We start from the raw sequence: 55,106 nt of genomic DNA, 5'->3' as shown, positions 1-55,106 counted from the left end.
AAAACGTGCCGCCGCAACGGCCAAGGCTGCGCCGCCCGGCGACGACTGGGAAGAATTCTAGCCGGCCTGCGCGCGGAACCACTGCGCCGTCGCCTCGTCGGCGGGGAAGAAGGCTTCCATGCGCAGTTCATGCAGTGTCACATCGTGCGGCGTGCCGAGCGTGGTGATGGTGGTGAACAGGTTCAGCTCCACGCCATCCTTGCGCAAGGTGAAGGGCAGGAAAGGCAGCGTGCGCCGGTCCAGGTTGGGCGTTTGGGACGCCTCCCGGATGCCCGGCATCGCCAGCAGCTCCTGCAGCAGTGAAGAGGCTTCGCTGCCTGGCCCGTCGCCCATGGCTTCGCGCTGGATCCATTGCAGCAGGTCGGTGCTGACGTCCTGCCAGTTGGTGATGTACTTGCGCAAGCCATGCGGGTCAAGCGTCAGCTTGATGACATTGCTGCCCGAAGGCGTCCCGTCCAATAGCCAGTGCAGCAGCTTGCCCGCCGGGCCGTTGCTCATCACCAGGTTCCACAAGCGGTCCACCACCAGCGCCGGATACGGCGACTGCTGCTGCAGCATGAAATCGAGCGCCTGCTTGACCGCCTGCATTTCCGGATCCGACAGCGTGCGCTCCTGGTAGGCGGGAGCAAAGCCCGCCGCCAGCAGCATCACATTGCGTTCGCGCAGCGGGATATCCAATACCAGGCCCAGTTTCAGGATCATTTCACGGCTGGGCTGCGAGCGTCCGCTTTCCAGGAAGCTGATATGGCGCTGCGAGATGCCGCTTTCGGTGGCCAGCCGCAGCTGGCTGAAGCCGCGCTTGGTGCGCCAATAGCGCATTGCCGCCGCGTAGTCGCTGAAATACTGCCCTGGAGCTGCTGCGCCCATGTGCCCACCTTCTTAGTCAAGGAAACCCGTCACACTGGCCAGGCGGCCATCCGCCGCGACCACGGCCATGTCGGTGCCGCGCGCTACCGGATCGGCGCCCGGCGCGCCCAGCGTCCACGAGAAGCGTACCATGTCATTGTGGCTGGCCGGGGTGCCGGCCAGCGCAAAGCGCATGCCGGGAAAATGGCCCTGGGCGCCGGCGATCATGGCATCCAGCCCTTCATGGCCGGCGCCCTGCATCAGCGGGTCTTTGTAGGCCGCTTGTGGAGCAAAGGCCGCTTCCACGGCGGCGCGGCGGGCGCCGGCGTCGCGCTCGTTCCAGGCAGCGAGGTATTTTTCGACGATTTGCATGGTGGCTCTCCTTTTCGTTGGTTGGCAAGGCCATTGTCAACAAATGCGCGCCGTGCGACGATTACCTCTTAGGTAATCAAAGGAGTTCCAGTGAAAGCGATTTTCCTTGCGGCCGGCCTGGCCGCGACCAGCACCCTCGTCATCGCGGCCGAGCCGGTGCAGACGCGCGACATCCCGATCGAGAATTTCATGGGGGCGGGCCGCTTGCCGCTGCCGATCGACCTGAAGGTGCCGGTGCCGGTCGAATACATGCCGGCCAAGATCAAGAAGATGGGCTACCAGTACTGGATGCGCCCGGCCGATGCGGCCACCGCCACCGCGCAGCAGCTGCCGAACCGCAATGGCTACATCTACGGCTCGACCGCCACCAATGTCACCTATGACGTACGCACCAAGATGTTCTATGGGATCGACGACCCGGGCTCGCTCAACAAGCTGCAGACGGCCGCCACCAAGATCAAGGTGACGCCGCTGAAGGAGGGCAAGCATCCGGCCGTGCTGGTACAGATGATCAGCAATACCACCGGCCAGCCGGCCTACTTCATGTACATGGCGACCGGCAGGAAGAACGAGGTGTTCTTCCTGTCCTTCCGCGCGCCGGATGGCCGCCCGGATATCGGCGATGCCGTCTGGGCCAAGCTGGCGGCCAACATCAAATAATCAGGATCGCGCGGAAGTCGTTGACGTTGGTGCGCGTTGGGCCGGTGACCACCAGGTCGCCCAGCGCGCTGAAGAAGCTGTAGCCGTCGTTGTTGTCGAGCAGGGCGCGCGCGTCGAGCCCGAGCGCGGCGGCGCGTTCCAGCGTATCCGGTCCCAGTACGGCGCCGGCATTGTCTTCCGTGCCATCGATGCCGTCCGTATCGCAGGCAATGGCGTGCACGCCCGGCGTGCCTTGCAGCGCCACGGCCAGCGCCAGCAGGTACTCCGCATTGCGTCCACCGCGTCCGCTGCCGCGCACCGTCACGCTGGTTTCGCCGCCTGACAGGATGACGCAGGGCGGCCGCAATGGGCTGCCATGCGCGAGCACGCTTTGCACCAGGGCGGCATGGGCCTGCGCCACCGTGCGCGCCTCCCCTTCCAGGCGGTCGCTCAGCACCAGCGTGCGCAGGCCCTCGGCGCGCCCGGCATCGGCAGCGGCCTGCAAGGCCTGCCTGGCGGTGGCGATGACTGCCACGCTATTGCGCTGCAGGCGCGGGTCGCCGGGCTTGGGCGTTTCCTGCACCGGGTCTTCCAGCACGGCGCGCACTTCGGGGGCGATGGCGATGCCGTAGTGCTGCAGGATGCGCAGCGCGTCCTGCGCCGTCGATGCGTCGGGCAGGGTCGGGCCGCTGGCCACCACGGCAGGGTCGTCGCCCGGCACGTCCGACAGCACCAGCGTCACCACGCGCGCCGCACCGCAAGCCAGCGCCAGCCGCCCGCCCTTGATGGCCGACAGATGCTTGCGCACGATATTGATCTCGCCGATCGGCGCGCCGCTGCGCAGCAAGGCCTGGTTGATCGCGCGCTTCTGCTGCAAGGTGATCGCGCCGGCCGGCAGCGACATCAATGCCGAGCCGCCGCCGGACATCAGGCACAGCACCAGATCGTCCGGCCCCAGTCCACGCACCGCCTCCAGCATGCGCCGGGCCGCCGCCGCGCTGGCCTCATCCGGCACCGGGTGGCCGGCTTCGATCACCTCCACCTGGCGCGTCGGCGCGCCATGGCCATAACGCGTCACCACCACGCCGCTAAGCGGTCCTTGCCAGCGCCGCTCCACGCCCTGCGCCATGCGCGCCGCAGCCTTGCCGGCGCCGATAATCACGGTGCGGCCTTTGGGCGGCGGCGGCAAGTGGGCGCCGATGGTGTCGAGCGGATCAGCCGCGCGCAGCGCTGCATTGAACAGTTCCATCAGCAGGGCGCGCCGGCCCTTCACAGCATCTCTCCCTTGCGCCCGACGCAGGCCAGTACCAGCAGGCCGCCTGCCACCATGCTGGCGGCCAGCAGCATCATGCCGCTGGCGGTGCTGCGCGTGGCGTCCTTGATGGCGCCCACCATATAGGGACTGGCGAAGCCGGCCAGGTTGCCGAGGGAATTGATCATGGCGATGCCGGCGGCCGCCGCCGAACCGCTCAGCATGCCGGTGGGGATGCTCCAGAATACCGGGAAGGTGCTGAGGATGCCTGCCGTGGCCACGCTCAGGGCCGCCAGCGCCAGCATCGGATTGCTGGCGTAGTGCGTCGACGCCACCAGGCCCGCCGCGCCCACCAGCGCGGGCAGCGCCGCGTGCCAGCGCCGCTCGCCGCTGCGGTCGGAATGGCGCGCGATGACGATCATGGCCAGCGCCGCAACGCTGTAGGGGATGGCCGTCAGCAGCCCGACATCCAGCACGTCCTGCACCCCGGCATTGCGGATCAGCTGCGGCAGCCAGAAGCCGACACCGTACAAACCCATCACGAACAGGAAATAGACCAGCGCCAGTATCCATACGCGGCTGCTGCCGAACACATGGCGCAGCGACCATGGCGCACGCTGCTGGGCCTCGCGCTCCAGCTGGTGCTTGAGCAGCGCCTTCTCGTCATCGTCCAGCCAGCGCGCGTCGTCGATGCCGTCATCGAGGTAGGCCAGGGTGGCCACGCCCAGCGCCACCGCCGGCAACCCTTCCAGCAGGAACAGCCACTGCCAGCCGGCCAGGCCGGCGTGGCCGGCGAAATGCGACATGATCCAGCCCGACAAGGGCCCACCCACCACGCCCGCCACCGCGACGCCGCTCATGAAGATGGCGACAATGCGCGCGCGCCGCTGCGCCGGATACCAGTAGGTCAGGTACATGATCACGCCGGGGAAGAAGCCCGCCTCCGCCACGCCGAGCAGGAAGCGCAGCGCATAGAAAGCCGTGGGACTGCTGGTGAACATCATGGCCGCCGACAGCAGCCCCCAACTGACCATGATGCGCGCGATCCAGCGCCGCGCGCCGACGCGCAGCATCAGCAGGTTGGCCGGCACTTCGAACAGGAAGTAGCCGATGAAGAAGATGCCCGCGCCCAGGCCGTACACTGTGTCGGACAATTGCAGGTCGGCCTGCATCTGCAGCTTGGCGAAACCGATGTTGACGCGGTCCAGGTAGGCCACCACATAGCAAACGAACAAGAAGGGCAGCAGCCGCCAGCTGACGCGCGCATACAGCTTTTTAGTAGTAATCATTTGTTGTTGTATTTTTAATTATGAGCCCCTAGAATCATTGCACATTTTTTCCCGAGGAGTTCAACAAGTGAAGAAACGCTTTGTAGCAAGCCTGCTGCTGCCGCTGATGGCAGCACCGGCCATCGCCGCCGACGCGGTGCAGCCGCCTGTCGCCGCCAAGACACAATGGATGGAAACCCGCCACGGCGAGCAGGTGACCGACGATTACCGCTGGCTGCACGACAAGAAGGACCAGGCCGTCATCGATTACCTGAACGCGGAAAACGCCTACACCGCCGCCATGACCGAAAGCATCAAGCCTTTTGCCGACGCGCTGTACAAGGAGTTCAAGGACCGCACCATGCCGGCCGACCTGTCGGTACCGGCGCGCCGCGGCGACTACTACTATTACTCGCGCGTGGAAGCCGGCAAGCAGTATCCGCTGAACTGCCGCCGCCTGGCCGCCAAGGATGGCAGCTACGACGCCAACGCGCCGGAAGAGATCATGCTGGACCAGAACGCCATGGCCGAAGGCCTGAAGTTCTTCCACGTCGGCGTGATGCAGGCCAGCCCGGACGACAAGCTGCTGGCCTACACCACCGACAACAACGGCTTCCGCCAGTATGAGCTGCACATTAAAGACCTGGCCAGCGGCAAGGTGCTGTCGCTGACCATGCCGCGCGTGACCGCCGTGACCTGGGCAGCCGACAACAAGACCCTGTTCGTGGTGCAGGAAGACGCCACCACCAAGCGCGCCGACCGCCTGTTCCGCGTCACGCTGGATGGCCAGCAGGAGCAGGTCTACCACGAGGCGGTCGAGCAATTCAACCTCGACGTCTTTGGTAGCCTGGACCGCAAGCATATCTTCCTGATGGCGGGCGCCACCGACACCACCGAAGTCTTCATGCTGCCGGCCGACCAGCCGAAGGGCAAGTTCAAGTCCGTGCTGGGCCGCACCAAGGGCCACCGCTACTTCGTCAGCCACCGCGACGGCCAGCTCTACATCCGCACCAACAAGGATGCCAAGAACTTCCGCCTGGTGCGCGCGCCGCTTGCCAATCCGAAGAAGTGGACCGAGATCGTCCCGCACGACAAGAGCACCCTGCTGCAGGGCGCGACCGCTTTCAAAGGCTTCCTGGCGGTGCAGGAGAAATCGCAGGCCCTGGCCCGCACCCGCATCTACGACTTCGCCAGCAAGAAATGGCTGACCGTGAAGTTCGACGATGAGGTGTATGTCTCCATGCCGTCCACCAACCTGGATTACGGCCTGACCAAGTTCCGCATCAGCTACCAGTCGCCGCTGTCGCCAGCGTCGACCATCGACGTCGATATGAAAACCGGCGAACGCACCGTGCTGAAGAAGCAGGAAATCGCGGGCGGCTTTGATTTCAGCCAGTACGAAACCAAGCGCCTGTGGGCCACCGCGCGCGATGGCGTGAAAGTACCGCTGTGGGTCGCCTACAAGAAGGGCGTGAAGCTGGATGGCTCGGCGCCGCTGGTGCTGTACTCCTACGGCTCCTATGGCATTCCACAGGAAGCCAACTTCTCCCTGATCCGCCTGAGCATGCTGGAGCGCGGCGTGATTTACGCGGCGGCGCATATCCGCGGCGGCAACGACCTGGGCGAGCAGTGGCATGACGACGGCATGCTGATGAAGAAGAAGAACACCTTCAACGACTTCATCGACAGCGCCGAGTACCTGGTCAAGGAAAAATGGACCAGCCGTGATCGCCTGGCGATCCAGGGCGGCAGCGCCGGCGGCCTGCTGATGGGTGCGGTGGTGAATATGCGCCCTGACCTGTTCAAGGCGGTGCACGCTGCGGTACCGTTCGTGGATGTGATGAACACCATGATGGACGCCAGCCTGCCGCTGACTACCGGCGAATACCTGGAGTGGGGCAACCCGAACGAGAAAGCGGCCTACGACTACATGCGCAGCTATTCCCCTTATGACAACATCTTGATGAAAGATTATCCATCCATGCTGGTGACCACCGGCCTGAATGACAGCCAGGTGATGTATTGGGAACCTGCCAAGTATGTGGCCAAGCTGCGCCGCCATAAGACCGACAGCAACCCGCTGCTGCTGAAAGTGAATATGGGCGCGGGCCATGGCGGCGCTTCCGGCCGCTACAACGCACTGCAGGAGAAGGCTTTCGAGTACGCCTGGATCATGTCGCAAATCGGGGTTTCCAAATAATTTTTGCGATTTTTTTGGAAAAACCCTTGCGCGGGTTTTGAAATCCATCCTATAATGCGGCCTCTTCTGAACGTTGTGACAAACGTTCGATAGCGAAGGCGGGGGCGTTTAGCTCAGTTGGTAGAGCGGATCCCTTACAAGGATTAGGTCGGGAGTTCGACCCTCTCAACGCCCACCAGATGCTAGAAGAATTGGAGCGGTAGTTCAGTTGGTTAGAATACCGGCCTGTCACGCCGGGGGTCGCGGGTTCGAGCCCCGTCCGCTCCGCCAATATTCAGGAAGAAGCCCGGCTAGTCCGGGCTTTTTTCATTTCCGAGGCCCGGTGCAATGCATCCCTACCTCCGCTACCGTACGCGCATGGCGCGCCACTCCCTGCGGCAGTTCATTGCCAGCATGGTCAATTCCCTTGAAATTATTGGACTGGTGTTTGCGCCGGTCGTGCTGGGCTTGATGGCCTTTGTGTCGATGCCGGTCATGATGGCGGCCACGCGCGGCGCCGCAATGACGCTGGCTGCCATCGCTGGCCAGGCGGTCCTGGTGGCGCTGCCGGTTGTCCTGCTGCGCAAACGCTTGCATCCGGCCGATGCCGTCGCCTGGGAGCGCACGCTGCCGGTGCCGCCCGCGCTAGGCTGGCAGGGCGACTGGCTGGTCGCTGGCCGCCTGGTTGGCTGGATGGCGGGCATCTGCGCGGTTTCCGCGGCGATCTGGCTCTACCAGTGGCCGGCATGGCTACGGCCGGTGTGGGGACGCGCACTGGCGGCGCTGGCAGCCTCCATTGCGCTCGGCTGGGCCTTGGCCGCCGCCATTGTCACGGCGCGGCGCTTGCGCCTGCGCCATCGCGGCATCCCGCGCTCCGCATCCGCCCATGGCGGCGCGGACCCCGGCGCGGCCGACGCGGCCCGATACGCACCGCGCCCCCTGCAGCCGCGCTACCTGGCACTTTGGCATCGCCTGTTCTGGCTACCGTTCTGGCGCGCCGAGAACAAGACCGGCATCCAGCAATGCGCCTTGCTGGCGACGGCATTGGCCGGCGCAGTGTTCTGGACCACCCATGCGCTGCCGCTGCCTCGCGCGGCGCTCGGCTTGTTCACCAGTGCGGCGCTGATGCTGCTGGTGGACCGGGGCGATAAGGCCGTGCGCGAACAGGCTGCGGAGATTGCGCTGCCACTGGCAATGTGGCCGTTGGCCCAAGCCCCGCTGCTGGCTGCCGCGCGCACGTTCACCCTGCTGCCGGCCTTCGTCGTGCTGGCCGTCATGGCAGGCCTGCTGACGATGCTGCCGGGCGCCGCCGCCGGCCTGCGCGCCGGGCTCGCGGCCGCGTGGCTCGGCTTCGCGGCGGCGGCAGCGCTGGCGATCGTCGTGCTGCCAGCTGCACCGCGTGGCCGCGTGGTGCTGGTGACCTTCTCCATCCTCCTGTTGACCGCCATTGGAAGCGAACTATGGGCCTGACCATCGAGTCCCTGAATTTTGAATACACCGGCCGTGTGCTGTTCCGCGGCTTCGCCATGCAGGCCGGGCCGGGCATCACCTGGCTGCGCGGCGAAAACGGCGCAGGCAAGACCACGCTGATGAAACTGATCGCAGGCGCGATGGCGCCGCACCACGGCAGCATCAGCATCGACGGCGTCGGCCAGGTTACGCAGCCGCTGGCGTATCGCCGGCAATGCTTCTACTGCGGTGGCGACACGCCGCAGCTGCCCTGGCTGACGGTGCGCGAAATGCTGGACCTGCACGTGGCCTTGTATCCCAGCGTGGACGCGGCGCTGCTGGAGGAAGAATTGCAGGCGATGCGGCTGATGCCGGTGCTGCAGCAGCCGGTATCGGCGCTGTCCCTCGGACAGCATAAGAAGATGCAGCTGGCGATTGCGTTTGCGCTGCCGGTGAAGGTGCTGCTGATCGACGAGCCATTCAACGGCCTGGATGCGGCGGCCCTGGAATATATGCGCGGGCGGCTCGCCGCGCGGCAGGGAGTGGTTGTGCTGACCAGCCACCTGGAGCCCCAGGTGCCGGTCGCACAGGTAGTACAGCTTTAAGTATTTGGCGCCAGACGAATCTGCCTTTATAATTCGGCCTCTTCCCAATGCAGCAGTGAAGAATTGGAGCGGTAGTTCAGTTGGTTAGAATACCGGCCTGTCACGCCGGGGGTCGCGGGTTCGAGCCCCGTCCGCTCCGCCAATATTCAGGAAGAAGCCCGGCTAGTCCGGGCTTTTTTCATTTCTGCTCGCCGAAATCCGGTAAACCAGGGTCAGGCACAAGTGCCTGACCCTGTCTGTTCAACCGCCACCATCGTACTCCGGTTTACCGGTTTCGCGGGTTTAAGCAGCGATAGCGGCCGGCTCGTCATCCGCACTGGAGCGGATCAGGTAATCGAAGGAACCCAGCGCCGCCTTGGCGCCCTCGCCCACCGCAATCACGATCTGCTTGTACGGCACGGTCGTCACGTCGCCCGCAGCAAACACGCCCACCATCGAAGTCTGGCCCTTGTTGTCCACTTCGATCTCGCCATGCTTGGACAGGTCGATGGTGCCCTTCAGCCATTCGGTATTCGGCACCAGGCCGATCTGCACGAACACGCCTTCCAGGTCCACGCGATGCGACTGGCCGCTCTCGCGGTCGGTATAGCTCAGGCCATTGACCTTCTTGCCGTCGCCATGGATCTCGCTGGTCTGCGCCGACTTGATCACCTTCACATTGCGCAGGGTCGCCAGCTTGCGCTGCAACACCGCATCCGCACGCAGTTCCGCGCCGAATTCGATCAGGGTCACATGTTCAACGATACCGGCCAGGTCGATCGCCGCTTCCACACCGGAGTTGCCGCCGCCGATCACCGCCACGCGCTTGCCCTTGAACAGCGGGCCATCGCAGTGCGGGCAGTAAGCCACGCCGTGGTTGCGGTATTCCTTCTCGCCCGGCACGTTGATTTCGCGCCAGCGCGCACCGGTGGAGATGATCACCGACTTGGCCTTCAGCACCGCGCCGCTCTCGGTGTGGACTTCCTTGATCTTGCCCGGCACGATCTTCGATGCGCGTTGGGTGTTCATGATGTCGACTTCGTATTCCTTGACGTGCTGTTCCAGCGCCACCGCGAACTTCTGGCCATCGGTCTCTTTCACCGAGATGAAGTTCTCGATCGACAGCGTATCCAGCACCTGGCCGCCGAAGCGGTCGGCGATCACGCCGGTGCGGATGCCTTTGCGCGCCGTGTAGATAGCCGCCGCAGCGCCGGCAGGGCCGCCGCCGACGATCAGCACGTCGAACACGTCTTTCTTGCTCAATTCAGCGGCTGCACGGGCCGAAGCGCCGGTATCCAGCTTGGCGAGGATTTCCTCGACATTGGTGCGGCCCTGGCCGAAGTGCTGGCCATTCAGGTACATCATCGGCACCGCCATCACCTGGCGTTCCTCGACTTCTTTCGGGAATACGCCGCCGTCAACGGCCACCACTTTGATACGCGGGTTGATCACCGACATGGCGTTCAGCGCCTGCACCACCTCCGGGCAGTTATGGCAGCTCAGGGAGATGAAGGTCTCGAAGACGTAATCGCCATCCAGGTTGCGGATTTGCTCGATGACTTTTTCATCCAGCTTGATCGGGTGGCCGCCCACTTGCAGCAACGCCAGCACCAGCGAGGTGAATTCATGGCCCATCGGGATGCCAGCGAAGCTGACGCCGATATCGGTGCCTTGTCGGGTAATGTCGAAGGAAGGCTTGCGCGCCTTGTCGTCGCTGCCTGCAACCACGCTGATCTTGCCGTGGCCGGCGGACACGATGTCCTGCAGCAGGGCCGACATTTCCTGCGATTTGGCGGAGGCGTCGGTGTGCGCCACGATCTCGATCGGGTGGACAACGCGCTCCAGGTAGGAGGAGAGTTGGGCTTTCAGGTCTGCGTCCAGCATGGCTATTCCTTTCTGATTAGTCGCTTGCGGTAGGTACCGCCTCAACGCCCCAAGGCGGCCCCGTGGGGCCGCCTGTTCATGCCATTAGCAGACGAAGATGCTTAGATCTTGCCGACCAGGTCCAGCGATGGCTTCAGGGTTGCTGCGCCTTCGGTCCACTTGGCTGGGCAAACTTCGCCTGGGTGGGAAGCAACGTACTGGGCTGCCTTCACTTTACGCAGCAGTTCAGCAGCGTCGCGGCCGATACCGTTGTCGTGCACTTCCATCACTTTGATGAAGCCTTCCGGGTTGATCACGAAGGTGCCGCGCAGTGCCAGGCCTTCTTCTTCGATCATCACTTCGAAGTTGCGGGACAGGGTGCCGGTTGGGTCGCCGATCAGGGCATACTGCACTTTCTTGATCGCGTCGGAGGTGTCGTGCCATGCCTTGTGGGCGAAGTGGGTGTCGGTCGAGATGCCGTACACGTCCACGCCCAGCTTGGCGAATTCTGCGTGGTGGTCAGCCAGGTCTTCCAGCTCGGTTGGGCACACGAAGGTGAAGTCGGCTGGGTAGAACACGAATACGGACCACTTGCCTTTCAGGGACTCTTCGCTCAGGTCAACGAATTTGCCGTTGTGGTATGCGGTGGCCTTGAATGGTTTTACTTGGGTATTGATCAGGGACATTGTGGTTTCCTCGTGGGTTGTGAATCAATGAGACGCCAGTTTAAGGCTTTCTCGCAGATTTGGAAATTTGATTGTTCAAATAGTCTCAATAGACTTTAACTATCACCAACCCCTAAAGCGATAAAAAAAGCTAGTAAAATGTTAATATTGGGCAATATTTTGCGCAGGAGCAACTAGTGGGCTTTCTTGTTGACGACTATTACGGAACCGAGCGTTCCACCGCCACCCTTGCTGTCAATGGCAGCGTAAAGGGTCAGATCCAATTCATGAAGGACCAGGACTGGTTTGCCGTTACGCTGGAGGCGGGCGTCCCCTATTACCTGACCGGGAATGGCTCCGGCACCACCGGTTTCACCATCGCCTTCTTTGACCCGCGCCGCGACAGCTTCGTCGCAGTTCACTACTATGAATGGGAAAAGAATGGGACGCTCGAGTTTACCCCTGACCGCAGCGGTACCTTCTACGCCGTGGCGATGGACACCTATGGCAACATGGCCATCAATGACTACACCCTGAACCTGGCCACACGCTCGACGCCAGACGACCTGCCAAGCAATAGCAGCACCAAGGGGGTGCTGACGCTCGACACTCCCGTGCTGGGCGTCTACGAACAGGCGGGGGACAAGGACTGGATCAAATTTCACGCCGAAAAGGGCTACCACTACACCTTTCTAACTGAAGGCCGTGCGACGGCCGACCTCGGAAAAGGCTACCAGTACTCCATCGAAATCAAGGATGCATCGGGGCGTGTCGTTTCGCGGAGCAACACCTTCGATCCGCTGGAAGATGGCGACTACTATGTCGAACTGGCCGGCGAGGATGCCGGTGGATACAAACTGAGCGCCAGCCGGATCGCCGACGATTACGCCAACGAGCTGCGCGGGGCCGCTCCCCTTGCTATCGGCGCAAAAGTGCAAGGCGTCCTCACTTATGAGTTTGACGATGACTGGATGCGCGTCGATCTTGAGCAAGGCAAGTTCTACACTTTCAAGCTTGAGGGGGTGAAAGGCTATGGGTGGGACATTTTCCTGCACGATGGGGCCGGCAATTGGCTTGGCTACAACTATGGCAGCATGGATGAAGGCGGAGCCCAGCTGATTTACCAGGCCAAACAGACTGGCGCCGTGTTCCTGCAGATTGAGCGCGCCCTGACGGCCAATACAATTGGCTACCCCTCGCCTTACTCAATCAGCGTAAGCAGCGCTGACGACGATATCGGCCAGGATGCCGCGACGGCCAAGGCGGTGACAGTCGGCGGAATTAGCCAAGGCGTGCTACAAGCCAGCGCCGACCGGGATGCCTTTAAGGTCAGCCTGGAGGCCGGCGTGACCTATCGCTTCGCTTTGCTGGCAGCAAATGGCACAGGCGGAGCGGCCAAGCTTGAGCTTTCCGGCTCCCCGGACGGCAAGCTGGTCGCATCACGCGGGGTCGGCCTTTCCGGCAGCCTGGAAGCCACGCCGTCCAGCAGCGGCGAGTATCTGCTCACTGTGACGGGGGATACCTGGTTGCCGCCAAACCAGGCTTATACACTCACCGTAGCGCGGGCAATTGACGACTGGGCGGCCAACAGTAGCGGCGCCGGCACCCTGGCGGTCGGCAGCAGCGTCAACGCCAAGCTCGACAATGCAGGCGACCGCGACTGGTTTGCCACTCGCCTGGAGGCTGGCAGCACTTACTGGATAGAAGCTAAATCGGCAGAATATGGCGCTGCCAACGGCGCCGTCATGCGCATCCTTGACGCCAGCGGACAAGCCGTTGCCACATACACCGTTCCTTATGGCTTCGCGCCGTTATCGTTCAAGCCGCAGACCAGCGGCACCTATTTTGTCGAACTATCGTCGCCCCAGCAGCAAACCGGAAGCTACCTGCTGACCCTCGCAGCTGGGATCCCCGACGATGCGGGCGACAAAGGCGCGACCGCCACTGCTTTGACCGCCGGCACGACCTTTGATGGCAAGCTCGAAGTGGGGGCGGATATCGATATGTACCGGCTCGACACGATTGCCGGCCAGACCTACGAGGTCAAGCTCAGCGGGAAGGGCGAGTACGTATATGCCAAACTGTGCGATGCCGACGGCAAGGAACTTGCCAACGGCGCTTACAACAACAGCACGTCGGACGGTTCGCGCGCCATCATGTTCCGCGCCGAGAGCAACGGCACCGTCTATTTGATGGTACGTGGCAATGGTGCAGCTTCCTATCAACTTCAGCCGAAGATCATCCCGGACGATTTTACTGACATGATGGGCGCCGCCGCGCCGCGGCTTGCCAATGGCGCCAGCATCAGCGGCGGCATCGACTACATCGGCGACACCGACGTTTTCAGCGTGCAGCTCGATGCGCACCGCACCTATGTATATTCATTGAAAAGCACTACGCCAGGCAAAGCGCCGCCCACCTTGGGCCTCACATTCACCGGACCGTCGGCGCCGAATGAGCAGTCGCTCGTGAATGGCGAGCGCATCCTGAAAATTACACCGCAAACCTCGGGCCAGTATTTCCTTGATGTGCGCGACTATAGCCTGGGCGGCTACACCCTTACCTCGCTGCCTTACGCCGATGATGGCAATGGCCCACGAGTAGTGACGCAGTCCCATGCCAATAACGCAACGGGCGTGGCGCTGACTGACAGGACGATTACCATCAAGTTTAGCGAAGCGATCAAAGTCGACCTGTCCAAGATCGTCCTGCGCGACAGCGCCGGTAAGGCCGTTCAAGTCAACTTTGGTGCAGGTGGCAGCTATCCCAAGGTCATCGGCGACACGCTGGTGATGCAATCGCACGGCTACCTGCTGCCCGACACCTATACCTTGTCGTTACCCGCCGCAGCCATTCATGACCTGGATGGCAATCGCTACATCGGCCCGGAGTCGCTCACCTTTACCACGGTCCAATACTCCAGCACCGCAACGGCAGACAACGGCTTCTACATGCGCCAGCCAGGCACAATCATCGATGGCGGCAGCGGCATTGATACCTTTGTCTCCGGTCGCTACAGCGCATTCAATGTGGTGTTCCGTGATGGCGCCGATTTTGTCTTGTGGGATGGCGGTGCGGGCACCTACGAGACCTTGCGCAATATCGAACGCCTGCAGTTCTTCGACCAGATTTATGCCTTCGATGTGGATGGGAATGCAGGGCAGGCCTATCGGCTCTATCAAGCCGCCTTCAACCGCACGCCCGACCTGGGTGGACTTGGCTTCTGGATTGGACAGCTGGACAAGGGACTGCCCCTGCGCACGGTGGCCGATGCCTTTGTTGGGAGCAATGAATTCAAGACCCTTTACGGCAGCGCACCGTCCAACAATACTTTCATCCAGGCGCTGTACCAGAACGTGCTACACCGCAGCCCCGACGCTGCCGGATTCGAGTTCTGGAACAAGGCGATGCAGTCCGGCACCTCACGCGAGGAAGTGCTGGTACATTTCAGCGAGTCCGCAGAAAACAAGAGTGCCTTAGCCGAGATCATCGGCGACGGCTTCACCTATTCCAGCGTCTGGCAATCCTAACAGGCGCAACGCCTGGGCCGCCAACTGGACGGCATCGACAGGGTCGAAGTCGGTGTGCAGTTTTTTGCGCACACCGTATTGGTTGAGCAGGAGGTGGTGGTCGGGCGTGACGCCTTCTTTCGCCAGGCAGGCGCGCGCGCAGGCCAGCGGGCAGCCGTCGATGGCGAGGATGGTGCGGCCGGATTTGGCCAGTTTGACCAACGGGGCGACGCCGCCGCCCACCCCGGCAATGCATGACATTTCCGCGCTGCCGCTGCGGTCAAGCTTGATCGCCACCGCGTTGGCCAGTTGCGCGGCGCTGCTGCAGCCGGAGCAGGAGTACACCAGCGGCAGCGTCTTGTCAGCCATGGCGCGGCAACAGGCGACGCCAGTCGAAGACGCTGGCGTCCAGGCCGTCCAGGGTGTTCTTGAACAGCAGGCCCAATTCGGTGTCGCCTTCCAGGATCAGGCGGCGGCAGAAGAACAGGGTATCCGGGTCTTCCTGGCGGCGCGCCATCAGCAGCAGGTCGTGTGCGCAGGCGCCGATGGTCAGGTCGGGCGCGCCACCGCTGCGCGTGGTCTCGAATGCGCTGCCCTGCCAGCTGAAGTCGATAGCCAGGCCGGCGTCTTCCACCCGCAAGCGCAGGCGGCGTGCGAACAGGGCTTGCCTGACATCTTCCGGCAACTGCGGCGCCAGCAAGCGGTTCAGGCCTTGCACGAACAGCCAGGCCGGTGGCTGCGGCGGCAGGCGGCCCAGCAGGCGGCCGATGGCGGCTGGAATGCGCAGTGCGGCGGCGCTCATGCTGCGTCCTCCAGCGCTGCGCTGCGCTCCATGCCGGGCTGGCCATACCAGAAACCGTCGCAACTGCCGCCTGGCGCCAGGGACTCCAGCACGTGGGCGGCGTGGGCCGGCTGCCATTCGCCGCGGCGCACCTTGTCGAACGCGGCTACCACTTCCAGCGTGTCGCGCGCTTGCGGCGAAATGCGCAGCACATTGATGCCCATGTCCGCCATTTCCGGCATCGCCAGCACCAGGTTGCAGCACAGCGCGGACTGGGTCTGGATGCCGTTCAGCACCAGGAAGGCTTGCCGCTCGCGGGTATCCATGATCAGGCCATCGGGATAGTCGATGCAGCTGAACTGGCAGTCGTCCTTGGGCAGGTTGCGGTTGCGGGCGGTCATGCAGCGGGCGGAGAAGGCCAGCGGCATGCGGCCCCAGGCAAAGACTTCGCTTTCCATGCCGGCCGGCTGCGTGTCGAGCAAGGTGGCGATGGCGCTGCGGTCCATTTCCAGCGGCGCCACCCAGCGCCGTGCCCCCTGGCGCGCCAGCACGGCCAGCGTCGGTTCGCTGTAGATGTTCAGGTGCGGGCCGGCGATGAAGCCGGCGCCTTCCAGGTTGCGCACGGCGCCGAAATCGTTGGCCTCCACCTGGAAGTCCCGGTTCTCGCATAGCTTACGCATGGTGGTCAGTTCGGCGCCCGATTCGATCAGGGCTTGTGTGGACAGCACCACTTCCTTGCCGGCGTCGCGCAGCAGGGCGGCAATGTCGAGCCAGTCGGGCAAGCGCAACTCATGGCGGCGCGAGCATACGACTTCACCGAGGTAGACGATGTCCACCGGTGATTCAGCGACCTGCTGGTAAAACTCGAACATGGTCAGGCGCGGCCAGTAATACAGCACCGGGCCGAGGGCTAGTTTCAACATACTCATTTCCATTTGCGGTGATAGGCGCCGAGGGTGTGCTGCTGGCCTTCCGCGACGCGGTCGAGCGCGGCGCTCCAGCCCGGATTGATGGTGAAGCGGCGCTTGCCGTCACCACAGGCATCAATGGCGGCGCGCCAGGCTTGCGTGACTTGCGCCACATAGGCGGGGCTGCGCTGGCGGCCCTCGATCTTGATGGCCTTGACGCCCATCTGCACCAGTTGCGGCAACAGTTCCATGGTGTTCAGGCTGGCCGGTTCTTCGATGGCGTAATAGGTTTCGCCCTCCACTTCGAAACGGCCTTTGCACAGCGTTGGGTAGCTGGCGTTTTCATCCGGCTGGTAGCGGTCGATCAGGACGCCGTTCAGGCGCGATTCCAGGCCCTTTGGCGTCTCTTGCCAGCGCACGGCTTTGGCCGGCGAGCACACGCCGGCGGTGTTGGGCGATTCGCCGGTGGCGTAGGAGGACAAGGCGCAGCGGCCTTCCACCATCACGCACAGGCTGCCGAAGCCAAACACTTCGATCTCGGTCTTCACGTGGCGCAGCAGGTGCTCAACCTGCTGCAGCGACAGCACGCGCGGCAGCACGGCGCGCGAGATGCCGAATTGTTCGTGATAGAAGTTGATCGCTTCGTAGTTGGTGGCCGAACCTTGCACGGACAAGTGCAGGCGCAGGCCGGGGTGCTGGTTGCGCGCATATTCCATCAGGCCGGGGTCGGCCAGGATGATGGCGTCGATGCCGGCGCCGGCGGCGCGGTCCACGGCGCTGCGCCATAAGCGCCAGTTGGCTGCCTGCGGGTAGGTGTTCAGTGCCAGCAGCACTTTGCGGCCGCGCACGTGGGCATAGCGGATGCCTTCTGCGATAGCGGCTTCGTCGAAATTAAGGCCGGCGAAATTGCGGGCATTGGTGGCGTCGCGGAAGCCGAGGTAGACGCTGTCGGCGCCGTTGTCGACGGCGGCTTTCAGCGCTGGCAGGCTGCCGGCGGGGCAAACGAGTTCGATCATGCTTTCGCTCCCTGCAGGCGGCGCACGCCGTTGACGAAGCGCGCCAGGGTATCGGACTGGCCGCCGCGCGGCAGCATCGCTTCCACCAGCTGGAAGCGGCCGCGTTGCCGTATGGCGCTTTCCAGCGCTGCCGCCAGCTCGGCACGCGTGGCGACCCGGTAGCCGTCGCCGCCCAGGGCCTTTGCCATGTCGGCGAAGTGCCAATCGCTCAGGTCGCAGAAGCCGGACTGCGGCTGGAAGGCGCGCAGCATCTCCCAGCTGCAGTTGTTAAAGATGATGACGATCGGATCCAGGCCGTAGCGTTGGCAGTTGCCGAGCTCCCAGCCCGTCATCTGGAAAGCGCCATCGCCAACCAGCACCAGCGGGCGCTCGCCGCCGGCTGCCTGCAGGCCAAAGGCGGCGGGCACGCCGTAGCCCATGGTGGCGTAGTAGCCGGGGGCCAGCAGGTCGGTGTTTTCGATATCGAGCGCGGTGAACAGGCAGTCGCCGATGTCGGAGGCGATCGGCATGCGGCCGTGTTTGCGCATCAGGTCGTTGACTGCGCGCGCCACGTCGCTTGGCATCAGCGGCGTGCTGTCGGCCGGCAGGTCGCACGGGTAAGTGCTGCGCTCGCCCGGCAGGACCGGACCAGTGCGCAGCAATTTGGCGTTGGCCAGCAGGCCATCCACCAGGGCTTCCAGCGGGATGTCGTGGTAGGTGTGGTAGCCGAGGGTGACGTCGCCATCCAGCGCCAGCATGCATTTGCGCAGGTCGATGCGTTCGCGCTGCACGCCGAAGTTGGTGTCGGACAGGATTACGCCCAGCATCAGCAGGGCGTCCGAACGCTCCACGGCATCGGTTACTTCTTCCGCACCGGCCACGCCGAGGTAGGTGCCAAACAGCGGTGCTTCCGGCTCGCTGGCCAGTAGGCCGCGTCCCATGAAGCAGGTTACCACCGGCACCTGCAGTTTGGCTGCCAGTTGCGCCACCTTGCTCTCCAGGCCGAAGCGGCGGATTTCGATATCCACCATCAGCACCGGGCGCTGCGCGCGTTCCAGGCGGCCAAGCACTTCCTCCACGCAAGCGGCCAGCGCATCGGCATCGTGGCTGGGTGAGGGCAGCGCTTCGACCGGCGCGCACGGCGCCTGCACCAGATCGCGCGGCAGCTCGATATAGACCGGGCGCGAATGCGTGATGGCGCTGCGCAGCACGCGTGCGATATCGGCCGGTGCGCGCTGCGGATCATCCAGCACGCACTGGTCGCAAGTGATTTCGCGGAAGATCGCCATTTGCGAATCCAGGTGCTTGACCTGGTGGTGCAGCAGGAAGCCGTTGCGGCGCTCATTGGTGCCGGGCGCGCCTGAAATCACCACCATCGGCACCTTTTCCGCGTAGGCGCCGGCGACGGCATTGACCATATTCAGCGCCCCCGCGCCATAGGTCACCGCCGCCACGCCCAGGCGCCCGTGGTAGCGCGCCGCGCCATCGGCCGCAAAGCCCACGCCCGGCTCGTGGCTCAGCGTGAAAAGGGGCAGGATGCCGGATCGCTCGATCTGTTCGAAGAAGGCGAGGACAAAGTCTCCAGGAATGCCAAAGACTTCACGCGCGCCATGCTGATGCAGCGCGTGCAGGAGGGAGTTTGCAAGATTCATATCGCGCATCATGCGCGCGCAGCGCCGAAAAATCCTTGAGCCAGGTCAAGTTTTCAAGCGGCGCTGACGATTGCGGTTTGCTGGCGCAGCATGGTGTCGAAATCGGCGGCGGGGAGCGGGCGGGCGAACAGGTAGCCTTGGCCGTAGTCGCAGCCGGCGCCGGCCAGCAGGTCGCGCTGTTCGGTGGTTTCGACACCTTCGGCGATCACGCTCAGGCCCAGCTTGTGCGCCATCACGATGATGGCGTCCGATAGCGCCATGTCGCTCGAATCGGGCGCCAGGTTGCGGGTGAAGCTGCGGTCGATCTTCAGGTAGTCGATGTCGAATTTCTTCAAATACGACAGCGAGGAGTAGCCGGTGCCGAAATCGTCCAGTGCGACCTGGATGCCGGCGTCGCGCAGCTGCAGCAGCTTGTCGGTCACATTGGCGTTCGCGTCCAGCAGCAGGCCTTCGGTGATTTCCACCACGATGCTTTCGCCCGGCACGCCCAGCTGCTGCAGGTAGGCCAGCCAGTCGGCATAGCTGCCGCGCTCGCGCTGGAATTCCAGCGGCGACTGGTTCAGGCTGACCTGGAAGGCGGGGTGCACTTCCTGCCGCCAGCGCTTGACCCATTGCGCCGATTCGCGGAACACCCATTCGCCGATATCGACGATCAGTCCGCTCGCTTCGGCCAGCGGAATGAACTCCAGCGGGCTGACCATGCCGCGCTGCGGATGCTCCCAGCGGATCAGGGCTTCGGCCTTGTGCACCTTGCCGCTCGGCAGATGCACGATCGGCTGGAAGTACAGTTTGAGCTGGTTGCCCTTCAGCGCGCCGCGCAGGTCATTGGTCAGGCGCATGCGGTTCAGCGCGGCCACCTGCAGCGCCGGCGTGAAGTAGCTGAAGCGGTTGCGGCCGGCGCCCTTGGCGGCATACATGGCCTGGTCGGCGTGCTTCAGCAGGTCGTCCATATTGCCGGCATCGTCCGGGTAGATGGTGATGCCGATCGAGGCCGACACAAACGCCTGCTCCTGCCCCAGCTGGAACGGCATGCGCAGGCTGTCGATGATGTGCTGGGCGATGCCTTCCACCCGGTCCACCTCGGCCAGCTCGGGCAGGATCACGGTGAATTCGTCGCCGCCCAGGCGCGACACGGTGTCGGACTGGCGCACGCAGGCGCCGATGCGGCGCGCCGCTTCCACCAGCAGCACGTCGCCCTGGTGGTGGCCCAGGGTGTCGTTGACTTCCTTGAAATGGTCAAGGTCGATGAACAGGATCGCGATGCGGGTACCGTCGCGGCGCGACTTCAGGATATCGTGCTGCAGCCGGTCCAGGAACATGCGGCGGTTCGGCAGCTGGGTCAGGGTGTCGAAGTTGGCCTGCTGCCAGATCAGCGCCTCGGTTTCCTTCTTCTCGGTGATGTCTTCGATCATGCACAGGTGGTGCGGCTGGCTCTCGGTCTCCACCGCGTTGATCGACGCTTCCACCCACACGATGCGGCCGTCCGGACGCACCAGGCGCGTCTCCATCTTGAAGCCGGAGATCTGCTGCGCCGCCAGCTGGCCCATTTTTTCCTGCTCCGGCGCCATGTCGTCCGGATGGCAGATTTCCAGCCAGCGGCTGGCGCGCATTTCCTGCGCCGAGCGGCCGGCAATCTCGGCGAAGCGCGGATTGACGTCGCGGAACTGGCCGTTGCCCGAGTCGATCAGGGCAATGCCCATCGGCGCCGCCTCGAACATGGTGCGGAAGCGCTGCTCGCCCTTGCGGATGGTTTCCTCGGCGCGCGTGCGTTCGCGCGTCAGCAGGGAGAAGTGGATCACGGCGCCCAGCACCAGCAAGCCGGCCGCCACGCCCAGCACGCGGTACAGCCAGGTCAGGTCGGAACCGGGATCGGCGTTGTACAGGAAGCCATTCCAGGTGGCGCCCTTCTGCATCATGCCCAGTTCGGTGTAGATGTCGGCGATGTGCTGCCAGCGGTCCGGGTTCATGTAGCCGATTTCCACCAGCACCGGCTGCACCAGCGGCACCATCTGGCGCGCTTCGTACAGCAGGTGCATGCGGTCGTGCTGGCGGGTGTATTTGTTGAGGATCAGGTCGACGATTTCTTCCTGGTGGCTCATGGCGTACTGCCAGCCGCGCATGCTGGCAGCGCGGAAGGCGCGCACGCGCTCGGGGTGGTTCTTGATTTCCGCTTCGCTGGTGAACAGGTTGTCACCGTAAAAGTCGATGCCGGCGGCACGCGGGCTGTAGATATCGTAGGGGAAGCCGAGGCGGTCCAGGTAATCCGGCTCGTTGCTGACAAAGATCGACATGGCGTCGACCTTGCCCTTGACCAGGTCGTCCGGATTGAAGCTGTGCTCCACCCGCACCAGCTGGTTGGTGGAGATGCCTTCCTTGCGCAGGTAGGCCATGACTTCGTCGGCCTGGGTCAGTTCATCGGTCAGGGAGCCGATCATCACGCGCTTGCCGGCAATGCTGCGGATGTCCGGCGCCGGGCCGGTCTGGCGCATCGCCAGGGCATACGGGGAATGCTGGAACACCACCGCCAGCACCACCAGCGGCTTGCCGGACATGCGGGCCAGCAGCAGGCTGCTGCTGCCTACGCCGTAGTTGGCGCGGCCATCGAGCACGGCGCGTTCGGGCTCGTTGCCGTCGCTGCCTTCCAGCAGTTGGACATCGAGGCCGGCATCGCGGTAATAGCCTTTTTCCAGCGCGGCGTAGTAGCCGGCAAACTGGAACTGGTGGCTGTGTTTAAGCTGGAGGGTGACGCGTTCCTGTGCCTGCGCCAGGGGCGCATGGACAAACAGTATCAAGAGTGCACACAGGCCGGCCAGGAAGTGGGGCACGTTTTATCCGGAAACAAAGTTGGCAAGGTCTACAAGCCGATTGTATCCGCTTCGGCGCGCCCGGCGCGCCGAGTGTCGCATTCCTGCTGCACTAAACTATGGAAGTGCGGAGGGCGATAGCACATCGCTGTTGGCGCCCGTGGCCAGCTGGCCTTCCGCATTGCGGCCCCAGGCCCAGACGCTGCTATCGGTCTGGATGCCGTAGGCATGGCGCAGGCCTGCTGCTACCGCGCGCCAGGTCATGGCTGTGCCGACCTGGGTTGGTGCATTCTTGTCAAGCGTAGAGCCCAGGCCCAGCTGGCCGGCGCCATTGGCGCCCCAGGCCCACAGCGAGCCGTTGGATTTCACGGCCAGCGAGAAAGCGTCGCCAGCCGCGATGTTGGCCCAGTTGGACTCGGTGCCAACCCGCAGCGGATCGAGCGCATCCATCGCGGTGCCATCGCCCAGCTGGCCGGAAGCGTTGCCGCCCCAGGCGAACAAGGCGCCATCGGCCCGCACCGCCATGCTGTGGCTACCGCCGGCCGCTACCGCGACCCAAGTCGCCGTGCCGATCTGGGCCGGCGCAGTGGCTTCGGTGGTGGTGCTGTTGCCCAGCTGGCCACTGTCGTTGGCGCCCCAGGTCCACAGGGTGCCATCGGTTTGCAGGCCCATGGTGTGGGTGGCGCCGGCCGCTACCGACTTCCAGGTGATGGCGGTGCCGACGCGGGTCGGCACCAGCTTGTCGATCTTGCTGCCGTCGCCCAGCTGGCCGTGGAAGTTGCGGCCCCAGGCCCACAGCTGGCCAGCCTTGTTGACGGCCAGCGAGTGCGCCTTGCCTGCTGCAACCCAGGTCCAGTCCTTGGCGGTGCCAACCTGTACCGGTGCGGAACGGTCGAATACGGTGCCGGTGCCCAGCTGGCCGTTCTGGTTGAAACCCCAGGCCCACAGGGTGCCGTCGGTACGGATGGCTACAGTGTGGAATTCGCCCACGGCCACCTGTTTCCAGGTCAGCACATTGCCGTTCACGGCCACCAGCTTGTTGCGGTCGGTGGTGGTGCCATCGCCCAGTTGGCCCCAGCCATTGGAACCGGCCGCCCACAGGCTGCCTTCCTTTTTCAGCAGGACGGCATGGTTGCCGCCGGCGAAAACTTCGGCCCAGGGCTGGCTGATGGTGATGCCGGTGCTGCCGCTGACCGAGCCGACGGTGGCGGTCACGGTGTCGGTGCCGATCGCCTTGGCGGTCACCAGGCCGCTGGTGCCGATGGTGGCGTTGCTGCCCTTGATGGACCAGGTAATGCCGGTGGTGATGGCGGTACTCTTGCCGTCCGAATATTTGCCGGTGGCGGCCATCTGCAGGGTGCCGCCCAGGGCAACGGTCTGGTTGGCCGGGGTCACCGTGATCGATTGCAGGGTCGGCGTGGCCGGCGTGGAGGGCGTGGCATCGCCGCCGCCACCGCCGCCGCAGGCAGCCAGCACGGCCAGGATCGGGACCAGCAACAGGGACTTCTTCATATGACTTGTTCCAAATGGGAGTTAGCGCAGGATACGGCTAGTGTAGCCGCAGGGCGCGCCACCCATAGGAATGAATAAGGGGGCAAATGCCCCCTTTCTTACTACTTGTTTATTACTTACGGCCCGGACGGCCGCCGGTCTTGGCCGGCGCAGCCTTGGGCTTGACCTTGATGGTGTCGAGGATCGATGGACGGGCCTTGGTCTCGACCGTGGCGCGTGCGGTCAGGGAACCGGTCAGCGCATTAGGCTTGCCGCCGCGGGCGGCAGCTGCCGGCAGCACTTTGCCGCCGCGCTTTTCCGCGCCTGGCGCCAGGTGCGGCATGGCGCGCTTGCCTTGCGAGGTCTTGAAGAATTCCTCGCCTTCGCGGTAGTTCGGGATCAGGTGGCGTTCACCATCGCCGATCAGGTCGCCACGCCCCATGGCGCGCAGGGTTTCACGCAGGATCGGCCAGTTCTTCGGATCGTAGTAGCGCAGGAAGGCCTTATGCGCCTTGCGCTGCTTGAAGGTGCGCGGGGTTTCCACCGTTTCCGAATCCTCGGTGACTTTCTTCAGCGGGTTCTTGCGCGAGTGGTACATGGCCGATGCCATCGCCATCGGGGTCGGCATGAACGTCTGCACCTGGTCCAGGCGGAAGTTGTTTTTCTTCAGCCACAGCGCCAGGTTCAGCATGTCCTCGTCGGTCGTGCCCGGGTGGGCGGCGATGAAGTAAGGGATCAGGTACTGCTTCTTGCCGGCCTCGATCGAGTACTTCTCGAACATGGCCTTGAACTCGTCGTAGGCGCCGATGCCCGGCTTCATCATCTTGCTCAGCACATTGGTTTCGGTGTGCTCAGGCGCGATCTTCAGCAGGCCGCCCACGTGGTGGGTCACCAGTTCTTTCACGTATTCCGGCGAGCGCACGGCCAGGTCGTAGCGCAGGCCGGACTGGATCAGGATCTTCTTCACGCCCGGCAGGGCGCGCGCCTTGCGGTACAACTGGGTCAGCTTGCTATGGTCGGTGCCCAGGTTGACGCAGATCGATGGATACACGCACGACAGGCGGCGGCAGGTTTCCTCGATCGACTTTTCCTTGCAGGCCAGGCGATACATATTCGCGGTCGGGCCGCCCAGGTCGGAAATGATGCCGGTAAAGCCCTTGGTCTTGTCGCGGATATGCTCGATCTCGCGCAGGATGGACGGCTCGGAGCGGCTCTGGATGATGCGGCCTTCGTGCTCAGTGATCGAGCAGAAGGTGCAGCCGCCAAAGCAGCCGCGCATGATGTTGACCGAGAAGCGGATCATTTCCCAGGCCGGGATATTGGCGTTGCCGTAGCTTGGGTGCGGGGCGCGTGCGTATTCCAGGTCGTAGACGCCGTCCATTTCATCCATGGCCAACGGCAGCGGTGGCGGGTTCAGCCACACGTCGCGGTCGCCATGCTGCTGCACCAGCGCGCGCGCATTGCCCGGGTTGGATTCCAGATGGAACACGCGCGAAGCGTGGGCGTACATCACCGGGTCGTCCTTCACCACGTCGTACGATGGCAAGCGCACCACGGTCTTGTTGTGCTGTTCCTTGGCGGCAGCCAGGCGCTCTTCGCGCGTCATGATGACGATCGGCTTGACGGTCGGTTCCGGCGCGGCGTTTTCGGTCGCGCATTCCTTCTTGTCTTCCTTCGCCATGGCGTAAGGATCGACGTGCGGGTCGATCTTGCCCGGGATGTCGACGCGGGTCGAATTGTGCACAGCCCAGTCGGCACCCGGCAGCCAGCCTTGCGGCACCAGGAAGGCGGTGCCGCGCAGGTCCTTGATGTCCTTGACCTTTTCGCCGGCATCCAGGCGCTTGGTCAGGTCGACCAGGGCGCGCTCGGCGTTACCGAACAGCAGCAGGTCGGCCTTGGATTCGGTCAGCACCGATTTGCGCACCTTGTCCGACCAGTAGTCGAAGTGGGCGATACGGCGCAGCGAGGCTTCGATCGAGCCGATGATGATCGGGGTGCCGGGGTAGGCTTCGCGCGAACGCTGGGCGTACACGGTCACGGCGCGGTCCGGGCGCTTGTTCGGCTCGCCGTTTGGCGTGTAGGCGTCGTCGGAGCGGATCTTGCGGTCGGCGGTGTAGCGGTTGACCATCGAGTCCATATTGCCGGCGGTGATGCCGAAATACAGGCGCGGTTTGCCCAGCACGCGGAACGCGTCCGGCGATTGCCAGTCAGGCTGGGCAATGATGCCGACGCGGAAGCCTTGCGCTTCCAGCAGGCGGCCAACCAGGGCCATGCCGAAGCTGGGATGGTCGATATAGGCATCGCCGGTCACCAGGATGACGTCGCACTGGTCCCAGCCCAGGGCGTCCATTTCGGCGCGGGACATGGGCAGGAAAGGCGCAGCGGGAGCGCGGGCAGACCGCTTCGCGACGGTCGCAAAAAGATTGGTTGGGGAATTCATCCCGGCATTGTACCGGAAATCACCGTCTTCCGCCTGCTCAGCCACACAAAAAACCTTTAAGTTTCAGTAACTTGTGACGTTCCAGCAAGCTGTCCGAGGCAAATACTTATTGAACATCGTGACATTTTTGCTATAACGGGTATACAACGTCTTCCATGGAGCGTAAATCATGCGACGCAGACTGTACTACATGCTTCCCAATGTTAAGGCCGCCCGCGCAGAGCTTGATGAACTGCTGCTGGCACGCATCGAAGAACGGCATATCCACTTCATGGCAAAAGAGGGCACCCTGCCCGATGACATGCCAGATTGCAATTTCCTGCTGAAAACGGACTTGATCCACGGCGCCAAGCTGGGGATCGCCATTGGCGGGATTGTGGGGCTGTGTGCCGGCATCTTCCTGGTGCTGTTCCCACCCGACGGGCTGACCCTGCGCACCATGACCATCCTGCTGGTCACGCTGGGCGGCGCACTGTTCGGCGGCTGGGCCAGCGGCATGAATGCGGCGGCGATCCCCAACAAGAAGCTGGAGCAGTATTCAGAGCGTATTGAACAAGGTCAGGTTTTGATGATGGTAGACGTGCCAGTGCGGCGCATGAAGGAGATCGAGGAAATGATCGCCAAACGTCATCCTGACTTCAACTTTGGCGGTGAAGAACCGCCCATGCTGGCCTTCCCATAAGGCTAGCCTCCCGGGGGCCGGCCGGACAGCCGGTATAACCCCGGGTTCAACACCGAAGGCGGGCTGCGGCCCGCCTTTTTTATATCCCCATATTTCCCAGGATACGCGTCAGTTCACGCAAAGTAGGCTCCAATGCCGGGTGTTTGGCAGCAAATTGCGCGGTGATCTCCTGCGTGCGTTCGGCCAGGCCGTAGGTACTGGTGCCGCCTTCCGGCTCGGGCGGCTGCTCGAGGATATTCTTGATGTCGCTATCGAGCTGGCGCAGAAGCTCTTGCAGCTCCTCATCGACCGGGCCGTGGTGGGCCAGCGAGGCGTGCAGTTGGCGCAGAGTCTCCTTCAGCTTGGTGTCCATGGTTACCTTCCCCGTTGAAGTGGCTATACCCCTTTATACACCCATCCGGCGGGACCAGTCACGGATGTGCTCAATTTCAGGCGCGGCCAGCCCGAGGGAGCTCAGGAAAGTTTCGTGCGCGTCGGGGGCTTGCTGCTCGAACAGCGCGTGCCAGCGGGCCATGGCGTCGTCATCGAGGCCCACCGCGCGCAGCATGGCGGTCCAGCCGGCCTTGTCGATGCCTGCGGCTGGCCCGCTGGCGAGGACGCGCAGCAGGACTTCCTGTTGTTCGCGCAAGCGCGCCATGTCGGCGGCGATCTCCTGCAGGCGGCGCTCGATCGGCCCTGGCTGGCCGCCGTCGCGCAGCAGTGCAGCGATAGCTTCAACGCTCATCCCCGTCGCCCGCCAGGCGCGGATTTGCTCGGCGCGGGCGACGTCGGCTTCACCGTAGCGGCGGTAGCCGGCGACGCTGCGGCCAGGCGCCAGCAGGCCTTGTGCTTCATAGTAGAGCAGCGTGCTGCGCGAGATGCCGCAATGGCGCGCCAGCTGGCCGATGGTGAGCGTGGGTGAAGTCATGGCAGCGGCGCCAGGTCGGGTGCCACGAAACCCGCGCGGGCGGGCGGGCTGGCCAGCAACGCGGGACTGTAATGCAGCGCCAGCACGGCGCGTGCGTCGGCCAGTGCTGCCGGGCCTTGCGCATGCAGCAGGCGCAGCAGGGCAATCGTTACTGTAGCGTGGAATTTGTCGGCAGCGCCGAGATGCGTGGCGTAGGCGCGGATGGTGGCGCAAGTACGCGCGATAGCCTCGTCCAGCGGGTGCTGCGCGAGGTAGAGGCACGCCAGCCGCACATGGCCGGCGTGATTGAATTGCTCCGCTGGGAGCGTGCAGTTTTCGAGGCTGCTTACGAAGGCTTGATCGTCCATGGCAGCGAGAATAAAGCTGACTACCATGGACGGGTCAAGCGATTACTTCAGGCCGCGGCGTTCCAGCAGCGGATCGATCTTGGCATCGCGGCCACGGAAGGCGCGGTACATCTGCATCGCATCCATGGTGCCGCCCTTGGACAGCAGGGCTTTGCGGAAGTGGTCGCCGTTCTTGCGCGACATGCCGCCGTTTTCGGTGAACCATTCCACGGTGTCGGCATCCAGCTTCTCCGACCACAGGTAGCCGTAGTAGCCCGCCGAGTAGCCGCCCGCGAACACGTGCGAGAAGTAGGTGGTGCGGTAGCGCGGCGGCACCGGACCGAAGTCGATGCCGGCGTCCTTCAGCACCGACGACTCGAAGCCCAGCACGTCGGTCGGGATCTTGTCCGCGCCCAGCTGGTGCCAGCGCTGGTCCAGGATCGAGGCGGCCAGGTACTCGGTGGTGCGGAAGCCTTCATTGAACTTGGCGGAAGCCTGTACCTTGTCCAGCAGTTCCTTCGGCATCGGCGCGCCGGTCTGGTAATGCTTGGCGTAGTTGTTCAGGATTTCCGGCCAGGTCATCCACATCTCATTGACCTGCGATGGGAATTCCACGAAGTCGCGCGGCACGCGGGTGCCGGCAAAGCGCGGGTACTTCACGTCCGAGAACATGCCATGCAGGGCGTGGCCGAATTCATGGAACAGGGTGCGCGCCTCGTCGTAGGTCAGCAGGGTTGGCTCGCCGGCGGTCGGCTTGGGGATGTTCAGGTGGTTGGCCACCACCGGCTTGGTGCCCATCAGCTTGGACTGCGACACGTAGGCATTCATCCATGCGCCGCCGCGCTTGTTGCTGCGCGCGTAGAAGTCGCCCAGGAAGATGGCCAGCTGCTTGCCGTCCGCATCGAACACGTCCCACACGCGCACGTCAGGATGGTAGACCGGCAGGTCCTTGCGTTCCTTGAAGGTGATGCCGAACACCTTGGTGGCGGCGAAGAACACGCCGTTGTTCAGCACATTATCCAGCTCGAAGTATGGCTTCAGCTGGTTCTGGTCGAAGGCATACTTGGCCTGGCGCACCTTGTCGGTGTAGTAAGCCCAGTCCTGCGCCGCGTTGGCGAAGCCGCCCTTTTCCGCATCGATCACAGCCTGGATGTCGGCCGACTCCTTGCGCGCGTTGTTCACGGCAGGCTTGGTCAGTTCGGCCAGCAGCTTGTTCACGGCGTCGGTGTTGTGCGCGGTCTGGTCTTCCAGCTGGTAGGCGGCGTGCGAGGAATAGCCCAGCAAGGCAGCGCGTTCGGCGCGCAGCTTGGCGATCTTCATCACCACTTCGCGGTTGTCGAATTCACCGCCACGGCTGCCGCGCGCCAGCGAGGTGGCCAGCAGGCGTTCGCGGGTAGTGCGGTTGGTCAGCACTTCCAGCGGCGCCTGGCCGGTGGTGTTGGCGATGGCGATCAGGAACTTGCCGTCCTTGCCTTTGGCCTTGGCGGCTGCAGCGGCGGCATCGATGGCCTTGTCGGACATGCCGGCCAGTTCTTCGCGGGTGTCGACCACCAGGGCGGAGGCATTGGCTTCCTTCAGCACGTTTTGGCTGAAGGTGGTGGACAGGGCGGCCAGCTGCGAGTTGTAGGACTTCAGTTTTTCCTTGTCGGCGGCGGACAGCTTGGCGCCGGCGCGGACGAAATCGGTATGGTAGCGCTCCAGCAGGTGCCGGGATTCGGCATCCAGCTTCAGCTTGTCGCGCTTGTCGTACAGGGTCTTGATGCGGGCGTACAACTTTTCATTCAGGCGGATCGCGTCGCTGTGCGCGGACAACTTCGGCGCCAGTTCGCGGTTCAGGGCTTCGAATGCGTCGTTGGTGTTGGCGCCGGACAGGTTGCCGAACACGGAGCCGACGCGGTCCAGCAGGCGGCCGGAGCGCTCCATCGCCACGATGGTGTTTTCGAAAGTCGGGGCAGCCTTGTTGTTGGCGATCTTCGCGATTTCGGCGGACTGCTCCTTCATGCCTTCTTCGTAGGCAGGACCGTAGCTCTCGTTGGTGAACTTGTCGAAGGCCGGGTAGTTCAGCGGCAGCTTGGATACTTCAGCGAAGGGGTTGGACGCCGGCAGGGCGGCGTTTGCAATACCGGCAACAGCCAGGCTGGCAGCGATCACCAGCAGTTTCGGACGGAACATTCTCTCTCCTGTTGTAATGTTTCGAAGCGACCGATGATAGCAACCCTGCCGGGCCATGTCACTGGATTAGTAGTGCGGCGGGCGCTCGTTGAGCGGGGTCTGGTTGGCGAGTGTGGACGTGCGGACACGCTCGGCGAGCGCACGCACCAGGTCTTCCAGCATGTCGATCTGCTTTTGCTGCTCGTAGACGCGCTGGTTCAGCGATTCAACCAGGTCTTCCTGGTGTACCAGTTTTAATTCAATGTTGACAAAACGATCTTCGCTGTCCACGGCCTGCTCCTGCTTGGGGAAAAGCAGGCATTTTAACGGCTAGCGCAGGACGTTGACGATGATGAAGCCTTGCAGGGAGCAAATGGCGACGACGATGCCGATTGTCCAGCGAATAATTTCCCACTTGATTTTGTACATCTCCGCCCGGGCTTGGTCAATTTTTGCTTCGAGATCGGCTTTGGTTCGGTCGATCTTGGTGTTCAATCCGGCAAGGCCGGTATCGATTTTGGCGTCCAGCCGGGCAAAGCCATCGTCAACCTTGTCTTCGAGGCGTGACGATTTCGCCCGATCGTCGAGCGCTTCCAGTTCAGCCTTGACCTGGCCGATGGTGTCGGCGTGGACGTGCGCCTGCCCGGCCGGCCCGCGCCGGCCGCACCTTAGTTTGATGCACCTCAGCCTTACTTCAGATAGACCCCGCCGCAAACGATCAGGTCTTCCTCCGGCACGCAGTACATGGTTTTGGGTTCGATCTTGTTGGTGGTGGGGTTATTGAACTTGTAGTCCTGCCAGAACGGGACTTTCTTCTTCGCCATCTCGACGCGCTCCTTGACGAAGGCTTTGCCGTCGACGTCTTTCAGCTCCATCAAGTTCTTGCCGATCATCTTGGCATTGCCGCCGTGGGCACGCACCACGCCGTCGGTGCCGTACACCACCAGGTACAAGTCACGGTCGACGAACTGGCCATCTTTCTTGTCGATTTCGGCGAAGGTCTTCTCACGGCCATTGGTCTTCATATAGCCCAATGCCTTCTTCACCATGGCCTCGGCTTCAGGTTTGGTCACCACATCCGCTGCAGACACTATCGGCGCTACGCTCATCAGGGCGATGAGCAGGCAATTGCGTACAAACATGGGAGCCTCCTGTCAAAAGGAAGAGTTCCCATCCTAGCACCAATTACGTGGCGTTAATGTCGCGCGGGGCCGACAGCAATTCCTTCATGCGCGCCAGGCGTTCGCGCGGCGAGATGATTTCGGTTTCCTTCGGCGGCGCATCGCCCACGTCCAGCGCCATCTCGGCGATGAAGCGCGACACATCGCACTGCACATGTTCGCCGCCGCGCTTGCGCTTCTTGCACCAGGTGAGCTGCAAGGTGCGCTGCGCGCGCGTGATCCCGACGTACATCAGGCGCCGTTCTTCTTCGATGCGCTGGGCCACCAGCTCGATCGGCGTATCCGGGTCGCCCTTGTGCGGCAGGATGCCTTCCTCCACGCCGACCAGGAACACGTGCGGGTATTCCAGGCCTTTCGAGGCGTGCAGGGTCGACATGCGGATCGCATCGGGCTCTTCGTCCTTCCCGTCCAGCATGGACATCAGGGCCACCATCTGCGTCAGCTCCAGCACGTTCTTCTCTTCGCCGTCGCGGTCCTTGCCGCCGCGGCCACGGTCCTTCAGCCAGTTGACGAAGTCCATCACGTTCTGCCACTTGCTTTGCGCGGCGCGTTCTTCGAAGGCGTCGTACAGGTAGTGCTCGTAATGCATGCCTTCCATCAGGTCGTCCAGCACCTGCGCTGCATTGTCGCCGCTGCCCGAGGGGCCCGGGCGTGTGGCGCGCGATTCCAGCTCCAGGATGAAGTTGCAGAAGTCCTGCAGCGGCTTGAGCTGGCGGTCGTTCAGCACCGCTTCGATACCGCCCTTGAACACGGCCTCGAACAGCGAGCATTGCCACTTGCCGGAGAAGGAGCCCAGCGCTTCCAGCGTGGACTGGCCGATGCCCCGGCGCGGCGTGGTGGCGGCGCGGATGAAGGCAGGGTCGTCGTCCGGATTCGCCATCAGGCGCAGGTACGCCATGATGTCCTTGATCTCCGCCTTGTCGAAGAAACTCTGGCCGCCGGAAATCGTGTACGGGATGCGCTGCGTGCGCAAGGCCTGCTCAATCACGCGCGCCTGGTGGTTGCCGCGATACAGGATGGCGTAGTCGGCCCACTTGTTCTTGCGCTCGAAGTGGTCAGCCGAAATCATGATCGCCACCTGCTCGGCTTCCTGCTCCTCGTTCGGCATCGAGTGCACCTTGATCGGCTCACCGATACCCAGTTCGGACCACAGCGATTTCTCGAACAGCTTGGGGTTGTTCTGGATCACCGCATTGGCCGCCTGCAGGATGCGGCTGGTGGAGCGGTAGTTCTGTTCCAGCTTGATCAGCTTCAGGTCGGGGAAGTCGACCTGCAGCAGCGCCAGGTTTTCCATGGTCGCGCCACGCCAGCCGTAGATCGCCTGGTCGTCGTCGCCGACGGCGGTAAACATTGGCTTCTTGCCAATGCCGGTCACCATCAGTTTCACCAGTTCGTACTGGCAGGTGTTGGTGTCCTGGTACTCGTCGATCATCAGGTAGCGCAGGCGGCGCTGCCACTTGTCCCGCACATCGCCATGGTTGCGGAACAATTCCACCGGCAGGCGGATCAGGTCATCGAAGTCGACCGCCTGGTAGGCCGCCAGGGTCGCAACGTAGCTGCCGAAAATGCGCGCCGATTGCGCCTCATCCTCGGTCTGCGCGCGTTTCAGCGCTTCCTCAGGCGTCACCAGCCCGTTTTTCCACAGCGAGATGTCGTTCTGGATGCTGCGGATCAGGTTCTTGTCGGTGGTAATGGCCAGGTCCTGGACCAGCGAATAGCAATCGTCGCTGTCCATGATTGAAAAACGGTCTTTCAGCCCCAGATGGTTGCATTCCTGGCGCAGGATGCGCACGCCGAGGGAGTGGAAGGTGCAAACGGTCAGCTGCTTGGCCTGGCGCGGCTGCTTGAGCATTTTGCCGACGCGTTCCTGCATTTCCAGCGCAGCCTTGTTGGTAAAGGTGAGCGCGGCGATCGTGCGCGGGTCATAGCCGCGATCCTCGATCATATGGGTGATTTTTTGCGTAATGACGCGCGTCTTGCCCGAGCCGGCCCCCGCCAGTACAAGGGCAGGGCCGTCGAGATAGAGCACGGCTTCGCTCTGGGGGCCGTTCAGGCCGAACTGGGGTGCATTGGACATGCCGGCATTGTACAGAATATAGTGGTATCAAACCCCGAAAAAAGTAGGCAGAAGTGTTATGAAATTTGAACATTTGATAGAAGTGAACGACCTCCTCAACCCGCTGGCGGACACCATCAGCCACCTGCAGTTATGGCGCGGCCTGGTGCTGCGCGCGGAGTCGCCCAAGCTGTTCGTGCCGCACCTGGACGAGGCGGATATCAGCGCCCGCACCGAGGATGGTTTTGCGCGCCGCCTGCGTTATGGCAATGTGGTGATCGAAGACGTGGTGGAGCTGCACGAACCTTACATCGTGCGCTACAACGTGCCGGCGCAGAAGGACATCAGCCCTTCCAGCCTGACCATGACGATCGAAATCCCGCAGCCGGACCGCCTGTACGTGCGCTTCCAGTACGACGACGGCCATGACGCGGCGACCGATGCCGCCAACGAGATGTACGACGATTTCCGCCGTTCCGCTTACAAGGAATCGGACATCGACACCATCCGCGTGGTGCGCGAACTGGCCAGCCAGGGCCGCCTGGACGCGTCCCTGAACTGATTCAGCAGCCGGGCGTGCAGTCCGGCACAGGTTTCGGCGGTGGCGGCGGCTTTTGCAGCTCCACCGCCAGCTCGCGCAGGGCGGTGCGCAAGCCTTCCTCCACCACCGGGTGGTAGAACGGCATGTCCAGCATCTGCGCCACCGTCATCCCGGCCTGGTGCGCCCAGGCCAGCAGGTGGCCGATATGCTCCGCACGCGGCCCCACCATCTCGGCGCCCAAAAAGCGTCCGCTCCCATATGCCGCATACACCCGCAGCATGCCCTTGTTCTGGCGCATGACGCGGCTGCGTCCCTGGTCCTCAAAACTGACCGCGCCGATGGCGAAGTGTTCGCGGCCATTGGCCAACTCCTTGTAGCCCGGGCCTACCGTGGCGATCTGCGGTTCGCTGAAGGTGATGGCCAGCGGCGTGCGGCGCAGGCCGGGCTTCACCTCGGGATAGCTGGCGGCGTTGGCGCCGGCGATCTTGCCCTGGTCGGCCGCTTCCGGCAGCAGCGCGAGTTCGGCGCTGGCGTCGCCGGCGATGAAGATGCAGCTGTCGCCGCACTGCATGGTGTGGCGGTCGAACCTGGGCACGCCGTGCTTGTCCAGCGCCAGCCCGGTCTTATCCAGCCCCAAGCCGTGCACATTGGGCGTGCGGCCGGTGGCCACCAGCACGTAGTCGAACTGCTCGACGCGCTCGTCGCCATCGGCACTGCGCGTGCGCAGCTGCACGCCCTCGCCGGCGCGCGCCATGCCCGCCACCTCGGTGCGGAAGCGGATATCCATTTCCTCGCCCAGCGCTTGCGCGGCGGCGGCCAGCACATGCGGGTCCTTGAGCTGCGCCACGCTGCTGCCGCGCGCAATGAGCGCTACCCGCACACCAAGGCGGTGCAGGGCCTGGCCCAGCTCCAGCCCGATCACCCCGGCGCCGATCACCGCCACGGAACGCGGCAGATCGGTCCATTCGAACACCGCGTCGCTGTTGATCACACGCGGGCCGGCCGCCGCCCATTCTGCCGGGATGTCCGGACTGGAACCGGTGGCGACCACTACAGCCTGCGCCGCCACTTCCAGGTTGGCGCCGATCTGCAGGCGGTTCGGCGCGGTGAAACGCGCGCGGCCGTGCAGCTTGTCTTCGGCCGGCATGGCGGCCACATTGGCCAGCACGAAGCCGACAAAACGGTCACGCTCACTGCGCACCCGCGCCATGACGGCCTTGCCGTCGATCTCCAGCGGCCCGGGCAGCACGCCAAAGCCCGGCGCCTCGCGCACGGCATGGGCCGCCTCCGCCGCGGCGATCAGCAGCTTGCTCGGCATGCAGCCGACGCGCGCACAGGTGGTGCCGTGCGGGCCATCCTCGATCAGCACCGCGTGTTTGCCGGCATTGCGCGCCGCGCGGTAGGCGCTCAGCCCGGCCGTGCCAGCCCCGATCACCGCTACTTCGCACTGAATCGTCTCCATCTTGCCTCCTGCAGGGGTATTGCATTAGTATGACTTATCTTTTCAAGCTTTTATAAGCATATCTTATGGAAAATCTGGACTACCGCGCGCTGGCGGTGCTGGATGCCGTTGCCAGCCAAGGCAGCTTCGAAAAGGCGGCCAACGCGCTCGGCATCAGCCAGCCGGCCGTATCCCAGCGTATCAAAGCGCTCGAGGACGCGGTCGGACGGCTGCTGATCGTGCGCGGCGCGCCTGCCGAAGCCACCGGCCTGGGCCAACGCCTCATCTCGCACTACCGCAACGTCAAACTGATGGAGGCCGCGCTCGACATCGACCTTGGCCACCAGACCAGCATGCCGGAAATCGCCATGGCTGTCGATGCCGCCAGCCTGGCAACCTGGTTCCCGCTGGCCCTGCGCCCGCTGCTGTCGCCGCCGCGCTGCCAGCTCGATGTGGAGTGCGCGGAGCGCGAAGTGGCGCTGCACCTGATGCGCGAGGGCGCCGTGTTCGGCTGCGTGGCTGCGCGTGCCGAGCTACCGATGCCGGCGGCTGCCGGTTCGTCGGCCACGGCAATCGGCGCGATGCGCTACGTGTGCGTGGCCGCGCCGGCCTTTGCCCGCCACTGGTTTGGCGACGGCTTCGGTCCCGATGCGGTGGCGCTGGCGCCCGCCGTGGTGCATGAGCGCGACCTGCTGGCGCGCTTCCTGGCGCGCGAGGCCGGCTATGTGCGGCCGTTCCCGCACCATACCCTGCCGCTTTCGACGGCCTTGAACGACACCATCTTCGGCGGGCTGGCTTACGGCCTGCTGCCTTACCTGCAGGCGGCGCAGGGCTTGTCGCAAGGCTTGCTGGTGGACGTGCTGCCAGGCCGCTACATCGACGTGGAGCTGGACTGGCACGCCTGGGAACTGGATACGCCGTTCACCCATTCGCTCACCGAGCAGATTGTCAGCACCGCGCGGCGCTACCTGGTACAGCCTTAGATATCGACCGGGTCCACTTCCAGCGACCATTTGAGGCGCGTCTTCTGCTCGCGCAGCGCCTGCATCCAGTTCTTCAGGAAAGCCTGCAGCGCGGGGCGCGATGGCGACTCCACCAGCAGCTGCGCGCGCTCCATATTGTGTACGCGCGCCATGCTCATCGGGATCGGGTCATTGATGGTGATGCCATCGTGCGGCACCAGCCCGCGTGCGGTGCGCAGAAACTCCAGCGCCTGTTCCAGCTCGCGCGCTTCGGCGCGCAGGATGGCCTGGTACAGGTAGGGCGGCAAACCGGCGACTTCGCGCTCGCCAAGCAAGGAGTTGGCGAAGTAGTCGTAGTCGTGCGCCACCAGGGCCGAGAACAGCGGGTGCTCAGGATAGCTGGTCTGCACCAGCACTTCGCTCTCGCTGCCGCCCTGGCGCCCGGCGCGGCCGGCCACCTGCATCAGCTGCGCGAACAGGCGTTCGCTGGCGCGGTAGTCTTGCGAGAACAATGAGCTGTCGGGGTTCATGATGCCCACCAGCGTCAGGTTCTTGAAGTCGTGTCCCTTGGCGACCATCTGGGTGCCGACCAGGATATCCACCTCTTGCCGGTGCACGCTGTCGAACGCTTCCTGCGCGCTGCCCTTGCGGCGCGTGCTGTCGGCATCGATGCGCAGCACCCTCGCTTCAGGGAACAGTTCCTGCAAACTCTCTTCGATGCGCTGGGTGCCGCGTCCCAGCGGCTGCAAGTCGATATTGCCGCAGGTCGGGCAATGGCGCGGGATGCGCATCTCCAGGCTGCAGTGGTGGCAGCGCAGGCGGTAGTCGGTCTTGTGCAGCACCATGGTGGCGGTGCAGCGCTTGCACTCGCTGACCCAGCCGCATGATTCGCAGGTGATTACAGGCGAGTAGCCACGCCGGTTCAGGAACAGCAAGGACTGCTCGCCGCGCTCCATGCGCAGCTTGATCGCTTCCACCAGTTCCTCGCTCAAGCCTTCCTGTCCACGGCGGCGCGAGGTGTCGATCAGCTTCACGGCAGGCAGTACGGCCTGCTGCACCGCGCGTTCGCGCAGCTCCAGCTTGCGGTAGCGGCCTTTCAGCGCGTGGTGCCAGCTTTCCAGCGACGGCGTGGCGGAGCCCAGCACCACCGGGATCTGCAGCTGGTGGGCGCGCCACACCGCCAGGTCGCGTGCCGAATAGCGCAGGCCTTCCTGCTGCTTGTAAGAGGGGTCGTGCTCCTCGTCGATCACGATCATGCGCAGGTTCGGCAGCGAGGCGAGGATGGACAGGCGCGTCCCCAGCACAATGCGCGCCTTGCCTTCGTGCGCGGCCAGCCAGTGCAGCATGCGCTCGCCTTCCGACAAACGGCTGTGCAGGGTGGACAGCATGACGCCCGGGAAGCGCGCGCGGATATTCGATTCAAGCTGCGGCGTGAGGTTGATTTCCGGGACCAGCACCAGGACTTGTGCCTGCGGCTCGCGCGCCAGCACTTGCGCACAGGCTTGCAGATAGACCTCGGTCTTGCCGCTGCCGGTCACGCCATACAGCAGGAAGGGCGCGAAGCCCTGCGCGCCGGCAATGGCGTCGACTGCGGCCTGCTGCTCCTGGTTCAGCGGCGGCGCGTCGGCCGGCGCCGGATCGTGCGGCGCCTCCAGCTTGCCCAGCTTCTTGATGGCGCGGTCCAGCGCAACGGTGCTGACCACGCGCAGGTTCTTGGGCAAGCCCGGCAGCGCCACTTCGCCCAGCGGCCGCTGGTAATATTCGGCGGCAAAACCCGCCAGCGCCAGCCATTTTGGCGACAGCGGCGCCAGCTGCGTGCGCACGGCCAGGACATCCTTCAGCTTTTCTTCAGGAACGTCCGTTTCCTCAAGGATATCCACAATCAGGCCGACCACCTCGCGCGGGCCAAACGGCACCATTGCCAGTTGTCCTACAAACGGTCGGAGTGATTCACCGTACTCCCAACGGTAATCGAACACCGCGTTAAGCGGCGTATCCAGGGCGATTCGGAGAATGCAGTGCGCCATCCAGGCCTATCAAATCAGGGTTATTTAACTATCCACAGAAACTGGGGATAACTTTGTGAACAAAGGGGCTAGAATCCTGAGCAAGCACTAACCTCCAGCTTGCTATCTGGGAAAACTCAGCAAAAAAGCATGTTTTTTCCCGTTTAAATTCAAGCACTTACAATAGTCATCCTAGGAGAGCCAGAAACCGCATATTTTTCCACGCTCTGTGCATAAGTGCGCTATTTAGGGACCAGATTTTCGCCGAAATCAAGCTTTTTTTGCGGCGCCGGCGGTGCAAAACGTCCCTGATGCACCACAACATCAAGCCAGGCATTGTACACACGCTCATCTTGCAAGGTTTGCGTTTCCGCAACAGATTTCGCCGCCAGAAATCTTAGCGAAAATTCATGCAATGCAGCATGAGGCTAAGAGAAATCCTACAAATTCCGACTAAGTGCCGGTTTACTAAGTACTTTTAGCTTTTTTCCACAGTTTTTGTGGATAACTTTGTGGAGAATGGGCCGACAAGCTAGCTTCCCCCTTTGGATAAGGTTTACAAAACCCAAAACATTGACAAATACAGCAAAAATTTACCCCTTACAAATCAACAAGTTACGAATGCCATGAGAGGGGAGCATTGCCAGCTGCCTGTTATTTCCGCAGCAAAAATTTTTGTGTATAAGTCGCACTGACCAAATAAAAAGAGGGCGCCGAGGCGCCCTCTTTGTGCAGGACTACAGGAATCAGCCGCCGCGCAGTTTGCGGCTGTGGCTGTGCACCGTGTCGACCAGCACCGACACCGATTCCGGCGGGGTGAACTGGGAAATGCCGTGGCCCAGGTTAAAGACGTGGCCAGTGTTATGCGGACCGTAACTGTCCAGTACACGGCGCACCTCGGCAGCGATCTGCTCCGGGTTGGCGAACAGGATGGCCGGGTCGATATTGCCCTGCAGGGCCATTTTGTGGCCCACCAGCGCTCGGATCTTGCCGATATTGGCGGTCCAGTCCAGGCCCATGGCGTCGGCGCCGATAGCAGCGATTTCCTCGGCCCAGTGGCCGCCGCCCTTGGTAAAGACGATGGCGGGGATCTTCACGCCGTCTTTTTCACGCTTCAGCAGGCTGACAACCTGCTGCATGTATTTCAGGGAGAACTGCTGGTAGGCGCCATCGGCCAGCGCACCGCCCCAGGAATCGAAGATCATCACGGCCTGAGCGCCGGCGTCGATCTGGGCATTCAGGTATTCGGCTACGGCGCGGGCGTTCACGTCCAGGATGTGGTGCATCAGGTCCGGGCGCGCGTACATCATCTTTTTGATGGTGTGGAATTCGCGCGAGCCCTGGCCTTCCACCATATAGCAGGCCAGCGTCCATGGGCTGCCGGAGAAGCCGATCAGCGGCACGCGGCCATTCAGCTCGGTGCGGATCTGGGTTACGGCCTTGAATACATAGTCCAGCGAGCCGGCTGGCGGCAGTTGCAGGGCTTTGACGTCATCTTCGGTCTTCAGCGGGCGCTCGAACTTCGGGCCTTCGCCTTCCACGAAGTACAGGCCCAGGCCCATGGCGTCCGGCACGGTCAGGATGTCGGAAAACAGGATGGCCGCATCCAGCTCGTAGCGGTCGATCGGCTGCAGGGTGACTTCGGTCGCCAGGTCCGGATTGGTCGCCAGGCCCATGAAGGAGCCAGCCTGCTGGCGCGTGGCGCGGTATTCAGGCAGGTAGCGGCCTGCCTGGCGCATCAGCCACACCGGGGTGTACTCGGTCGGCTGGCGCAGCAGCGCACGCAGGAAGGTATCGTTCTTCAGCGGGGCAAATTGTGGCATGAAAGACAATCTAAAGCAGGTAGAAAGGCGTTATTATCGCATCCCTGCCCTGTTTTTACGCGTTTTGGAGCCCTAATGACCCTGTCCTCCACTGTGCCTTACGGCGCCTGGCCTTCACCGATCAGCGCCGAAGTCGTCGCCGCCGGCGCTACGCCGCTGTCGTCGGTCGTTCTGGATGGGGGGGATATCTATTGGCTGGCAGGCCGCGCGGCGGAGGCGGGGCGCACGACTATGATGCGGCGGCGCGCTGGCGCCGGCGCGCTTGAGGTGACGCCGCTGCCGTTCAACGTGCGGAGTCGCGTGCATGAATATGGGGGCGGCGCTTACGCCGTGGCCGATGGTGTGGTGGTGTTCTCGCACCATGCGGACAACCGGCTGTACCGCCTGGCGCCCAGCGCGGACGCAGGCGGCCCCGAGGCATTTACGTCGCCCGGCCGCCAGCGTTTTGCGGATTTCGTGATCGACGCGGCGCGTGCGCGGCTGGTTGCAGTGCGCGAGCAGCATCCTGAAGACGATGGCTCGCATGCGCAGCCGGTGAATACCATCTGCGCGGTAGGCTTTGATGGCGGCGAGCGTGTGCTCGTCATGGGCAACGACTTCTATTCTTCGCCGCGCCTGTCGCCGGATGGCAGCCGCCTGGCATGGCTGTCGTGGGACCACCCACGTATGCCATGGCAGGGCACCGAGCTGTGGGTAGCGGACGTGCAGGCCGACGGCCGCCTCGGCACGCCAAAGCGCGTGGCGGGCGGTCCACAAGAGTCGATCTGCCAGCCGGAGTGGTCGCCGGAGGGCGTACTGCACTTCGTCTCCGACCGCAGCGGGTGGTGGAACTTGTACTGCCTGCGCGACAGCGCGGCGGGCACGGACAGCATTGAGGCGCTATGCCCGATGGCAGCCGAATTCGCGACCCCGCACTGGACCTTCGGCAATTCACTGTACGGCTTCGGCGCCGGTGGCGAGATCATCGCCAGCTATATAGAGCAGGGCGTCAGCAAACTGGCGCGCCTGCGCCCCGGCAGCACGGCGCTGGAGCCAATCGCCACGCCCTACCAGGAAATCCGCGAACTGCGCGTAGGCGACGGCTTCGTGTTGATGCTGGCCGGCAGCCCTACCATCGCAGCCGAAATCGCCCGCATCGATCTGGCGACCGGCGAGCGCGAAGTGCTGGAGCGCTCGATCCCCGCGCTGCCAGCGCTGGGCTACCTGTCCGTCCCCGAGAGCATCAGCTACGCCAGTGCCAATGGCCGCACCGCTTATGCCTTCTACTACCCGCCCACCAACCAGGATGCGCGCGCGCCGGACGGCGAAAAGCCGCCCGTCATCGTGATCAGCCACGGCGGCCCGACCGGCATGGCTACCAGCACACTGAACCTGAAGACGCAATACTGGACCAGCCGCGGCTTCGGCGTGCTGGACGTGAACTACGGCGGCAGCACCGGCTTTGGCCGCGCCTTCCGCGACGCGCTGAAAGGCCAGTGGGGCATCGTCGACGTGGAAGACTGCATCGAAGGCGCACGCCACCTGGCCGCGCAAGGCCTGGCCGACAGCGAACGCCTGATCATCCGCGGCAGCAGCGCCGGCGGCCTGACCACGCTGTGCGCACTGACCTTCCACGATGTTTTCAAAGTGGGCGCCAGCTACTACGGCGTATCCGACCTGAAAGGCCTGGACGACGACTCGCACAAATTCGAATCGCACTACAACGAATACCTGATCGCACCGAAGGCGCAGGCCGACGCCATCTACGCCGAACGCTCGCCGATCAACCACACCCACCGCCTGTCGCGCCCAATGATCTTCTTCCAGGGACTGGACGACAAGGTCGTGCCGCCGCAGCAATCGGAAGCCATGGTGAATGCGCTGCGCCAGCGCGGCATCCCGGTTGAATACGTGGAGCTGGAAGGCGAAGGCCACGGTTTCCGCAAAGCCGACACCATCGTGCGCACGCTGCAGGCGGAGCTGGCGTTCTATCAACGCATGTTCGGCCTGGTCGGATGAGCGACACCCTGCTCGCCGAGTTCGAGACCCTCGAACAGCCTGAAAAAGCCATCCTCGCCCTGCTGGCACTGGTGGCCGACCCACTCGGCCGCACCGCCATCCTCGACCACATGGTGGCCGCCGGCGTGAAGGACGCCAACGGCCAGGCCTTTACCGCGCTCACGCTGGACGACCCGCTGCTCAAGCTGGAACGCCTGGCCTACACCACCTCGGTGATCGGGCGCGGCTACGTCTGCAATGCGCGCCTGCGCTGGCCGGCCATCCGCGCCGCCATCGGCGCCCACCTGCTGGACGATATCTGCAAGGCCTACGAGTCGCTGAACCCGATGCGCCAGAACTGGAACGGCGCCTACGAGCCGCGCAGCTACCGCCACGGCGTGGCGCGCCTGCGCATGGCATTGCTGCGCGGCCGCCCGCCGCAGGACGTGATGCCGCTGCTGGCCGCCTGCATGGTGTGCTATGAGGCGGCGCAGCTGCACCCGATTGTCGACATCTTCTCGCGCCCATTCGAGGCCGGCATGCTGCTGCTGGTGCACCCGTTGCTGCAGGACGATGTGCTGATGCTGCTGATACAGCATACCCAGCGCGAGCCGGCCCTGGCGCCGCTGGTGCGCGGCTATGCCGAACGCCACCTGCAGCGCCGCCAAGCCGCCGAGCAGGGCCTCAGTCCCGCGTTGCGCCTGGCGCTGGCCGAGCACGCCATCCTGTGCGGCAAACTGGCCGATGCCACGCGCTTCCTGGAAGGGCTAGAGGGCGCGCTGGCGCAATGCTTCGCCAGCGCCGTGCAGCTGCTACGCGGCGACGTAAATGGCGCCATCAGCGGTTTTGAAGCCTCGCTGAAATCGATCCGCCGCGAGTCCGGCAAACGCAAGCACCTGTTCCAGGGCATCGCCGGCCATCTCTATGTATTGGCCCTGCTGCGCAACGGCGATCCAAAGAGCCTGAAATCGGCAGAGAGCTACCTGGACCTCGCCGTGCACGCCCAGCACAACGCCGACAGCGCGGTGTACCAGCAATTGAGCATGCTGCGCCAGATCCGCGCCGGCACCATGCAGGCCGACATCGTCACGCAACGCGCGTGGGAAGCGCCGCTGCAGGCGCAAATGTTCCAGTGCATGCTGTACTACTGGCTCGCACTGCCGCAACTCAAGCAGCGCCGCGCCGAATTGCAGGACTTGTCCCAGGCGGCCGAAGCGGCCGGCTTCCTGCTGCTGGCGGCGGGCGCCGAAAGCCTGCTGGGACACCTGGGCGACGAAGGCGCGGCGGCGCGCGCGGCGGCCTGGCGCGAGCATTTGGGCTTCGGCGACATGGCCACCTGGTTCGAGCGGCAGGAAGCCTGGGAGCGCCAGCTGGCGGCCCTGATCAACCTGCAGCAGGGCGGCACCGAAAGCGGCGGCGAAATGCGCCTGGTGTGGGCCATCAGCTACGGCGAACGCCAGGGGATTGCGGAAATCGAACCGCGCGAGCAGAAGCGCGATGTGCGCGGCGGCTGGGGCAAGGGGCGCCCGGTGGCGCTGAAGCGGCTGCGCGACGATGCGGCGCAGATGGAGTACCTGACGCCGCAAGACCTGCGCATCTGCAGCGCCATCATGCCTGCGCGCCAGGCCTATTCCTCCGGCCTGCGCTATGACATGGATGTTGACCAGGCCGTGCTTGCACTGGTCGGCCATCCGCTGGTGTTCTGGATGGACGCGCCGGATACGCGGGTCGAGCTGCTGGCGGGCGCGCCGGAACTGCTGATCCGCACGCACCAGGGCCAGTTGCAGCTGTCGCTGCAGCCTTCGATTGAAAACCTGAACGCCAACGTGATCGTGGTGCGCGAGGCGCCCAACCGCCTGCGCGTGGTCAGCGTGCTGGACGAACATCGCCGCATCGCCGCCATCGTCGGCGACGGCCTGACCGTGCCGCAGCATGCCAAGGACCAGGTGCTGAAAGCCATCGGGGCGGTATCGGCTATGGTCACCGTACAGTCGGATATCGGCGGCGCTGCCAATACGGAGCAATGCGACGCCGACCCGCGCCTGCACATCCACCTGCTGCCTTACCAGCAGGGCCTGAAGATGCAGATCCAGGTGCGCCCGCTGCGCGATGCCGGCCCATATTACGCTCCCGGCGCCGGCGCCGAGAACGTGATCGCCGACGTCAACGGCCGCTCGGTGCAGGCGCGCCGCAGCCTGGCCGGCGAACGCGATGCCGAACGCCAGCTGGTGCTGAAATGCGAAGTGCTGGAGCAGGCCACCGAGGAGCACGGCGAATGGCTGCTGGGCGAACCGGCGCTGTGCCTGCAATTGCTGGCCGAACTGCAAGCGCAGGATGCCGACAAGTTGGTGCTGGCCTGGCCGGAAGGCGAAGCCTTCCGCCTGACCAAACCGGTCTACACCAAGCAGCTCAAGCTGAACATCAAGAGCAAGAAGGACTGGTTCGCCGCCAGCGGCCAGCTGGTGGTGGACGAGGATCGCGTGCTGGACCTGCGCTCGCTGCTCGAAATGATCCGCGCCAACAAGAGCCGCTTCATCCAGCTGGGCGACAAGGAATTCCTGGCGCTGTCGGAAGAACTGCACCGCCGCCTGTCCGAACTGGCCACCTATGGCGAGGATGACGATGCCGGCATGAAGGTGCACCGCCTGGCCGCCTTCGTGCTGGAGGAACTGGCGAACGATGTCGGCACGCTGGAAGCGGATGCCATGTGGCGGGAGCACCTGCTGCGCATCGAAGCCAGCGCCGCTTACACGCCGCTACTGCCAAGCACCCTGCAGGCCGAGCTGCGCGACTACCAGCTGGCCGGCTTCGAATGGCTGGCGCGCCTGGCGCACTGGGGCGTGGGCGCCTGCCTGGCCGACGATATGGGCCTGGGCAAGACGCTGCAGGCACTGGCCCTGGTGCTGCTGCGCGCACCGCGCGGCCCGACCCTGGTGGTGGCGCCGACCTCGGTCTGCCTGAACTGGGCCAGCGAAGCGGCACGCTTCGCACCGACCTTGAATGTGAAGATGTACGCCACCGGCGACCGCGACGACATCATCAGCAATGCCGGACCGTTCGACCTGGTGATCACCAGCTACGGCCTGCTGCAACTCGAGTCGGAGCGCTTCACCAAGCAGAAATGGCACACCATCGTGCTGGACGAGGCGCAGGCGATCAAGAACGCCGCCACCAAGCGCTCGCAGGCCGTCATGGCGCTGCAGGGCGACTTCAAGATGGTGGCGACCGGCACGCCGCTGGAAAACCACTTGGGCGAGCTGTGGAACCTGTTCCGCTTCATCAATCCGGGTCTCTTGGGCAGCCATGAGCAGTTCAACCTGCGCTTTGCCGGCCCGATCGAGCGCCAGCAGGACCACCGCGCTGAAGTCGGAGCACGCAACCGCTTGCGCCGCCTGATTGGCCCATTCGTGCTGCGCCGGACCAAGGCACAGGTGTTGTCCGAACTGCCGGCCCGTACCGAGATCGTGCTGGAAGTGGACTTGTCGGCCGAAGAAACCGCGTTGTACGAATCGCTGCGCCGCGAGGCGCTGGACAAGCTGGCCACCATCGAAGGGCCAGCCGACCGCAAGTCGATGCAGATCCTGGCCGAAATCATGAAGCTGCGCCGTGCCTGCTGCAACCCGAACCTGGTGGCGCCGATGCTGCGCCTGGAGTCGAGCAAGCTGGCGGCCTTCGCGCACCTGCTGGAAGGCCTGCTGGAGAACCGCCACAAGGTGCTGGTGTTCAGCCAGTTCGTCGATCACCTGTCGCTGATCCGCGCCCACCTGGACCGCAACGAAATCGCTTACCAGTACCTGGATGGCAGCACCACCATGGCCGCGCGCAAGCAGGCGGTCGATGCTTTCCAGGCCGGCGAGGGCGATGTATTCCTGATCAGCCTCAAGGCGGGCGGCGTCGGCATCAACCTGACCGCCGCCGATTACGTGATCCATATGGACCCGTGGTGGAACCCTGCCGTGGAAGACCAGGCTTCCGACCGCGCGCACCGCATGGGGCAGCTGCGGCCGGTCACCATCTACCGCCTGGTGGCACGCAATACAATTGAAGAAGGCATCGTCGACCTGCATGCGCACAAGCGCGAACTGGCCGACAGCCTGCTGGAAGGCAGCGATACCGCCGCGCGAATGACGGCGGAAGATATGCTGGCGATGCTGAACGAAGGCCTGCGCCGGCACTGAGGGAGGGAGTGATGATGCGACAACATAGCCGCGCCATCCTGGCGGCGGCGCTGGTCCTGCCAGCTATGGCATGGGCCAACGCCATCAGCGAAACCGGATCATCGTTCGTGACGATGTTTGCGAGCAGCGGTGGCGGCGCTGGCGGCGGTGCCGCAGCTGCCGGCGGCGCCTGCCCAGCCCCGGCGCTGCGCGAAGCCAAGTCCGCCAAGTGGCAAATCGACGACGACGCACGCCGCCAGTCGCTGGCCCTGCAAAGCCTGGCCTGCCTGCGCTCCCCCAATCCCCTCGAGCGCGACGAACTGGCCTTCGAAGCGCTGCAAGCCTGGATGCGCGCCGACAAGCTGGACACCGCCACCGTGCAGGAACTGCGCACCCGCCTGAGCGCCCAGCTGACCGCGCCCGATCCGCAAGGCTTCGGCCGCCCGTTCGCCGCCCTGGTACTGGCCGACGTGGCGCGGGTCGACCGCATCAAGCCTTATCTGAGCGCAGAGCAGCGCGCGCAGCTGGTCGGCACGGCGGCCGACTACCTGCGCAATGTGCGCGACTACCGCGGCTTCGACGAGAAGCAGGGCTGGCGCCACGGCGTGGCCCACGCCGCCGACGTGATGCTGCAGCTTTCGCTGAACCCTGCCCTGACGCGCGCGGAGCATGAGCAGATGCTGGCCGCCATCGCCAGCCAGGTCGCGCCACCGGGCGAGCATTTCTACCGCTACGGTGAAGGCGAGCGCCTGATGGCGCCGGTCTTCTACCTGTCGCGCGCCAAAACGCTGGAGTGCAGCGACTGGGACGGCTGGTTCGCCAAGCTGGCAGCCGCGCCGGCCGCCAGCGCAACGCGGCAAGCGGCCCTGGCCCGCAAACACAACCTGAAAAGCTTCCTGCAGCCGCTGTACCTGAACATCAGTGAAAGCAAGGATGAAGCGCAGCGCGGCTGCCTGAAGCCCCTGATCCTGCGCACACTGAAACAGGCCGCCGAATGAACGCCCAGCAGGCATTCGACTTCATCGCGCAGCACGGCGTCGTGCTGGCGTCCGCACGCGGCAAAGCGCCGACGCTGACGGAAGCCATCGCCGGCGCCCCGATCAAGGGCAGCTGGTGGGGCCATCCGGACGGCAAGCGCATTTTCGCTGTGCTGAGCGAGATGCAGGAACACGACGACATCCTGGTCTGCCGCCTGCTGGCTGGCAAGGTGACGCTGGTGCATCGCCGCCTGTGGCCGGCCGTAGCGGCACTGGCGCTCGCGGGGCAACTGCCCGCCGACGCCACAGCGCGCGTGCGCCAAGTGCACAGCGCCAGCGGCAAGCATGTGAACGAGGAGACCCCTTTCCCACAATGGCTGCCGCCCGACGCGGCTGCGGCGGCCGCCGGCCTCGACCCCGACCGGGCGCGGGCCGCTCTCGGCTTGTGATAATCTCGCACGCTGCACTAAGTAGAGGTTGAATATGATGAAGACCAAGATCGCACTCGCTGCGATGATGCTGAGCCTGGCCCTGTCGCCGGTTGATGCAGCGACCAAATCAAAGAAATCCGGCGCGCCGGCCAAGACTTCGGTCGCCAAGAAGTCCAGCAGTAAGAGCAAATCGGGCAGCAAATCTTCCAAGTCGTCCAAATCTGGCAAGAGCAGCAAGAGCAGTGGCAAAGCCGGCAAGTCCAAGGCGGAAAAATCCAAACCAGCCGTGGCAGCCAAGCCGTTGCCGGCCGAACGCCGCCAGGATAAGTCCTTCGACAACCAGGCCAACCAGTTCCTGGGCGCGCTGTGGCGCATCGACCCGGAAACCGCCATCTCGGTCGGCAAGTACGACACTGCCGCCCAACTGACCATCCCAGACCAGGCAACGCGCGACCAGCAGCTCGCCTTCATCGACCAATGGCTGGAGAAGTTCAACAAGATCGATGCCAAACAGCTGTCACCCAAACAGCGCACCGACCTTGGCCTGCTGCAGAACAAGCTGAATTCCGACCGCTGGTACCTGACTACCTTCCGCGAATGGGAATGGAATCCTGCGTCGTACAACATCGCCAGCCCGCTCGACTTCGTGCTGAACACCGAGTACGCGGCCAAGCCGCAGCGCCTGCGCACCCTGCTGCGCCGTATCGGCGGCGTGCCGGCCTATTACGAAGCAGCGCGCAACAACATCAAGAACCCGACACGCGAACACGTGCAGCTGGCCATCGCCCAAGCGCCCGGCGTGCTGGCGGTGCTGTCCGACCTGGACAAGCAAGCGCAGGATTCGATCCTGAACGAAAACGAGAAAACGCTGTTCGCGCAGCGCATCGTCGCGGCCAAGATGGCCGTGGAGGCTTATGCCGCCTGGCTCGGTGAGCTGGAGAAGTCGCAGGCCGTCAGCGGCGCGCGCTCCTTCCGCATCGGCAAGGAGCTGTACGAAGCCAAGTTCGGCTTCGATATCCAGGCTGGCAGCAACGCCGGACAGACTTACCAGAAAGCGCTGGCAACGCGCGAGCAGCTGCTGTCGAACATGGACCGCATTGCCGACGATCTGTGGCCGAAGTACCTGGCCGACAAATCCAAACCATCCGATCGTTTCGCCAAGATCGGCATGATGATCGACAAGCTGTCGTCCAGGCATGTGGCGCGCGAAGAGTTCTTCCCCGAGATCCGCCGCCAGATCCCTGTGCTGCAGGACTGGGTGGTGAAGAACGACTTGCTGACGCTGGACCAGAACAAGCCGCTGGTGGTGCGTGAAACGCCGGCCTACCAGCGCGGCGTGGCCGGCGCCAGCATCGAAGCGCCCGGCCCATACCGCCCGCAGGACCGCACCTACTACAACGTGACGCCGCTGGATGACGCCACGCCGGAGCAGGCCGAGTCCACCCTGCGCGAGTACAACCACTGGATCCTGCAGATCCTGAATATGCATGAAGCGATCCCGGGCCACTATGCGCAGCTGGTGTACGCCAACAAGTCGCCGTCGATTGTGAAATCGATCTTCGGCAATGGCGCGATGGTGGAGGGCTGGGCAGTCTACAGCGAACGCATGATGCTGGAATCAGGCTACGGCAATAACGAGCCTGAGATGTGGCTGATGTACTCGAAGTGGAACCTGCGCAGCGTGACCAACACCATCCTTGATTACAGCGTGCACGTGCTGGGGATGACAGAGCAGCAGGCCATCGACCTGTTGACGCGCCAGGCCTTCCAGACCGCCGCCGAAGCAAAAGAGAAATGGCGCCGCGCCACGCTGACGTCGGTGCAGCTTACCAGCTACTTCTCAGGCTACTCGGAAATTATGGAACTGCGCGAGCAGCGCCGTGCGGCCCTGGGCAGCAAGTTCTCGCTCAAAGACTTCCACGAAGATTTCCTCAGCTACGGCAGCGCACCTGTGCGCGTGATCAAAGAGCTGATGCAGTAAATGCTCTAGGCTGCTTCCATACCCCGCGCGCGGCGCGGGGCGATTCTGCTAACATGAATCAGGGAGTGGCCATGACCATGCCGATCCAGTTTGACACCGCTCAATACATCAAGCGACTAGTTGAGGCTGGCATACTGCACGAGCACGCGGAAGCGCTGGCCGATGCCCTGCTGGTTGCACTGAGCCAGCCCGTCGCAGGCGGATCCGATCTGGCGATCTGGCGTGCTGAAATCCAGGCTATGTTCACGCGCTCTGAGGCCGCAATGAAGGAATGGGTGCGCGCAGAGATCGCGCGTTCCCAGGCTGAAATGAAAGAATGGGTCCGCGCCGAGATCACAGCCAGGCTCAGGCCGATTTACTGGCTGCTGGGCGTTGTGATCGTCCAGCAGACCATCATCATGGCCAAGCTGTTCCTTTAGTCGGCTTTCTCTTCCGGCGCGGTGGTGGCTTTGACGAACATCGGCGACAGGATCACGCCAATTTCAAACAACAGCCACATCGGGATAGCCAGCGCGAACTGGCTGACGATATCCGGCGGGGTCACAATGGCGGCAATCACGAAAGCAGCCACAACCACATAGCCGCGCCACTCCTTCAGCTTGGCGACAGACACCAGGCCCATGCGCACCAGCACCACCACCACCACCGGCACTTCGAAAGCGCAGCCAAAGGCCAGGCACATCGACATGACGAAGTCGAGATAGTTCTCGATATCCGGCATCACCGCGATCGAAGACGGCGACACCTGGTTAATGAAGGCGAACACCTTGCCGAACACCAGGAAGTAGCAGAACGCCACGCCCGTCATGAACAGCCCCGACGACGCAATCACCAGCGGCGCGATCAGGCGTTTCTCATGCGCGTACAGGCCCGGCGCCACGAAAGCCCACATCTGGTACAGCACCCACGGCAGCGACAGGATGAAGCCAAACAGCAGCGTCACCTTCATCGGCACCAGGAACGGCGAAATCACGCTGGTCGCGATCATCTTCGAACCGACCGGCATGGCGGCAATCATCGGCGCCGCGATCAGGTCATAGATCTTGGACGGGCCAAGGCCAAAGCCCAGCAAGGCCGTCATCACCACGATGCCGATGCTGGCCTTGACCAGGCGGTCGCGCAGCTCAACCAGGTGGCTGATAAAAGTTTCTTCGACGGGTTCTTGTTGGGTCATTTAGAAAAACGATGCGGTTTTGCGGCTGCCGGGGCGGTGGCGCTTCATGCGCGCCGCGCCGGAGATGACGTGGGTGCGGACGCCGGCCTGCTGCTTGTACCACAGCGGTACAGCGGAAGAACGCACTACGCGCTTGCGGCGGAAATCCCTGGCCTTGCGCGCCACGTCATCGGTGGACGGGGTGTGGAAGTCCAGCGCGGCGGAAGGGTCGTCGTAATGGAAGGCAGATTCCGCCTCCGACAATTCCTTGCCAATAGTGTTTTCGACGTCGCTCTTGAAGGTGCTGGCGGCTTCCTCGGCCTGCTGGCGCAGGTTCTTCAGCTCTTCCAGCTCCATTTCGCGGCTGACTTCGGATTTGACGTCGTGCAGGTAGCGCTGGGCGCGGCCGTACAGCGTCCCGGCCATGCGCGCCACCTTGGGCAGCTTTTCCGGACCGATGACGACCAGGGCCACAACCCCGATGACGGCGATTTTGGTAAGACCGAGGTCGATCATCTCAGATTACTGCTTGGTCTTTTCCTTGGCGTCGACTTCGATCGTGCCCTTGTCGGCCACCTGTGCTGGCGAAGCGGCCGGCTTGTCTTCTTCCGCGCCCTTCACGCCATCCTTGAAGCCCTTGACGGCTTTGCCCAGGTCGGAACCGATATTGCCCAGTTTCTTGGTGCCGAATACCAGCATCACAACCACCAGGACGATCAGCCAGTGCCAAATGCTCATAGAACCCATTACAAAACCCCTAAAAAAATCATTAGTTTGGACAGTATACGCGAAGCGCGCCTGTCATGTGCTTGTCACAATATCAAGTCCGCATGCCGCGCCATGGACGCGGGCCACCGTACAGGTGCATATGCAGGTGGTACACCTCCTGGCCGCCGTCCGGACCGCTGTTAATCAGGGTCTTGTAGCCGCGCAACGGGGTGCCATCCGCCTCGTAGGCAACAGCAATATTGTGCTGTTCAGCCAGCTGCGGCACCAGCGCCAGCATCTTGCCCAGCAGGGGCGCGTGCTCCGGCTTGCAGTCGGACAGGGTGGACAGGTGCAGCTTGGGGATGATGAGCAGGTGCACCGGGGCGGCTGGGTTGATGTCCTTGAACACCATCACGTCGTCGTCCTCGTGCACCACGGTCGAAGGGATCTGTTTGGCTGCAATCTTGCAGAACAGGCAATTTTCCACGTTTATTCCTTACGAGATGCTTTTTCTTCCAGGCCGGACAGGCCTTCACGGCGCGCCAGCTCATCGAGTACCTGCTGCGGCGTGAGATTGAATTGCGCCAGCAGCACCAGCGAATGGAACCACAGGTCGGCGCATTCGTACAGTACTTTCGATGCATCGCCGCTGGCGCGCGCGTCTTTGGCGGCCATCACGGTCTCGGTGGCTTCTTCGCCGATCTTTTTCAGGATCGCGTCATCGCCCTTGGAAAACAGCTTGGCGACGTAGGAGGACGACGGGTCGCCGCCCTTGCGCGATTCGATGGTGGCCGCAACGCGGTCCAGTACATTGCTCATTTCTTTGCTTCCGCGTAAATCTCTTCGGGGTCTTTCAATACCGGCTCGGTGTTCTGCCAGTCGCCGTTCTCGAACTTGTTGAAGAAGCAGGAGTGGCGGCCGGTATGGCAGGCGATATCGCCTTCCTGCTCGATCTTCAGCAGCACCACGTCTTCGTCGCAGTCCAGGCGGATTTCCAGCACCTTCTGCACGTGGCCGGACTCTTCGCCCTTATGCCACAGCTTCTTGCGCGAGCGGCTCCAGTAGACGGCCTCGCCCAGCTCCACGGTTTTGTAGAGCGCATCACGGTTCATCCACGCGAACATCAGCACATCGTTGCTGCCGGCTTCCTGGGCGATCACCGGCACCAGGCCGTGCTCGTCCCACTTCACCTTGTTCAGCCATTTGGCTTTGGCGACTTTCGCTGCGATTGCGGTAGCCATTGTGTGTTCCCCGAAGTTTAAGAAAGACGCACGGGAATTCCCTGCGCCGCCATGAAATGCTTGGCTTCCTGCACGGTGTGCTGGCCGTAGTGGAAGATGCTGGCCGCCAGTACCGCATCGGCGTGGCCAAGCTTGATACCGTCGGCCAGATCCTGCAGACCACCCACGCCGCCCGAAGCGATGACCGGGATATTGACGGCGTCGCTCACGGCGCGCGTCAGGCCCAGGTCGAAGCCGGACTTGGTGCCATCGCGGTCCATGCTGGTCAGCAGCAGTTCGCCGGCGCCCAGTTCGGCCATCTTCCTGGCCCATTCGACCGCATCCAGCCCGGTGGCGTTGCGGCCGCCGTGCGTGAATACTTCCCACTTGCCCGGCGCCACATTCTTGGCGTCGATCGCGACCACGATGCATTGGCTGCCGTGCTTCTGCGAGGCTTCGTACACCAGCTGCGGGTTGGTCACGGCCGTGGTGTTCATGCTTACCTTGTCGGCGCCGGCGTTCAGCAGGCGGCGCACATCTTCAACCTTGCGCACGCCGCCACCCACGGTCAGCGGGATAAACACCTGCGATGCCACCGCTTCGATGATGTGCAGGATCAGGTCGCGGTTATCGCTCGACGCAGTAATGTCGAGGAAGGTCAGTTCGTCCGCACCCTGCTCGTCGTAGCGGCGTGCGATTTCCACCGGGTCGCCCGCGTCGCGCAGCTCGGTGAAGTTGACCCCTTTCACGACGCGGCCATCGGTCACGTCAAGGCACGGGATGATGCGTTTAGCAAGCATATTAATTACTCAGACAGTTCGTCGGCGCGCTCCTGGGCCGATGCCAGGTCCAGTGTGCCTTCATAGATGGAGCGGCCGCAGATCACGCCTTCGATACCTTCGTCCTGCACCGCGCACAGGGCCTCCACATCCTTCACGGTGTGCAGGCCGCCGGAGGCGATGATCGGGATGCGCACCGCTTGCGCCAGGCGCACGGTGGCTTCGATATTCACGCCGGCCATCATGCCGTCGCGGCCGATGTCGGTGTAGACGATGGATTCGACGCCGTAGCCTTCGAATTTTTGCGCCAGGTCGATCACTTCATGGCCGGACATCTTGCTCCAGCCGTCGGTGGCCACCTTGCCATCCTTGGCGTCCAGGCCAACGATGATCGAGCCGGGGAAGGCGCCGCAGGCGTCCTGCAGGAAGCCCGGGCTCTTCACGGCCGCGGTGCCGATGATGATATAGCTGATGCCGTCGTCGAGATAGCGCTCGATGGTGTCCAGGTCGCGGATGCCGCCACCCAGCTGCACCGGGATCTCAGGCAGGTCGAATTCTTCGGCGTAGTCTTGCACGGCCTTGACGATGGCCTTGACCGCGCTTTCGTTTTTTGGCTTGCCGGCAAAGGCCCCATTCAGGTCCACCAGGTGCAGGCGGCGCGCGCCTTGCTCCAGCCAATGTCGCGCCATTTTGCCCGGGTCGTCGGAGAAGACGGTGGCATTTTCCATATCACCTTGTTTGAGGCGAACGCAGTGACCATCCTTCAGGTCGATAGCAGGAATGAGCAGCATGATATTGTTCTTGAGGTTAGGGATTCCAGTGGATGAAATTTTTGTAAAGCTGCAGCCCGGTGGCCGCGCTCTTCTCGGGGTGGAACTGTGTGGCAAAAATATTGTCGCGGGCGACAGCGCAGCAGAAAGGCTGGCCGTACACGGTTTCCGCCGCGCTGTGCGCTGCATCGGCAGGCTGCGCGTAGTAACTGTGCACGAAATAGAACCAAGCGTTGTCGGGGATACCTTCCCACATCGCATGCGGCGCACGCTGGCGCACCTGGTTCCACCCCATCTGCGGTACTTTGAAACGCGAACCGTCTTCCTGCAGCATGCCGTCCAGCTGGAAGCGCACCACCTTGCCGGGCAGGAGGCCCAGGCCCGGCGTGTTGCCGCCTTCTTCGCTGACGTCAAACAGCATTTGCTCGCCCACGCAGACGCCCATCATCGGCTTGCTCGCCGCTGCACGCAGCAAGGCGTCGCGCACGCCGGATTCGTTCAGGCTGCGCATGCAGTCGCGCATGGCGCCCTGGCCGGGCAGCACGATGCGCTCGGCCGCATCGATGGCGGCAGGATCGCCGGAAATCAGTACTTCGGCTTCGGGTGCGACCGCGCGCAAAGCCTGCGCCACCGAGCGCAGGTTACCCATGCCGTAATCGACTACTACGATTTTTTTCATGTCAGTCAGCCGTAGTGTCGTTTACAGGCTTCCTTTGGTGGACGGGATGGTCCCGGCGGCACGCGGATCAAGCTCGGTGGCCATGCGCAGCGCGCGGCCGAACGCCTTGAACACGGTTTCGCACTGGTGGTGTGCGTTGGTGCCGCGCAGGTTGTCGATATGCAGCGTCACGCCGGCGTGGTTGACGAAGCCGCGGAAGAATTCCAGCGTCAGGTCTACGTCAAAGGCGCCGATCATCGCGCGCGTGAATGGGATGTGGTACTCGATGCCCGGGCGGCCGGAAAAATCGATGACGACGCGCGACAGCGCTTCATCCAGCGGCACATAGGCGTGACCGTAACGGCGGATGCCCTTTTTGTCGCCAACGGCTTTGGCAAAGGCCATGCCGAGCGTGATGCCCACGTCTTCCACGGTGTGGTGATTGTCGATGTGGGTGTCGCCGGTGGCTTCGATATCCAGGTCGATCAGCCCGTGGCGGGCAATCTGGTCCAGCATATGGTC

At 63.6% G+C, this 55,106-nt stretch carries 49 protein-coding genes and 3 tRNA genes (1 of these 52 running past the window's edge); 17 read left to right on the top strand and 35 right to left on the bottom strand.

The features are described 5' to 3' along the window. Window positions 1-57: 57 nt before the first annotated feature. Window positions 58-867: a helix-turn-helix domain-containing protein gene (locus AAHE99_RS16685; protein WP_342118479.1), complete on the bottom strand. Its 810-nt coding sequence runs from the start codon at window positions 865-867 to the stop codon at window positions 58-60. 12 nt (window positions 868-879) lie between these two features. Further along, complete coding sequence (locus AAHE99_RS16680; protein WP_342118478.1) at window positions 880-1,218, bottom strand: nuclear transport factor 2 family protein; 339 nt, start codon at window positions 1,216-1,218, stop codon at window positions 880-882. Window positions 1,219-1,308: 90 nt separating this feature from the next. Between AAHE99_RS16680 and AAHE99_RS16675 the strand changes: the two genes are divergently transcribed. Then, complete coding sequence (locus tag AAHE99_RS16675; RefSeq protein ID WP_342118477.1) at window positions 1,309-1,878, top strand: hypothetical protein; 570 nt, start codon at window positions 1,309-1,311, stop codon at window positions 1,876-1,878. Here AAHE99_RS16675 and AAHE99_RS16670 read toward each other — a convergent pair. Further along, window positions 1,871-3,106 carry a glycerate kinase type-2 family protein gene (locus AAHE99_RS16670; RefSeq protein ID WP_342118481.1) on the bottom strand — a complete coding sequence of 412 codons (1,236 nt, stop codon included), beginning with the start codon at window positions 3,104-3,106 and terminating at the stop codon, window positions 1,871-1,873. The genes AAHE99_RS16675 and AAHE99_RS16670 overlap by 8 nt on opposite strands. Window positions 3,107-3,126: 20 nt before the next feature. Further along, on the bottom strand, window positions 3,127-4,398 hold the full coding sequence (locus tag AAHE99_RS16665) for an MFS transporter (protein WP_342118476.1): 1,272 nt from the start codon (window positions 4,396-4,398) through the stop codon (window positions 3,127-3,129). A gap of 67 nt (window positions 4,399-4,465) precedes the next feature. Here AAHE99_RS16665 and AAHE99_RS16660 point away from each other — a divergent pair, with 67 nt between their 5' ends. From AAHE99_RS16660 to AAHE99_RS16635, 6 genes are all read left to right on the top strand, one after another. Next, entirely contained in the window at window positions 4,466-6,577 is a 2,112-nt protein-coding gene (locus AAHE99_RS16660) for a S9 family peptidase (RefSeq protein ID WP_342118475.1), read from the top strand. Between the two features lie 102 nt (window positions 6,578-6,679). After that, window positions 6,680-6,755, top strand: a tRNA-Val gene (locus tag AAHE99_RS16655). Window positions 6,756-6,770: 15 nt separating this feature from the next. After that, window positions 6,771-6,847, top strand: a tRNA-Asp gene (locus AAHE99_RS16650). A gap of 57 nt (window positions 6,848-6,904) precedes the next feature. Then, window positions 6,905-8,026 (top strand): hypothetical protein, encoded by a 1,122-nt coding sequence (locus tag AAHE99_RS16645; RefSeq protein WP_342118474.1) that lies wholly within the window; start codon window positions 6,905-6,907, stop codon window positions 8,024-8,026. Beyond that, a complete protein-coding gene (locus AAHE99_RS16640) occupies window positions 8,017-8,610 on the top strand; it encodes an ABC transporter ATP-binding protein (RefSeq protein ID WP_342118473.1) in 594 nt (197 codons plus the stop codon). The genes AAHE99_RS16645 and AAHE99_RS16640 overlap by 10 nt, the downstream gene beginning before the upstream one ends. A 65-nt stretch (window positions 8,611-8,675) precedes the next feature. Continuing rightward, window positions 8,676-8,752 (top strand) — tRNA-Asp (locus AAHE99_RS16635). 140 nt (window positions 8,753-8,892) lie between these two features. Here AAHE99_RS16635 and ahpF read toward each other — a convergent pair. Together ahpF and ahpC are read right to left on the bottom strand one after the other, a co-directional pair. Continuing rightward, window positions 8,893-10,473 (bottom strand): alkyl hydroperoxide reductase subunit F, encoded by a 1,581-nt coding sequence (ahpF, locus tag AAHE99_RS16630; RefSeq protein ID WP_342118472.1) that lies wholly within the window; start codon window positions 10,471-10,473, stop codon window positions 8,893-8,895. Between the two features lie 101 nt (window positions 10,474-10,574). Then, a complete protein-coding gene (ahpC, locus tag AAHE99_RS16625) occupies window positions 10,575-11,138 on the bottom strand; it encodes an alkyl hydroperoxide reductase subunit C (protein WP_057265746.1) in 564 nt (187 codons plus the stop codon). Window positions 11,139-11,314: 176 nt separating this feature from the next. Here ahpC and AAHE99_RS16620 point away from each other — a divergent pair, with 176 nt between their 5' ends. After that, window positions 11,315-14,647 (top strand): DUF4214 domain-containing protein, encoded by a 3,333-nt coding sequence (locus AAHE99_RS16620; RefSeq protein ID WP_342118471.1) that lies wholly within the window; start codon window positions 11,315-11,317, stop codon window positions 14,645-14,647. Here AAHE99_RS16620 and AAHE99_RS16615 read toward each other — a convergent pair. The 8 genes from AAHE99_RS16615 to AAHE99_RS16580 all read right to left on the bottom strand — a co-directional run bounded on the left by AAHE99_RS16615 (window position 14,594) and on the right by AAHE99_RS16580 (window position 25,622). Then, window positions 14,594-14,995 (bottom strand): putative zinc-binding protein, encoded by a 402-nt coding sequence (locus AAHE99_RS16615; RefSeq protein WP_342118470.1) that lies wholly within the window; start codon window positions 14,993-14,995, stop codon window positions 14,594-14,596. The genes AAHE99_RS16620 and AAHE99_RS16615 overlap by 54 nt on opposite strands. Further along, a complete protein-coding gene (gene ubiT, locus AAHE99_RS16610; RefSeq protein ID WP_342118469.1) occupies window positions 14,988-15,428 on the bottom strand; it encodes a ubiquinone anaerobic biosynthesis accessory factor UbiT in 441 nt (146 codons plus the stop codon). Before ubiT ends, AAHE99_RS16615 begins: the two co-directional genes overlap by 8 nt. Continuing rightward, complete coding sequence (locus AAHE99_RS16605) at window positions 15,425-16,330, bottom strand: U32 family peptidase (protein WP_342118468.1); 906 nt, start codon at window positions 16,328-16,330, stop codon at window positions 15,425-15,427. The genes ubiT and AAHE99_RS16605 overlap by 4 nt, the downstream gene beginning before the upstream one ends. 2 nt (window positions 16,331-16,332) lie before the next feature. Beyond that, entirely contained in the window at window positions 16,333-17,331 is a 999-nt protein-coding gene (ubiU, locus tag AAHE99_RS16600) for a ubiquinone anaerobic biosynthesis protein UbiU (RefSeq protein WP_342118467.1), read from the bottom strand. Further along, complete coding sequence (gene ipdC / locus AAHE99_RS16595; protein WP_342118466.1) at window positions 17,328-18,962, bottom strand: indolepyruvate/phenylpyruvate decarboxylase; 1,635 nt, start codon at window positions 18,960-18,962, stop codon at window positions 17,328-17,330. Before ipdC ends, ubiU begins: the two co-directional genes overlap by 4 nt. Before the next feature lie 53 nt (window positions 18,963-19,015). Next, entirely contained in the window at window positions 19,016-21,787 is a 2,772-nt protein-coding gene (locus AAHE99_RS16590) for an EAL domain-containing protein (protein WP_342118465.1), read from the bottom strand. 96 nt (window positions 21,788-21,883) lie between these two features. Then, window positions 21,884-23,278, bottom strand: a complete 1,395-nt coding sequence (locus AAHE99_RS16585; protein ID WP_342118464.1) for an RCC1 domain-containing protein — start codon at window positions 23,276-23,278, stop codon at window positions 21,884-21,886. A gap of 112 nt (window positions 23,279-23,390) precedes the next feature. Continuing rightward, window positions 23,391-25,622 (bottom strand): YgiQ family radical SAM protein, encoded by a 2,232-nt coding sequence (locus tag AAHE99_RS16580; RefSeq protein WP_342118463.1) that lies wholly within the window; start codon window positions 25,620-25,622, stop codon window positions 23,391-23,393. Window positions 25,623-25,866: 244 nt separating this feature from the next. Here AAHE99_RS16580 and AAHE99_RS16575 point away from each other — a divergent pair, with 244 nt between their 5' ends. After that, window positions 25,867-26,379, top strand: a complete 513-nt coding sequence (locus tag AAHE99_RS16575; RefSeq protein ID WP_342118462.1) for a DUF1269 domain-containing protein — start codon at window positions 25,867-25,869, stop codon at window positions 26,377-26,379. Between the two features lie 79 nt (window positions 26,380-26,458). Here AAHE99_RS16575 and AAHE99_RS16570 read toward each other — a convergent pair whose 3' ends face one another. The 8 genes from AAHE99_RS16570 to AAHE99_RS16535 form a co-directional block, all read right to left on the bottom strand. Further along, the gene (locus AAHE99_RS16570) at window positions 26,459-26,731 is read right to left on the bottom strand and encodes a DUF4404 family protein (RefSeq protein ID WP_342118461.1); all 273 of its coding nucleotides are present in this window, start codon (window positions 26,729-26,731) and stop codon (window positions 26,459-26,461) included. Between the two features lie 33 nt (window positions 26,732-26,764). Beyond that, on the bottom strand, window positions 26,765-27,286 hold the full coding sequence (locus tag AAHE99_RS16565) for a MerR family transcriptional regulator (protein ID WP_342118460.1): 522 nt from the start codon (window positions 27,284-27,286) through the stop codon (window positions 26,765-26,767). Further along, window positions 27,283-27,660, bottom strand: a complete 378-nt coding sequence (locus AAHE99_RS16560) for a hypothetical protein (RefSeq protein ID WP_342118459.1) — start codon at window positions 27,658-27,660, stop codon at window positions 27,283-27,285. The genes AAHE99_RS16565 and AAHE99_RS16560 overlap by 4 nt, the downstream gene beginning before the upstream one ends. Window positions 27,661-27,675: 15 nt before the next feature. Further along, window positions 27,676-29,784 carry a M3 family metallopeptidase gene (locus AAHE99_RS16555; RefSeq protein ID WP_342118458.1) on the bottom strand — a complete coding sequence of 703 codons (2,109 nt, stop codon included), beginning with the start codon at window positions 29,782-29,784 and terminating at the stop codon, window positions 27,676-27,678. A gap of 66 nt (window positions 29,785-29,850) precedes the next feature. Beyond that, a complete protein-coding gene (locus AAHE99_RS16550; protein ID WP_342118457.1) occupies window positions 29,851-30,054 on the bottom strand; it encodes a SlyX family protein in 204 nt (67 codons plus the stop codon). Window positions 30,055-30,093: 39 nt separating this feature from the next. Beyond that, on the bottom strand, window positions 30,094-30,477 hold the full coding sequence (locus AAHE99_RS16545) for a hypothetical protein (protein ID WP_342118456.1): 384 nt from the start codon (window positions 30,475-30,477) through the stop codon (window positions 30,094-30,096). Further along, entirely contained in the window at window positions 30,453-30,905 is a 453-nt protein-coding gene (locus AAHE99_RS16540; RefSeq protein WP_342118455.1) for a cache domain-containing protein, read from the bottom strand. The genes AAHE99_RS16545 and AAHE99_RS16540 overlap by 25 nt, the downstream gene beginning before the upstream one ends. Before the next feature lie 43 nt (window positions 30,906-30,948). Beyond that, window positions 30,949-33,021: a UvrD-helicase domain-containing protein gene (locus tag AAHE99_RS16535; RefSeq protein WP_342118454.1), complete on the bottom strand. Its 2,073-nt coding sequence runs from the start codon at window positions 33,019-33,021 to the stop codon at window positions 30,949-30,951. A 58-nt stretch (window positions 33,022-33,079) separates the two neighbouring features. On the opposite strand from AAHE99_RS16535, the gene AAHE99_RS16530 reads away from it, so the two are divergent. Next, complete coding sequence (locus AAHE99_RS16530; protein WP_342118453.1) at window positions 33,080-33,562, top strand: SRPBCC family protein; 483 nt, start codon at window positions 33,080-33,082, stop codon at window positions 33,560-33,562. Between the two features lies 1 nt (window position 33,563). Here the strand turns inward: AAHE99_RS16530 and AAHE99_RS16525 are convergent, their stop codons facing one another. Further along, entirely contained in the window at window positions 33,564-35,003 is a 1,440-nt protein-coding gene (locus tag AAHE99_RS16525) for a dihydrolipoyl dehydrogenase (RefSeq protein WP_342118452.1), read from the bottom strand. A 65-nt stretch (window positions 35,004-35,068) separates the two neighbouring features. Here AAHE99_RS16525 and AAHE99_RS16520 point away from each other — a divergent pair, with 65 nt between their 5' ends. Beyond that, the gene (locus AAHE99_RS16520; protein ID WP_342118451.1) at window positions 35,069-35,965 is read left to right on the top strand and encodes an ArgP/LysG family DNA-binding transcriptional regulator; all 897 of its coding nucleotides are present in this window, start codon (window positions 35,069-35,071) and stop codon (window positions 35,963-35,965) included. Here the strand turns inward: AAHE99_RS16520 and AAHE99_RS16515 are convergent. Together AAHE99_RS16515 and hemE are read right to left on the bottom strand one after the other, a co-directional pair. Further along, window positions 35,962-37,971 carry a primosomal protein N' gene (locus AAHE99_RS16515; RefSeq protein WP_342118450.1) on the bottom strand — a complete coding sequence of 670 codons (2,010 nt, stop codon included), beginning with the start codon at window positions 37,969-37,971 and terminating at the stop codon, window positions 35,962-35,964. The genes AAHE99_RS16520 and AAHE99_RS16515 overlap by 4 nt on opposite strands. Window positions 37,972-38,696: 725 nt before the next feature. Continuing rightward, the gene (gene hemE / locus AAHE99_RS16510) at window positions 38,697-39,773 is read right to left on the bottom strand and encodes a uroporphyrinogen decarboxylase (RefSeq protein WP_342118449.1); all 1,077 of its coding nucleotides are present in this window, start codon (window positions 39,771-39,773) and stop codon (window positions 38,697-38,699) included. 75 nt (window positions 39,774-39,848) lie between these two features. Here hemE and AAHE99_RS16505 point away from each other — a divergent pair, with 75 nt between their 5' ends. The 6 genes from AAHE99_RS16505 to AAHE99_RS16480 all read left to right on the top strand — a co-directional run bounded on the left by AAHE99_RS16505 (window position 39,849) and on the right by AAHE99_RS16480 (window position 49,715). Next, window positions 39,849-41,771: a dipeptidyl-peptidase 5 gene (locus AAHE99_RS16505; protein ID WP_342118448.1), complete on the top strand. Its 1,923-nt coding sequence runs from the start codon at window positions 39,849-39,851 to the stop codon at window positions 41,769-41,771. Further along, on the top strand, window positions 41,768-45,928 hold the full coding sequence (locus tag AAHE99_RS16500; RefSeq protein WP_342118447.1) for a DEAD/DEAH box helicase: 4,161 nt from the start codon (window positions 41,768-41,770) through the stop codon (window positions 45,926-45,928). Before AAHE99_RS16505 ends, AAHE99_RS16500 begins: the two co-directional genes overlap by 4 nt. A gap of 11 nt (window positions 45,929-45,939) precedes the next feature. Next, entirely contained in the window at window positions 45,940-46,905 is a 966-nt protein-coding gene (locus AAHE99_RS16495) for a DUF2785 domain-containing protein (protein WP_342118446.1), read from the top strand. Between the two features lie 41 nt (window positions 46,906-46,946). Continuing rightward, window positions 46,947-47,333 carry a hypothetical protein gene (locus AAHE99_RS16490; protein ID WP_342118445.1) on the top strand — a complete coding sequence of 129 codons (387 nt, stop codon included), beginning with the start codon at window positions 46,947-46,949 and terminating at the stop codon, window positions 47,331-47,333. Between the two features lie 34 nt (window positions 47,334-47,367). Further along, window positions 47,368-49,296 carry a DUF885 domain-containing protein gene (locus AAHE99_RS16485; RefSeq protein ID WP_342118444.1) on the top strand — a complete coding sequence of 643 codons (1,929 nt, stop codon included), beginning with the start codon at window positions 47,368-47,370 and terminating at the stop codon, window positions 49,294-49,296. A 71-nt stretch (window positions 49,297-49,367) separates the two neighbouring features. Continuing rightward, window positions 49,368-49,715 (top strand): hypothetical protein, encoded by a 348-nt coding sequence (locus tag AAHE99_RS16480; protein WP_342118443.1) that lies wholly within the window; start codon window positions 49,368-49,370, stop codon window positions 49,713-49,715. Here the strand turns inward: AAHE99_RS16480 and tatC are convergent. The 10 genes from tatC to hisB all read right to left on the bottom strand — a co-directional run. Next, the gene (tatC, locus tag AAHE99_RS16475; protein ID WP_342118442.1) at window positions 49,712-50,470 is read right to left on the bottom strand and encodes a twin-arginine translocase subunit TatC; all 759 of its coding nucleotides are present in this window, start codon (window positions 50,468-50,470) and stop codon (window positions 49,712-49,714) included. The two genes, AAHE99_RS16480 and tatC, sit on opposite strands and share 4 nt — an antisense overlap. Continuing rightward, complete coding sequence (gene tatB / locus AAHE99_RS16470; RefSeq protein WP_342118441.1) at window positions 50,471-50,965, bottom strand: Sec-independent protein translocase protein TatB; 495 nt, start codon at window positions 50,963-50,965, stop codon at window positions 50,471-50,473. It lies immediately after the preceding gene. A 6-nt stretch (window positions 50,966-50,971) separates the two neighbouring features. After that, window positions 50,972-51,196 (bottom strand): Sec-independent protein translocase subunit TatA, encoded by a 225-nt coding sequence (tatA, locus tag AAHE99_RS16465; protein WP_342118440.1) that lies wholly within the window; start codon window positions 51,194-51,196, stop codon window positions 50,972-50,974. Window positions 51,197-51,269: 73 nt separating this feature from the next. Beyond that, the gene (locus tag AAHE99_RS16460; protein ID WP_342118439.1) at window positions 51,270-51,644 is read right to left on the bottom strand and encodes a histidine triad nucleotide-binding protein; all 375 of its coding nucleotides are present in this window, start codon (window positions 51,642-51,644) and stop codon (window positions 51,270-51,272) included. Window positions 51,645-51,646: 2 nt separating this feature from the next. After that, window positions 51,647-51,976 (bottom strand): phosphoribosyl-ATP diphosphatase, encoded by a 330-nt coding sequence (locus tag AAHE99_RS16455; protein WP_342118438.1) that lies wholly within the window; start codon window positions 51,974-51,976, stop codon window positions 51,647-51,649. Further along, window positions 51,973-52,398: a phosphoribosyl-AMP cyclohydrolase gene (hisI, locus tag AAHE99_RS16450; RefSeq protein ID WP_342118437.1), complete on the bottom strand. Its 426-nt coding sequence runs from the start codon at window positions 52,396-52,398 to the stop codon at window positions 51,973-51,975. Before hisI ends, AAHE99_RS16455 begins: the two co-directional genes overlap by 4 nt. A gap of 17 nt (window positions 52,399-52,415) precedes the next feature. Further along, window positions 52,416-53,177 (bottom strand): imidazole glycerol phosphate synthase subunit HisF, encoded by a 762-nt coding sequence (gene hisF, locus AAHE99_RS16445; protein ID WP_342118436.1) that lies wholly within the window; start codon window positions 53,175-53,177, stop codon window positions 52,416-52,418. Between the two features lie 5 nt (window positions 53,178-53,182). Next, window positions 53,183-53,947, bottom strand: coding sequence for a 1-(5-phosphoribosyl)-5-[(5-phosphoribosylamino)methylideneamino]imidazole-4-carboxamide isomerase (hisA, locus tag AAHE99_RS16440; protein ID WP_342118435.1), 765 nt, complete (start codon window positions 53,945-53,947; stop codon window positions 53,183-53,185). A gap of 16 nt (window positions 53,948-53,963) precedes the next feature. Continuing rightward, the gene (gene hisH / locus AAHE99_RS16435) at window positions 53,964-54,605 is read right to left on the bottom strand and encodes an imidazole glycerol phosphate synthase subunit HisH (RefSeq protein ID WP_342118434.1); all 642 of its coding nucleotides are present in this window, start codon (window positions 54,603-54,605) and stop codon (window positions 53,964-53,966) included. Between the two features lie 21 nt (window positions 54,606-54,626). Beyond that, on the bottom strand, window positions 54,627-55,106 hold the 3' portion of the coding sequence (gene hisB / locus AAHE99_RS16430) for an imidazoleglycerol-phosphate dehydratase HisB (RefSeq protein WP_342118433.1). 111 nt of this gene lie beyond the right edge of the window; 480 of the gene's 591 nt are visible here — the last part of the coding sequence; its start codon lies beyond the right edge, outside the window; its stop codon occupies window positions 54,627-54,629.

It is taken from the genome of Pseudoduganella sp. OTU4001 (assembly GCF_038440195.1).
Classification (GTDB): Bacteria; Pseudomonadota; Gammaproteobacteria; order Burkholderiales; family Burkholderiaceae_D; genus Rugamonas.
This window is presented reverse-complemented; position numbering and strand designations above follow the sequence as displayed.

Coding starts and splice junctions, on each gene's coding strand:
- AAHE99_RS16685 (WP_342118479.1), bottom strand. CDS start 867: ATGGGCGCAGCAGCTCCAGGGCAGTATTTCAGCGACTACGCGGCGGCA.
- AAHE99_RS16680 (WP_342118478.1), bottom strand. CDS start 1,218: ATGCAAATCGTCGAAAAATACCTCGCTGCCTGGAACGAGCGCGACGCC.
- AAHE99_RS16670 (WP_342118481.1), bottom strand. CDS start 3,106: ATGGAACTGTTCAATGCAGCGCTGCGCGCGGCTGATCCGCTCGACACC.
- AAHE99_RS16665 (WP_342118476.1), bottom strand. CDS start 4,398: ATGATTACTACTAAAAAGCTGTATGCGCGCGTCAGCTGGCGGCTGCTG.
- AAHE99_RS16645 (WP_342118474.1), top strand. CDS start 6,905: ATGCATCCCTACCTCCGCTACCGTACGCGCATGGCGCGCCACTCCCTG.
- AAHE99_RS16640 (WP_342118473.1), top strand. CDS start 8,017: ATGGGCCTGACCATCGAGTCCCTGAATTTTGAATACACCGGCCGTGTG.
- ahpF (WP_342118472.1), bottom strand. CDS start 10,473: ATGCTGGACGCAGACCTGAAAGCCCAACTCTCCTCCTACCTGGAGCGC.
- ahpC (WP_057265746.1), bottom strand. CDS start 11,138: ATGTCCCTGATCAATACCCAAGTAAAACCATTCAAGGCCACCGCATAC.
- AAHE99_RS16615 (WP_342118470.1), bottom strand. CDS start 14,995: ATGGCTGACAAGACGCTGCCGCTGGTGTACTCCTGCTCCGGCTGCAGC.
- ubiT (WP_342118469.1), bottom strand. CDS start 15,428: ATGAGCGCCGCCGCACTGCGCATTCCAGCCGCCATCGGCCGCCTGCTG.
- AAHE99_RS16605 (WP_342118468.1), bottom strand. CDS start 16,330: ATGTTGAAACTAGCCCTCGGCCCGGTGCTGTATTACTGGCCGCGCCTG.
- ubiU (WP_342118467.1), bottom strand. CDS start 17,331: ATGATCGAACTCGTTTGCCCCGCCGGCAGCCTGCCAGCGCTGAAAGCC.
- ipdC (WP_342118466.1), bottom strand. CDS start 18,962: ATGAATCTTGCAAACTCCCTCCTGCACGCGCTGCATCAGCATGGCGCG.
- AAHE99_RS16585 (WP_342118464.1), bottom strand. CDS start 23,278: ATGAAGAAGTCCCTGTTGCTGGTCCCGATCCTGGCCGTGCTGGCTGCC.
- AAHE99_RS16580 (WP_342118463.1), bottom strand. CDS start 25,622: ATGTCCCGCGCCGAAATGGACGCCCTGGGCTGGGACCAGTGCGACGTC.
- AAHE99_RS16575 (WP_342118462.1), top strand. CDS start 25,867: ATGCGACGCAGACTGTACTACATGCTTCCCAATGTTAAGGCCGCCCGC.
- AAHE99_RS16570 (WP_342118461.1), bottom strand. CDS start 26,731: ATGGACACCAAGCTGAAGGAGACTCTGCGCCAACTGCACGCCTCGCTG.
- AAHE99_RS16565 (WP_342118460.1), bottom strand. CDS start 27,286: ATGACTTCACCCACGCTCACCATCGGCCAGCTGGCGCGCCATTGCGGC.
- AAHE99_RS16560 (WP_342118459.1), bottom strand. CDS start 27,660: ATGGTAGTCAGCTTTATTCTCGCTGCCATGGACGATCAAGCCTTCGTA.
- AAHE99_RS16555 (WP_342118458.1), bottom strand. CDS start 29,784: ATGTTCCGTCCGAAACTGCTGGTGATCGCTGCCAGCCTGGCTGTTGCC.
- AAHE99_RS16540 (WP_342118455.1), bottom strand. CDS start 30,905: ATGTTTGTACGCAATTGCCTGCTCATCGCCCTGATGAGCGTAGCGCCG.
- AAHE99_RS16535 (WP_342118454.1), bottom strand. CDS start 33,021: ATGTCCAATGCACCCCAGTTCGGCCTGAACGGCCCCCAGAGCGAAGCC.
- AAHE99_RS16530 (WP_342118453.1), top strand. CDS start 33,080: ATGAAATTTGAACATTTGATAGAAGTGAACGACCTCCTCAACCCGCTG.
- AAHE99_RS16525 (WP_342118452.1), bottom strand. CDS start 35,003: ATGGAGACGATTCAGTGCGAAGTAGCGGTGATCGGGGCTGGCACGGCC.
- AAHE99_RS16520 (WP_342118451.1), top strand. CDS start 35,069: ATGGAAAATCTGGACTACCGCGCGCTGGCGGTGCTGGATGCCGTTGCC.
- AAHE99_RS16515 (WP_342118450.1), bottom strand. CDS start 37,971: ATGGCGCACTGCATTCTCCGAATCGCCCTGGATACGCCGCTTAACGCG.
- hemE (WP_342118449.1), bottom strand. CDS start 39,773: ATGCCACAATTTGCCCCGCTGAAGAACGATACCTTCCTGCGTGCGCTG.
- AAHE99_RS16505 (WP_342118448.1), top strand. CDS start 39,849: ATGACCCTGTCCTCCACTGTGCCTTACGGCGCCTGGCCTTCACCGATC.
- AAHE99_RS16500 (WP_342118447.1), top strand. CDS start 41,768: ATGAGCGACACCCTGCTCGCCGAGTTCGAGACCCTCGAACAGCCTGAA.
- AAHE99_RS16495 (WP_342118446.1), top strand. CDS start 45,940: ATGATGCGACAACATAGCCGCGCCATCCTGGCGGCGGCGCTGGTCCTG.
- AAHE99_RS16485 (WP_342118444.1), top strand. CDS start 47,368: ATGATGAAGACCAAGATCGCACTCGCTGCGATGATGCTGAGCCTGGCC.
- AAHE99_RS16480 (WP_342118443.1), top strand. CDS start 49,368: ATGACCATGCCGATCCAGTTTGACACCGCTCAATACATCAAGCGACTA.
- tatC (WP_342118442.1), bottom strand. CDS start 50,470: ATGACCCAACAAGAACCCGTCGAAGAAACTTTTATCAGCCACCTGGTT.
- tatB (WP_342118441.1), bottom strand. CDS start 50,965: ATGATCGACCTCGGTCTTACCAAAATCGCCGTCATCGGGGTTGTGGCC.
- tatA (WP_342118440.1), bottom strand. CDS start 51,196: ATGGGTTCTATGAGCATTTGGCACTGGCTGATCGTCCTGGTGGTTGTG.
- AAHE99_RS16455 (WP_342118438.1), bottom strand. CDS start 51,976: ATGAGCAATGTACTGGACCGCGTTGCGGCCACCATCGAATCGCGCAAG.
- hisI (WP_342118437.1), bottom strand. CDS start 52,398: ATGGCTACCGCAATCGCAGCGAAAGTCGCCAAAGCCAAATGGCTGAAC.
- hisF (WP_342118436.1), bottom strand. CDS start 53,177: ATGCTTGCTAAACGCATCATCCCGTGCCTTGACGTGACCGATGGCCGC.
- hisA (WP_342118435.1), bottom strand. CDS start 53,947: ATGCTGCTCATTCCTGCTATCGACCTGAAGGATGGTCACTGCGTTCGC.
- hisH (WP_342118434.1), bottom strand. CDS start 54,605: ATGAAAAAAATCGTAGTAGTCGATTACGGCATGGGTAACCTGCGCTCG.